37 protein-coding genes and 1 pseudogene (2 of these 38 cut by a window edge) are annotated in these 57,671 nt (G+C 59.4%); 27 read left to right on the top strand and 11 right to left on the bottom strand.

The window, feature by feature from the left end:
• Window positions 1-819, top strand: a pseudogene (locus NHU87_RS28560) (HAMP domain-containing protein); its annotated part reaches 264 nt to the left of the window's first position; the annotation flags it as partial.
• A gap of 21 nt (window positions 820-840) precedes the next feature.
• Window positions 841-1,686, top strand: coding sequence for a methyl-accepting chemotaxis protein (locus NHU87_RS28555; RefSeq protein ID WP_437180821.1), 846 nt, complete (start codon window positions 841-843; stop codon window positions 1,684-1,686).
• Window positions 1,687-1,832: 146 nt separating this feature from the next.
• Here NHU87_RS28555 and NHU87_RS07020 read toward each other — a convergent pair whose 3' ends face one another.
• Together NHU87_RS07020 and putA are read right to left on the bottom strand one after the other, a co-directional pair.
• Window positions 1,833-3,635, bottom strand: coding sequence for an acyl-CoA dehydrogenase (locus tag NHU87_RS07020; RefSeq protein ID WP_253546886.1), 1,803 nt, complete (start codon window positions 3,633-3,635; stop codon window positions 1,833-1,835).
• A 258-nt stretch (window positions 3,636-3,893) separates the two neighbouring features.
• Entirely contained in the window at window positions 3,894-7,847 is a 3,954-nt protein-coding gene (gene putA / locus NHU87_RS07015) for a trifunctional transcriptional regulator/proline dehydrogenase/L-glutamate gamma-semialdehyde dehydrogenase (RefSeq protein WP_253546884.1), read from the bottom strand.
• Between the two features lie 460 nt (window positions 7,848-8,307).
• On the opposite strand from putA, the gene putP reads away from it, so the two are divergent.
• The 8 genes from putP to NHU87_RS06975 all read left to right on the top strand — a co-directional run bounded on the left by putP (window position 8,308) and on the right by NHU87_RS06975 (window position 19,965).
• Window positions 8,308-9,792: a sodium/proline symporter PutP gene (gene putP / locus NHU87_RS07010; protein WP_253546882.1), complete on the top strand. Its 1,485-nt coding sequence runs from the start codon at window positions 8,308-8,310 to the stop codon at window positions 9,790-9,792.
• Between the two features lie 364 nt (window positions 9,793-10,156).
• On the top strand, window positions 10,157-12,175 hold the full coding sequence (locus NHU87_RS07005; protein WP_253546880.1) for a type VI secretion system Vgr family protein: 2,019 nt from the start codon (window positions 10,157-10,159) through the stop codon (window positions 12,173-12,175).
• Entirely contained in the window at window positions 12,165-12,902 is a 738-nt protein-coding gene (locus NHU87_RS07000; RefSeq protein ID WP_253546878.1) for a DUF4123 domain-containing protein, read from the top strand. The genes NHU87_RS07005 and NHU87_RS07000 overlap by 11 nt, the downstream gene beginning before the upstream one ends.
• Window positions 12,902-17,563 carry an RHS repeat protein gene (locus NHU87_RS06995; RefSeq protein ID WP_253546876.1) on the top strand — a complete coding sequence of 1,554 codons (4,662 nt, stop codon included), beginning with the start codon at window positions 12,902-12,904 and terminating at the stop codon, window positions 17,561-17,563. Before NHU87_RS07000 ends, NHU87_RS06995 begins: the two co-directional genes overlap by 1 nt.
• Window positions 17,547-17,849 carry a contact-dependent growth inhibition system immunity protein gene (locus tag NHU87_RS06990; RefSeq protein ID WP_253546874.1) on the top strand — a complete coding sequence of 101 codons (303 nt, stop codon included), beginning with the start codon at window positions 17,547-17,549 and terminating at the stop codon, window positions 17,847-17,849. Before NHU87_RS06995 ends, NHU87_RS06990 begins: the two co-directional genes overlap by 17 nt.
• 130 nt (window positions 17,850-17,979) lie before the next feature.
• Window positions 17,980-18,201, top strand: a complete 222-nt coding sequence (locus NHU87_RS06985; protein WP_253546872.1) for a hypothetical protein — start codon at window positions 17,980-17,982, stop codon at window positions 18,199-18,201.
• A gap of 354 nt (window positions 18,202-18,555) precedes the next feature.
• Entirely contained in the window at window positions 18,556-18,879 is a 324-nt protein-coding gene (locus NHU87_RS06980) for a hypothetical protein (RefSeq protein ID WP_253546870.1), read from the top strand.
• A 246-nt stretch (window positions 18,880-19,125) separates the two neighbouring features.
• A complete protein-coding gene (locus NHU87_RS06975) occupies window positions 19,126-19,965 on the top strand; it encodes a 23S rRNA (adenine(2030)-N(6))-methyltransferase RlmJ (protein WP_253546869.1) in 840 nt (279 codons plus the stop codon).
• 140 nt (window positions 19,966-20,105) lie between these two features.
• Here NHU87_RS06975 and msrA read toward each other — a convergent pair whose 3' ends face one another.
• The 5 genes from msrA to aceE form a co-directional block, all read right to left on the bottom strand.
• Window positions 20,106-20,753 (bottom strand): peptide-methionine (S)-S-oxide reductase MsrA, encoded by a 648-nt coding sequence (msrA, locus tag NHU87_RS06970; protein WP_095052839.1) that lies wholly within the window; start codon window positions 20,751-20,753, stop codon window positions 20,106-20,108.
• 211 nt (window positions 20,754-20,964) lie between these two features.
• A complete protein-coding gene (locus NHU87_RS06965; protein WP_253546867.1) occupies window positions 20,965-23,658 on the bottom strand; it encodes a putative bifunctional diguanylate cyclase/phosphodiesterase in 2,694 nt (897 codons plus the stop codon).
• A gap of 238 nt (window positions 23,659-23,896) precedes the next feature.
• The gene (locus NHU87_RS06960) at window positions 23,897-25,294 is read right to left on the bottom strand and encodes an alkaline phosphatase D family protein (protein WP_253546865.1); all 1,398 of its coding nucleotides are present in this window, start codon (window positions 25,292-25,294) and stop codon (window positions 23,897-23,899) included.
• 495 nt (window positions 25,295-25,789) lie between these two features.
• Window positions 25,790-27,742 (bottom strand): dihydrolipoyllysine-residue acetyltransferase, encoded by a 1,953-nt coding sequence (aceF, locus tag NHU87_RS06955; RefSeq protein ID WP_253546862.1) that lies wholly within the window; start codon window positions 27,740-27,742, stop codon window positions 25,790-25,792.
• Between the two features lie 11 nt (window positions 27,743-27,753).
• The gene (aceE, locus tag NHU87_RS06950) at window positions 27,754-30,399 is read right to left on the bottom strand and encodes a pyruvate dehydrogenase (acetyl-transferring), homodimeric type (RefSeq protein ID WP_253546860.1); all 2,646 of its coding nucleotides are present in this window, start codon (window positions 30,397-30,399) and stop codon (window positions 27,754-27,756) included.
• Between the two features lie 384 nt (window positions 30,400-30,783).
• Here aceE and glnE point away from each other — a divergent pair, with 384 nt between their 5' ends.
• The 8 genes from glnE to NHU87_RS06910 all read left to right on the top strand — a co-directional run bounded on the left by glnE (window position 30,784) and on the right by NHU87_RS06910 (window position 40,979).
• Window positions 30,784-33,723 carry a bifunctional [glutamate--ammonia ligase]-adenylyl-L-tyrosine phosphorylase/[glutamate--ammonia-ligase] adenylyltransferase gene (glnE, locus tag NHU87_RS06945; protein WP_253546858.1) on the top strand — a complete coding sequence of 980 codons (2,940 nt, stop codon included), beginning with the start codon at window positions 30,784-30,786 and terminating at the stop codon, window positions 33,721-33,723.
• 297 nt (window positions 33,724-34,020) lie between these two features.
• Entirely contained in the window at window positions 34,021-35,055 is a 1,035-nt protein-coding gene (waaF, locus tag NHU87_RS06940) for a lipopolysaccharide heptosyltransferase II (protein ID WP_253546856.1), read from the top strand.
• A gap of 1 nt (window position 35,056) precedes the next feature.
• Window positions 35,057-36,118, top strand: coding sequence for a lipopolysaccharide heptosyltransferase I (gene waaC, locus NHU87_RS06935; RefSeq protein WP_253546854.1), 1,062 nt, complete (start codon window positions 35,057-35,059; stop codon window positions 36,116-36,118).
• Window positions 36,118-37,239 carry a glycosyltransferase family 4 protein gene (locus tag NHU87_RS06930; protein WP_253546852.1) on the top strand — a complete coding sequence of 374 codons (1,122 nt, stop codon included), beginning with the start codon at window positions 36,118-36,120 and terminating at the stop codon, window positions 37,237-37,239. The genes waaC and NHU87_RS06930 overlap by 1 nt, the downstream gene beginning before the upstream one ends.
• Entirely contained in the window at window positions 37,239-38,045 is an 807-nt protein-coding gene (gene rfaP / locus NHU87_RS06925; RefSeq protein ID WP_095052848.1) for a lipopolysaccharide core heptose(I) kinase RfaP, read from the top strand. The genes NHU87_RS06930 and rfaP overlap by 1 nt, the downstream gene beginning before the upstream one ends.
• On the top strand, window positions 38,045-38,779 hold the full coding sequence (locus NHU87_RS06920) for a lipopolysaccharide kinase InaA family protein (protein WP_253546850.1): 735 nt from the start codon (window positions 38,045-38,047) through the stop codon (window positions 38,777-38,779). The genes rfaP and NHU87_RS06920 overlap by 1 nt, the downstream gene beginning before the upstream one ends.
• A complete protein-coding gene (locus NHU87_RS06915) occupies window positions 38,776-39,528 on the top strand; it encodes a lipopolysaccharide kinase InaA family protein (protein ID WP_253546848.1) in 753 nt (250 codons plus the stop codon). Before NHU87_RS06920 ends, NHU87_RS06915 begins: the two co-directional genes overlap by 4 nt.
• A complete protein-coding gene (locus NHU87_RS06910; RefSeq protein WP_253546846.1) occupies window positions 39,528-40,979 on the top strand; it encodes a lipopolysaccharide kinase InaA family protein in 1,452 nt (483 codons plus the stop codon). Before NHU87_RS06915 ends, NHU87_RS06910 begins: the two co-directional genes overlap by 1 nt.
• Before the next feature lie 555 nt (window positions 40,980-41,534).
• Here the strand turns inward: NHU87_RS06910 and NHU87_RS06905 are convergent.
• On the bottom strand, window positions 41,535-42,032 hold the full coding sequence (locus tag NHU87_RS06905; protein ID WP_253546844.1) for a hypothetical protein: 498 nt from the start codon (window positions 42,030-42,032) through the stop codon (window positions 41,535-41,537).
• Between the two features lie 481 nt (window positions 42,033-42,513).
• Between NHU87_RS06905 and NHU87_RS06900 the strand changes: the two genes are divergently transcribed.
• Genes NHU87_RS06900 through NHU87_RS06870 form a run of 7 tightly spaced genes read left to right on the top strand, consistent with a single transcriptional unit; the run spans window position 42,514 to window position 50,692 of the window.
• The gene (locus NHU87_RS06900; RefSeq protein WP_253546842.1) at window positions 42,514-44,271 is read left to right on the top strand and encodes a carbamoyltransferase family protein; all 1,758 of its coding nucleotides are present in this window, start codon (window positions 42,514-42,516) and stop codon (window positions 44,269-44,271) included.
• Window positions 44,255-45,385, top strand: a complete 1,131-nt coding sequence (locus NHU87_RS06895; protein WP_253546840.1) for a glycosyltransferase — start codon at window positions 44,255-44,257, stop codon at window positions 45,383-45,385. The genes NHU87_RS06900 and NHU87_RS06895 overlap by 17 nt, the downstream gene beginning before the upstream one ends.
• Entirely contained in the window at window positions 45,385-46,281 is an 897-nt protein-coding gene (locus NHU87_RS06890) for an antimicrobial resistance protein Mig-14 (RefSeq protein WP_253546838.1), read from the top strand. The genes NHU87_RS06895 and NHU87_RS06890 overlap by 1 nt, the downstream gene beginning before the upstream one ends.
• A gap of 8 nt (window positions 46,282-46,289) precedes the next feature.
• On the top strand, window positions 46,290-47,723 hold the full coding sequence (locus tag NHU87_RS06885; RefSeq protein ID WP_253546836.1) for a PIG-L deacetylase family protein: 1,434 nt from the start codon (window positions 46,290-46,292) through the stop codon (window positions 47,721-47,723).
• A 52-nt stretch (window positions 47,724-47,775) separates the two neighbouring features.
• Entirely contained in the window at window positions 47,776-48,660 is an 885-nt protein-coding gene (locus tag NHU87_RS06880; RefSeq protein ID WP_253546834.1) for a DUF6625 family protein, read from the top strand.
• Window positions 48,657-49,811 (top strand): glycosyltransferase family 4 protein, encoded by a 1,155-nt coding sequence (locus tag NHU87_RS06875; RefSeq protein WP_253546832.1) that lies wholly within the window; start codon window positions 48,657-48,659, stop codon window positions 49,809-49,811. The genes NHU87_RS06880 and NHU87_RS06875 overlap by 4 nt, the downstream gene beginning before the upstream one ends.
• Window positions 49,808-50,692 (top strand): glycosyltransferase, encoded by an 885-nt coding sequence (locus tag NHU87_RS06870; RefSeq protein WP_253546830.1) that lies wholly within the window; start codon window positions 49,808-49,810, stop codon window positions 50,690-50,692. The genes NHU87_RS06875 and NHU87_RS06870 overlap by 4 nt, the downstream gene beginning before the upstream one ends.
• Before the next feature lie 145 nt (window positions 50,693-50,837).
• Here NHU87_RS06870 and NHU87_RS06865 read toward each other — a convergent pair whose 3' ends face one another.
• Window positions 50,838-52,703, bottom strand: coding sequence for a bifunctional O-antigen ligase/aminoglycoside phosphotransferase family protein (locus NHU87_RS06865; protein WP_253546828.1), 1,866 nt, complete (start codon window positions 52,701-52,703; stop codon window positions 50,838-50,840).
• Window positions 52,704-52,859: 156 nt separating this feature from the next.
• On the opposite strand from NHU87_RS06865, the gene msbA reads away from it, so the two are divergent.
• Window positions 52,860-54,662, top strand: coding sequence for a lipid A export permease/ATP-binding protein MsbA (gene msbA, locus NHU87_RS06860; protein ID WP_253546826.1), 1,803 nt, complete (start codon window positions 52,860-52,862; stop codon window positions 54,660-54,662).
• A 266-nt stretch (window positions 54,663-54,928) separates the two neighbouring features.
• Window positions 54,929-56,350: a bifunctional D-glycero-beta-D-manno-heptose-7-phosphate kinase/D-glycero-beta-D-manno-heptose 1-phosphate adenylyltransferase HldE gene (gene hldE, locus NHU87_RS06855; protein ID WP_030130457.1), complete on the top strand. Its 1,422-nt coding sequence runs from the start codon at window positions 54,929-54,931 to the stop codon at window positions 56,348-56,350.
• A 137-nt stretch (window positions 56,351-56,487) separates the two neighbouring features.
• Here the strand turns inward: hldE and NHU87_RS06850 are convergent, their stop codons facing one another.
• Both NHU87_RS06850 and NHU87_RS06845 read right to left on the bottom strand, forming a co-directional pair.
• Window positions 56,488-57,456 (bottom strand): metal ABC transporter ATPase, encoded by a 969-nt coding sequence (locus NHU87_RS06850; RefSeq protein ID WP_253546824.1) that lies wholly within the window; start codon window positions 57,454-57,456, stop codon window positions 56,488-56,490.
• A gap of 32 nt (window positions 57,457-57,488) precedes the next feature.
• On the bottom strand, window positions 57,489-57,671 hold the final stretch of the coding sequence (locus NHU87_RS06845; protein WP_253546822.1) for an aldo/keto reductase. It continues 630 nt past the right edge of the window; the window shows 183 of its 813 coding nt (coding positions 631-813); its start codon lies beyond the right edge, outside the window; its stop codon occupies window positions 57,489-57,491.

The raw sequence follows: 57,671 nt of genomic DNA, 5'->3' as shown, positions 1-57,671 counted from the left end.
AGTGCCCAGACCGACACCTTCGTGAAGTATCTGGAAGGCATCCGCGTCGAGCACAAAGCCTTTACCGCGATTATCATCGGCACCGCGTCCAACCATTACTTCACTGAAAAAGGCCTGGACCGGACCCTCAGTCGCTCCAATCCAAAGGACGCCTGGTTCTATTCGTTCCTCGACAGCAACCAGCCGCGCACCCTCAATATCGACAATGACACCGCCACCGGCGAATTGGCGCTGTTTATCGACTTCAAGGTCGAGCAGGCCGGCAAAGTCGTGGGCGTCGCTGGCCTCGGGCTGAGCATGAAAGAGCTGTCGGAGCTGATCCACAATTTCAATTTCGGTGAGCGCGGCAAGGTCTATCTCGTGCGTTCCGACGGTTTGATCCAGATTCATCCCGAGGCGCAATTCAGCGGCAAGCGCACGCTGGTTGAACAGATCGGCGCCTCGGCGGCGCAAACGGTCATGGGGCAGCTCTCGACCTCCACAGCGTCCACCACCAGCAGTTTTGTCCGCGATGGCGAAGATTTTCTGGCCTTGAGCCTGCCGCTGCGTGATCTGGGCTGGACCCTGGTGGCCGAAGTGCCACAGTCGCAGATCTATGCCGAAGCTCGTCGCGCGATGTGGATGAGCAGCGCCATCGGTTTGGCGGTGGCGCTGGTGTGCCTATTGTTGGTGGTATTGCTGGTCCGAGGTTTGGTACGGCCGATTCGACAGGTAACAACCGCGCTGGTAGACATCGGTAGCGGTGGTGGAGATTTGACCCACAGGTTAGATTCCAGCCGCGCCGATGAACTGGGTGACCTCGCTCGCGGCTTCAATCGGTTCCTGGAAAGTCAGCGCGACATGATCGGCGAAGTCCTGGCCACCAGTGAGCGTTTGCGCACGGCGGTCGGCCAAGTGGCGCGAGTGGTGGATAACACGGCCGAACGCTCGGGCCGTCAGCAGGAAATGACCGATATGGTCGCCACCGCTGTCCACGAGATGGGCCTGACCGTGCAGGAAATCGCGCAGAACGCCGGCAACGCGGCGCTCGCTTCGCAAACTGCGCGGGATGAAGCGCTGCAGGCACGGGAAGTGGTGGGCGGATCGATTCGGCATATCGAAAGCATGTCCGATGAGATTGGCATCGCCGCCGGTGCGGTGGGCGAGTTGGCCCATCAAGTGGCGTCCATCGATCAGGTGTTGGCGGTGATTCGCGGGATTTCCGAACAAACCAATTTGCTGGCGCTCAACGCTGCCATCGAAGCGGCGCGGGCCGGAGACATGGGGCGCGGGTTTGCCGTTGTGGCCGATGAAGTACGGACTCTGGCGCGGCGAACTCAGTCGTCCACCGACGAGATCCAGCAGATGATCGGCAGCCTCAAGCAGGGCGCGGAGAATGCGGTGTCTTCCATGCACGCCGGGCAAGCGGCGACCGGCACCGGCGTTGAGTCGAGTCAGCGCACCGGGGCGTCATTGACGGCGATTACCGGGCAGGTCGAGCGCATCAGCGACATGAACCATCAGGTGGCGACGGCGACGGAAGAGCAGTCGGCGGTAACGGAAGAGATCAATCGGAATGTGCAGGGGATTTCTGATTTAGCCCGGGCGACGGCGGGGGAGGTCAGGGCTTGTCGGGAAGACTGTCAGATGTTGCAGCGGTTGGCCGATGATTTGGCGCGGCAGATGGGTGGGTTCAAGTTGGGCTGAATCGGGTGGTGACTGGACTGACGCCATCGCGGGCAAGCCCGCTCCCACAGGGATATGTGTTGTTCACAGATGATGTATTCAACACACAAATCCTGTGGGAGCGGGCTTGCCCGCGATTGGATGTCAGCTTCGCCACAAAGCTTCGATCAAAACCACTCATCCCGCATCGTCAGGCACACATCATCCCGCGCCTCCAGCAATGCCAACTCATGGTGGCAACCCGGCACTTCCCACGTCAGGAAATACCGCGCCGCCTGCAGCTTGCCTTTATAGAAGCTCACGTCCGCCGAGTTCCCTTTGGCCAACCCTTCCTCGGCGCGAATCGCCTGTTCCAGCCAGCGCCAGCCGATAACCGTGTGCCCGAACACTTTCAGGTACAGCGCCGAATTCGCCAGGCTGCTGTTGACTTTGCCTTGAGCCAGATCGGTCAGCAGGCCGATGGTCACGGTTTGCAGGCGTGCCACCAGTTTCTCCAATGGCTCACGCAGCGGCGTCAGTGATTCATACGCCTGCGCTCGCTCGGCGGTGTCGGCGATCAGGCGGATCAATTGCTTGAGCCCCGCGCCCCCGTTCTGCGCCAATTTGCGCCCCAGCAAGTCCAGCGATTGAATGCCGTGAGTCCCTTCATGAATCGGGTTCAGGCGATTGTCGCGGTAATACTGCTCCACCGGATACTCACGGGTGTAACCGTGACCGCCGAGAATCTGGATCGCCAGTTCGTTGGCCTTAAGGCAAAACTCCGATGGCCAGGATTTGACGATCGGCGTTAGTAAGTCGAGCAACTCATGGGCCTGTTTGCGCTCGGCTTCGCTCTCCAGCGTCGTGGTGTCGTCGAACAGTCGAGCCGCGTACAACCCGAGGTCAAAGGCCCCTTCGACGTAGGATTTTTGCGTCAGCAGCATACGTCTGACATCGGCATGCTGAATGATCGCCACTGGTGCCGTGGTCGGGTCTTTACTGTCCGGTACCCGACCTTGCGGCCGCTCGCGGGCGTATTCCAGGGAATACAGGTAACCGGCATAACCCAGCATCACCGCACCCATGCCGACGCCAATCCGCGCCTCGTTCATCATCTGGAACATGTAGCTCAAACCGTGGTGCGGCTTGCCCACCAGATAGCCGACACATTCGCCATTGTCGCCGAAGTTCAGCGCGGTGGACGTAGTGCCGCGCCAGCCCATCTTGTGGAACAACCCGGCCAGCAATACGTCGTTGCGCTTGCCGAGGCTGCCGTCATCGTTGACCAAAAACTTGGGCACGATAAACAGCGAAATGCCCTTCACCCCGGCCGGTGCATCCGGCAGCTTGGCCAACACCATGTGCACGATGTTTTCCGACAGCGGGTGATCGCCGCCGGAGATGAAAATCTTGTTGCCCTTGAGTCGATACGTGCCGTCGGACGCAGGCTCGGCGCGGGTCCGAATATCTGACAGCGACGAACCTGCGTGAGGTTCGGTCAGGGCCATGGTGCCCAAGAAACGGCCGTCGATCATCGGTTGCAGGAAGCGCTGCTTTTGCTCATCGGTGCCGAAGCTTTCGATCAGGTTCGCCGCGCCCATGGTCAGGAACGGGTAGGAGGTCGACGCTGCGTTGGCCGACTGAAAGTGCGCAAAGCACGCTTGCGACAGCAGCGTAGGAAGTTGCATGCCGCCGGCATCGAAACTGCGCGCGGCATTGAGGAAACCGGCTTCAAGGAAGGCATCCACCGCCGGTTTCACTTCCGGAATCAGAATCGCCTGACCGTCCTCATAGCGCGGTTCGTTCTCATCGCCCTTGCGGTTGTGCGGGGCGAAGAACTTCTCGGCGATGTTGCGAGCGGTACCGATAGCCGCATCGAAGGTCTCGCGGTTGTGCTCGGCGAACCGCTCACGCTGGGTCAGGCCCTCGGCATCAAGGACTTCATACAGCTCGAAAGCCAGATTACGGGAACTGAGCAACGTCTCGGACATGGCGGCCTACCTGAAATTGGGGTTGGGTCGAGTCTAGGCGTGCTGATAAGGGCTGAACAGGATGATTGATAAGCGTGATGTTGGAGCCGCGCAGCAACTTTGCAAACACCACAAACCACTGTGGGAGCGGGCTTGCCCGCGATGGCGGCAGGTCAATCAACATTGATGGTGACTGACGCATCGCTATCGCGGGCAAGCCCGCTCCCACAGGGATTTTTGCTGAACCAGGCACCCTTGCAGGTGCCCGGCTTATCGGTGTTAACCGATGGTCATCAAACTGGCGTTACCACCCGCCGCGGCGGTGTTGACGCTCAGCGCACGCTCGATCACCAGACGTTCCAGCGCAATGTTGGTCTCGCCCTGCGACAAGCCATGAACCCCAACAATCGCGCCGGCACGCTTGGCCACTTGCTGGCAGACCGCACGCAACTGGTCGGAATGGCCATGATGCAGAACCGCATCCACCACCACTTCGTCCTTGGTCCAGTCAGCAACCCGCTTGATCCGCGCCTGAACTTCTTTCGGCAGGCGTGCGAACAGTGCCTTGCCCGGTTCAGCGTCCGGCCACACTGCCGAACCACCTACAGCCAATACCGCCGCCAGTTGGGTCAGCAAATCGCCTTCGACTTCCGCCAGGCACAGCACGTGTTCGCGCGGCAGGATCGCGTAGCTGTTGCGCTCGCCGGTCGGGCCAGCCAGAACACGGGTGATCCCGCTCTGCGATTGCGCCGCGAACTGTACGCACAGGGTGCTCAAGTCAGCGAACTTGTTGCTGTCGGCCCAGGCTTTCAGCGCGGTCAGCGGTTTGCTCATGGCATCACGCAGACGGACATCCGGTGCAGCGATAGCGTCGCCGCGAGCGAAGGATTGTTCGATCGCATCGGTAGGACGTGTCGACAGCAAGCGGTACAGGTACAGCGGACCACCGGCTTTCGGGCCAGTACCCGACAGGCCTTCGCCGCCGAACGGTTGCACGCCAACCACAGCACCGACGATGTTGCGGTTCACGTAGACGTTACCGGCATTGACGTTGTCGATCACCTTGGCGATGGTCTCGTCGATGCGAGTGTGTACGCCCAGGGTCAGGCCGTAGCCGGAAGCGTTGATCTGACCGATCAGTTGATCGATCTCTTTGCGCTTGTAGCGAACCACGTGCAGCACCGGGCCGAAGATCTCCCGTTGCAGTTCGTCGAAGCTTTCCAGTTCGATCAGGGTCGGCATCACGAAGGTGCCGCGTTTAACTTCTTCGCTGTTGGCGATTGCCACCTGATACACATTGCGACCTTTGTCGCGCATGGCCTGGATGTGCTTCTCGATGCCGGCCTTGGCTTCGGCGTCGATCACCGGGCCAATGTCCACGGACAGGCGCTCTGGATTACCGAGTCGGCATTCCGCCATGGCGCCCTTGAGCATTTCGATGACACGGTCGGCGGAATCCTCCTGCAAGCACAGGACTCGCAGCGCCGAGCAACGCTGGCCAGCACTGTCAAATGCCGACGACACCACGTCGATCACAACCTGTTCGGTCAGCGCTGAGGAATCGACGATCATCGCGTTCTGGCCGCCGGTTTCGGCGATCAGTGGAATCGGACGACCCTGAGCATCCAGGCGACCGGCGATGTTGCGTTGCAGCAAGCGAGCGACTTCGGTGGAACCGGTGAACATCACGCCTTTGACTCGATCGTCACCGACCAGACCGGCGCCGACGGTTTCGCCACGGCCCGGCAGCAGTTGCAGCACGCCTTGCGGAATCCCGGCTTCGAGCAGCAAACGCACGGCTTGAGCAGCCACCAGCGGGGTTTGTTCCGCAGGTTTGGCCAGTACCGGGTTACCGGCGGCTAGGGCAGCAGCGACTTGACCACTGAAGATTGCCAGTGGGAAGTTCCACGGGCTGATGCAAACCACCGGACCCAGTGGGCGGTGGGCATCGTTGGTGAAATCATTGCGCGCCTGCACCGCGTAATAACGCAGGAAGTCCACGGCTTCACGCACTTCGGCGATGGCGTTGGCGAAGGTCTTGCCGGCTTCGCGAGCCAACAGACCCATCAATGGCTGGATCTCGCCTTCCATCAAATCGGCGGCACGTTCCAGAATCGCCGCGCGTTCAGCTGGCGGGGTGGCCTGCCAGATCGGTGCGGCTTTCAGGGCGCACTGGATCGCATTGTCGACGTCTTCGACGGTGGCTTCCTGTACGTGGCCGACTACATCACGCAGATCGGACGGGTTCAGGACTGGCTCAGGGGTTTCAGTGCTGGATGCGCAACCGAGCATCGGCGCCGCTTTCCAGTGGTTGTGAGCGGTGGCCAGCAAAGCACACGACAGCGAAGCCAGACGATGTTCGTTGGCCATGTCGATGCCGCTGGAGTTGGCGCGCTCGGCACCATACAGGTCACGCGGCAGCGGGATACGCGGGTGCGGCAGGCCGAAACCGCCTTCCAGCGTAGCCATCTGCTCGATGCTGGCCACTGGATCGGCCACCAGCTCCTGAATCGAAATAGACTGGTCTGCGATGCGGTTGACGAACGAAGTGTTCGCGCCGTTTTCCAGCAGACGACGCACCAGGTACGCCAGCAGTGTTTCGTGAGTACCGACCGGGGCGTACACGCGGCACGGACGGTTCAGCTTGCCTTCGGAAACTTTGCCTACAACCTGTTCGTACAGCGGTTCGCCCATGCCGTGCAGGCACTGGAACTCGTACTGACCGGGGTAATAGTTCTGACCGGCGATGTGGTAGATGGCCGACAAGGTGTGGGCGTTGTGCGTGGCGAACTGCGGATAAATGACTTCCGGCACCGACAGCAGTTTGCGTGCACACGCGATGTAGGAAACGTCGGTGTACACCTTGCGGGTATAGACCGGATAGCCTTCCAGACCTTCGACCTGGGCGCGCTTGATTTCGCTGTCCCAGTACGCACCTTTTACCAAACGAATCATCAGGCGATGACGGCTGCGGCGAGCCAGGTCAATCACGTAATCGATCACATATGGGCAACGCTTCTGGTAAGCCTGGATCACGAAACCGATGCCGTTCCAGCCGGTCAGTTGCGGCTCGAAGCACAGACGCTCGAGCAGATCCAGCGACAGCTCGAGGCGGTCGGCTTCTTCGGCGTCGATGTTCAGGCCGATGTCGTATTGCTTGGCCAGCAAGGTCAGCGACAGCAGGCGCGGGTACAGCTCGTCCATCACGCGCTCGTACTGGGCGCGGCTGTAACGCGGGTGCAAGGCGGACAGCTTGATCGAAATGCCCGGGCCTTCATAAATCCCACGACCGTGAGAGGCTTTGCCGATCGAGTGGATGGCTTGTTCGTACGAGGCCAGGTACTTCTGGGCGTCATGCTCGGTGAGTGCGGCTTCACCCAGCATGTCGTAGGAATAGCGGAAGCCCTTGGCTTCGAACTTGCTGGCATTGGCCAAGGCTTCGGCGATGGTTTCGCCGGTGACGAACTGCTCGCCCATCAGGCGCATGGCCATGTCGACGCCCTTGCGGATCATCGGCTCGCCGCTCTTGCCGATGATGCGGCTCAGGGACGAAGTCAGGCCGGCTTCGTTGTGGGTGGCGACCAGTTTGCCGGTCAGCAGCAAGCCCCACGTGGCGGCATTGACGAACAGCGACGGGCTGTTGCCCAAGTGCGGCTGCCAGTTGCCGGTGCTGATTTTGTCGCGGATCAGGGCGTCACGGGTGCCTTTGTCCGGGATGCGCAGCAGCGCTTCGGCCAGGCACATCAGTGCCACGCCTTCCTGGGACGACAGGGAAAATTCCTGCAACAGGCCCTGAACAATTCCGGCACGGCCGCCGGCGCTTTTCTGATTGCGCAGTTTCTCGGCAATCGAGGCGGCAAGCTTGTTGGTGGCCTCGGCCATCGTTGCAGGCAAGCGCGCCTGCTCGATCAGCATCGGTACCACTTCCGGTTCCGGGCGACGGTAGGCGGCAGTGATCGAAGCGCGCAGCACCGATTGCGGCAGGATGCTTTCAGCGAACTCCAGGAAGCACTGGTGCGCGTGATCAACGTGGATCTCGCCGGCTTCGTCAACTTCCTTGCCGTTCAAACCGTTCAGCTCGGACAGGGTTGCACCACCCTCGAGTTTTTCCAGGTAATTGAAAATTGCCTGCTTGATCAGCCAGTGCGGCGTGCGATCAATCGAGGTCGCGGCGGCCTTGAGGCGTTCGCGGGTCGGGTCGTCAAGTTTGACCCCAAGAGTGGTGGTAGCCATATTTTTATCCTCATGTTTGCCACGACCGCGTGGCATCAGCTGGCGGCAAGATTAGCTGTGCGTCGGTCGAGGTGCAACCGGGTGCAACCCTTTTTTTGTCGGAATAATAAGCAGCTCGTCAGGAAATTAATTCTGGTACATCCCTCCCGCGCCTGCTTGGTGCTTTTACTTCTAGTGCAACCCGAAAAACGCCCTAAAAAGGAGCAAAAACCGACTCTTTTCAGAAAAATCCGACTAGGTGCAACTTATTCGCACGAAACTGGTTGCACCTTATTTGCTTTGTTGAATAGCATTCGCGGCCAAGGTGCAACCGGTCAAAAGATCGGTGCGCCGGCTGATGGCTTTCCTGGGGAAACATCAGTCATAAATGCGCGGTATCCGGAATCGTCTGTCAAACGTCGTCGTTTGCGAGCGGTTCACCAGCCGCCGTTACATAAAAACAATGCCAGGGCGTAACTCAATGAGCGTAAGCAATCCAACCCTGATCACGTTCGTGATCTACATCGCAGCAATGGTGCTGATCGGCTTCATGGCCTATCGCTCCACCAACAACCTTTCTGACTACATTCTGGGCGGTCGTAGCCTGGGCAGCGTCGTAACCGCGCTTTCTGCCGGTGCTTCCGACATGAGCGGCTGGTTGTTGATGGGCCTGCCGGGCGCTATCTACATGTCCGGTCTTTCCGAAAGCTGGATCGCCATCGGCCTGATCATCGGTGCTTACCTGAACTGGCTGTTCGTCGCCGGCCGTCTGCGCGTGCAGACCGAGCACAACGGCGATGCACTGACCCTGCCGGATTACTTCTCCAGCCGTTTTGAAGATAAAAGCGGCCTGCTGCGGATCATCTCCGCGGTCGTGATCCTGGTGTTCTTCACCATCTACTGCGCTTCCGGCATCGTGGCCGGTGCCCGTCTGTTCGAAAGCACCTTTGGCATGTCCTACGAGACAGCGCTGTGGGCCGGTGCTGCGGCGACGATTGCCTACACCTTCGTCGGCGGTTTCCTGGCAGTAAGCTGGACTGACACCGTACAAGCCACGCTGATGATCTTCGCCCTGCTGCTGACGCCGATCATCGTGCTGCTGGCTACCGGCGGCGTCGACACCACGTTTCTGGCCATCGAAGCGCAAGACGCCAGCAACTTCGACATGCTGAAAAACACCACTTTCATCGGCATCATTTCGCTGATGGGCTGGGGCCTCGGCTACTTCGGCCAGCCGCATATCCTGGCGCGTTTCATGGCGGCGGATTCGGTCAAGTCGATCGCCAACGCTCGTCGCATCTCCATGACCTGGATGATCCTGTGCCTGGGCGGCACCGTCGCTGTAGGTTTCTTCGGTATCGCTTACTTCTCGGCGCACCCTGAACTGGCCGGTCCTGTGACCGAAAACCACGAACGTGTGTTTATCGAACTGGCGAAAATCCTGTTCAACCCATGGGTTGCCGGTGTGTTGCTGTCGGCCATTCTGGCGGCGGTAATGAGTACGCTGAGCTGCCAACTGCTGGTGTGCTCGAGCGCCCTGACCGAAGACTTCTACAAAACCTTCCTGCGTAAAACCGCTTCCCAGATGGAATTGGTCTGGGTCGGCCGTGCCATGGTTCTGCTGGTTGCCCTGATTGCCATCGCTCTGGCGGCTAACCCGGAAAACCGTGTGTTGGGTCTGGTCAGCTACGCCTGGGCTGGTTTCGGTGCTGCGTTCGGTCCAGTTGTCCTGATCTCCGTGATCTGGAAAGACATGACTCGCAACGGCGCACTGGCCGGCATCCTGGTTGGCGCGATCACCGTGATCGTCTGGAAACACTTCGAACTGCTGGGTCTGTACGAAATCATCCCTGGTTTCATCTTCGCCAGCCTGGCGATCTACTTCGTCAGCAAAATGGGCGCACCGTCCGCCGGCATGCTTCAGCGCTTTGCCGCGGCCGAGAAGGATTTCCGCCTGAACCAGTGATTGGGATGAGCTGATGCTCTGATCTTTCGCTGAACATGAAAACGGCCCACTTCCATTTGGAGGCGGGCCGTTTTTTTTGCCAACGCAAATCTCGAATCATTGCGTATCCCCTGTGGGAGCGAGCTTGCTCGCGATAGCGGTAGATCATTCAACATCAATGTCGACTGACCTGACGCCATCGCGAGCAAGCTCGCTCCCACAGGGATTGGTGGCGGTTTTAAGGAGTTGTCTGTAGCCAAATACACCGATTTTTGAAGGAAAAATCCCTAAAAAAGCAGGACAAATCTGATTTCCTTGTCCCTCCCTCAACACCCCTTGTCGCTCATGCAGAATCGCCCGCCTTCATTCTGCAGAGACACATCGGATGTTCGCGCCTGCCAATCAACCGCGTTTCACGTTGACCCTCGACGGCGTCCAGAATGAGCTCAAGGTACTTGAGTTCACGGGCAAGGAAGCCATCAGCCAACCCTACCGTTTTGACCTGGAACTGGTCAGTGAGCGCCCGGATCTGGAACTCGAAAGCCTGCTGCACCGTCAGGCGTTTCTGAGTTTCGATGCACAAGGTTTCGGTATTCACGGTCAGATTTTTCGCGTCGGCCAGAGCGATTCCGGCCAACGTCTGACGGGCTACCAGATCAGTCTCGTACCGCGTCTGGCGTACCTCGCTCGGCGTATCAATCAGCGAATCTTCCAGCATAAAAGCGTGCCGGCGATCGTCACGCAAATCCTCAAAGACCACGGCATCCAGCGCGATGCCTTCGAGTTTCAGCTCGGCAGCGACTACCCCGATCGCGAGTATTGCGTGCAATACGCTGAAAGCGATTTGGCGTTCATCCAGCGGTTGTGTGCAGAAGTCGGCATTCATTACCACTTCCAGCACAGCCCCGACAGGCATCTGTTGGTGTTCGGCGATGATCAGACGGTTTTCCCCCGGCTGCCCGAGCCGACGCTGTACCTGCCAGGCAGCGGGATGGCCGCGGATGCACCAGCGATCAAGCGTTTCAACGTGCGGCTGGAAACCCGGACCACCGCGGTCACTCGCCGGGACTACGACTTCCATAAACCGCGTTTACAACTCGAAAGCCGCCTCGACAGTGAGCAGCGACCGGTGCTCGAGGACTACCACTTCCCCGGCCAATTCACCGATCGCGAACACGGCAAACATCTGGCGCAACGCGCCTTGGAGCGCCACGGTGCAGATTACCGCCAGGCCGAAGGTCGCGGCGACGAATCTGCTTTGGTCAGTGGGCATTTCCTACACCTCACCGAACATCCGCGTCAGGCGTGGAATGACCTGTGGTTGATCACCGAAATCGAACACCGTGGCCGGCAGCCGCAGGTGCTGGAAGAGTCGGCTACCAGCGACAGCCCGGATGATTTCCAGGGCTATCGCAATACCTTTCTGGCGACGCCGTGGGACGTTTCCTTTCGCCCGCCACTGGGGCCAGAAAAGCCGCGCATGCTTGGCTATCAACCCGCCGTGGTCACCGGTCCGACTGACAGCGAAATCCATTGCGACGAGTACGGCCGGGTCAAGGTTCAGCTCGCATGGGACCGTGAGGGTCAGCTCAACGAGCATTCCAGTTGCTGGCTGCGCGTCGCCACTGGCTGGGCGCACGACCGCTACGGCAGCGTGATGATTCCGCGCGTCGGCATGGAAGTGCTGGTGGGATTCGTCGACGCCGACGCGGACAAGCCACTGGTGATGGGCTGCCTGCCCAATGCGGCGACACCGATGCCACTCGATCTGCCGGCGGACAAGACCCGCAGTATTTTCCGCAGCCAAAGTAGTCCCGGTGGCGGCGGTTACAACGAATTGCGCATCGAGGATCGCAAGGGCGCCGAGGAAATTTACCTGCGTGCCCAGCGAAACTGGACCCAGCACGTACTGAACGACCAACAGGTGCAGGTCGATAACGCCCGCAGCATCGTCGTCACCGGCACCGCTCGCCATGAACTGAAGGCCGACGAAAAGCGCATCACTCACGGTCAGCGCCAGACCGAAGTGCGGCTGGACGATCACTTGGTGGTGGTCGGCGACCGGCACATTCGCGTGACCAGTCAGGCGCTCAACGCCAGTCAGCAATTTCACGTCAGCGCCGGCCAGCAAGTAGTCATCGACGGCGGCGCCAGCGCGACCATTCAGGCGGGCGGGCAGTGGATCAACATCGGCCCCGGCGGGATTTTCAGCAGCGTGCCGATTCAGGTCGGTGGTGCCCCGATGGCGGCCATGGCGGCGGCGCCGAGCCTGCCGGATGTGCCGTTGAAACTCGCAGCCGCCCCGGCGGCGCTGCTCAGTGCCGCACAAATACTCAGCCTGCAAAGCGACGCGCCATTCTGCGAAGAGTGCGAGCGCTGCAAGGAAGGTGTTTGTGCCGCCTGATGCCTTGTCACCTCACACCTGGCTGGAGCGCCAGCCGCTGACACAGTCGGAGCAACTGTTCGCGATTTTCAGCAGTGCCAGTGCTGCTGAACCCTTTAGAGCCTGGCAACGCTCGATCACGGCTCAAGCACCGAGCCCGATCTGGGCAGACACCGCCTATGCCGAGTGGGAAGCGGTGATGCCCTATGTCGGAATCGTCGCTGCTGGCAGTGAGTTTTTGGAGTGGGTTGCCACCACTGAGTCCCGTGATTGGGGGTGGTTGGCGGTTTCTTCTGCCACTTCAGAGGCGCTCGTCGAGCATTTTCGTTCTCTCACGCAAGCGCTGCTGCCCAATGGCAACGCGGTGTTTTTCCGTTTCTGGGATGGGCGTTATCTGCTGCCGATTCTGCAGTCTGCCGAGGTTAACGCCGCGCAACTGATACCTGTCATCGGGCGTTGCCTGATTAATGGTCAGGCACTCGAGGTCGGCGGCAGTGCGTTGAAAACCTCCAGGGTTTTCCCGTGGTGGGAAGTTTCTGAATCGCTGCTCAAACACCTCGCCACTGAGTCCGCCACAACCCGCATCAACAACTTGATGAAGTGGTTGAGCGAGGACCGCCCAGACCTTCACGGCGCGTTTTCCGAAAGTGTGTTGCGGCACAAAGTTGCGATCTTTTTGCAAACGCCGGACCTGCCTCAAGCACCGAAATCAGCCTTGGTGGACTACCTGATGACGGAGCTGAACTGATGGATCAGATCGTACGGATCGAGCAGGAGCTCGACGGTTTCAAAGACACCTTGAGTTTGTATCGCCAGCAACTTGGCAGGTTCTTGAGCCGGAATGCGGACAGGGTCAGCCGAACTACGGATATGCCGTCGCTGATGGACATGGAGCGGGTGATCAAGCTGGGTAATGCCAGCAAGTCTGTAAGTAGTCGCGACGATGATTTTCTCTCCGGCGTTGCGCAGTGTCCGGACAGCGGAATTCTGGAAATCGAGAGCAAGTTTGAATCGGTTTATGACATTCCGTTGGGGAATATTCAGGTCGATGTGATTGCCCAGGATGGCGGTAAGTCGACGCCTGTGACGCTCGATGAAAACGGTAAAGGGCAGTTCGAAGGCTTACCCGGCAAGTTCTATCGCGTTCATGTTCAAAGTGAAGTTACCCCAACTCAAATCGATGATCTTTTTTCCTCCTACGACGGCCTGACCACAGAACTGGAGGGCTGGCTGCGCAAGGAGTGGGAGGGGTTCAAACCGCAATGGTCGCAGCAATCGGCATCTGCTTCATTGGCAGCAGTGGGAAATGGAGTGCTCGCGGGAGGTTGGGCTGCAATTCAGGCTATTTGGGATGGCATTGGTGAACTCACCGACATCCTGAAAGATCCCGACGCCTTTGCCGAAAAGCTCGGTGAAAGTGCCGGTCAACTCGCCGATCTGGCCGTCACTGCCCCAGACAAAATGGAAAAGGCCATGTTGCTGGCCAGCGACGAGGCAGCGCTGTGTTTGCTGGTACGCACCGCAGTGCTATGGCTCGAAGCATTGCCACCTTCGCAACTTGCCGGGTCCTCGGCTGAAGCCGTTTCCAAGGTCGTGGTCGGCTTGGTCACCGACTTGTTAATTGGCTTGGTGCTGAGTGTCGTTGGGGTAGGCATTGCCTGGCTGACGGTGCGCCTGGCCAAGTACGGCGCGCAGATTTTTCAGGCCGCAATGGGCTTCGTGAAGTCGATGGTCGCGATCATCAACAACTTCATGGAGTACGTCGACCGCTATAAAAAAGTCGCCGCGCGCGGTGTTGCAGCGGGACTGAAAAAGGGTCGCATGCAATTGCGCTGGAATGGCCGCAAGAACACCACACTGAAAAAGGACGAACACCACGACGACGTCCCGGATCAGGCGAAAAACCCCAACGGCGATAGCGCCGATTCAGCGGATAAAACCGCGACCAACAAATGCCCGGTGTCGATGGTCACCGGCGAAGAACTGCTGACCCTCACCGACGGTTCGCTGGACGGGCTCCTGCCGTTCGACTTCACCCGGCTCTATCGCACCAGCGCCGCCGAGATCGATTGCGGGCTGGGTTTTGGCTGGAGCCATTCGCTCGCCCATCGGCTGGAAATCGATGGCGACACCGTCATCTGGATCGACCACGAAAACCGTCGCACGACGTTCCCGCTGCCATCTATTGAGCGCCCGGCGATCCACAACAGCCTGTCACGCGCGGCGATTTATCTCGGCGAGGATCCCGAGGAACTGATCCTCGCCCAGGCCGGCGACGACACGCGTTTTTATCACTTTCACAACGGTCGGCTGACGGCGATCAGCGACGCCTATAACAACCGCTTGCGTATCACCCGCGACCGTCAGCAGCGCATTCAACGCCTCGACAACGGCGCCGGTCGCGCCTTGTTGTTGCGCTATGACCGCGCCCATCTGATCGCCGTCGACTATCAGGTGTTTGTCCCGGCGCAGACCCTCGACGAGGCCTGGCACACTGAGCAGACGCTGGTCAGCTACCACTACGACGAATGCTCGCAACTGATCGAAGCGAGCAACGCCGCCGGGGAAAGCGAGCGTTACGACTATGACGACCGGCACGTCATCCTGCAGCGACAACTGGCCGGTGGGGCGAGTTTCTTCTGGGCGTGGGAACGGTCCGGCAAGGCGGCGCGCTGCGTGCGGCACTGGGCGTCGTTTGCGCAGATGGATGCGTGCTATGTCTGGGACGACCAGGGCAGCGTCACGGTTCATAACGTCGATGGCAGCCAAGAGGTTTACCTTCACGACGAGCGGGCGCGGCTGGTGCGTAAGGTCGGACTGGACGGTGGCGAAGAGCTCAAGGCCTACGACGAACAGGGTCGCTTGGTGGCCGAGCAGGATCCGCTCGGCGCCGTCACCGAATACCGTTACGACGAAGTCGGACGGTTGGTGGCGCTGATTCCACCGGAAGACGAGCCCACATCCTACGAATACCGCAACGGCTTCCTGCATGCGCGCTATCGCGGCAAAGCGGTGTGGAAATATCAGCGCAATGCTCAGGGGGATGTCACCGAAGCCACCGATCCCAATGGTCAGGTCACCCACTATCACTACGACGCTCAGGGGCGTTTGCTGTCGATCCGCTACCCGGACACCAGCCGGCATGTGTTCGTCTGGAATGTCTTGGGGCAGTTGCTTGAGGAAACACTGCCGGACGGTGGGCAGCGAAAGTTTTCCTACGATGCGCTGGGTCGGCAGATTACCCGTCAGGACGAACACGGTGCCGTCACCCAGTACCAATGGGACGCCATCGGCCGACTGATCCAGACGACTTTGCCTACCGGCGCCAGCCGCGCCTTCAGTTACAACGCCTACGGCCAGATCACCGCCGAACGCGATGAACTGGGCCACGTCACCCGCTACGAATACGCCGACGATCTGCACCTGGTCAGCCGCCGCATCAACCCCGACGGCACGCAGCTCCAGTGCCGCCACGACAATGCGCAGCTGCTGCTCACGGAAATCGAAAACGAATCCGGCGAACACTATCGGCTGGACTACACGCCCAACGGCCTGATCCGACAGGAAACCGGCTTCGACGGCCGCCGTACCGCTTATAGCTACGACCTCAGCGGCCACCTGCTGGAGAAAACCGAGTTCGGCGACGACGGCTCGCAGCTGATCACGGCTTATCAGCGGGACTCGGTTGGGCGGTTGCTGACCAAGACCCTGCCCGACGGCATCCAGGTCGAGTACCGCTACGACTCGCTGGGTCGATTGACCAGCGTCGACGATGGTCACGACCATCCGCTGGAATTCGAGTACGACCAGCAGGACCGCCTGGTCACCGAACATCAGGGTTGGGGCACCTTGCGTTATGGCTATGACGCTTGCGGCCAGCTCAAGCGCCTGCGCCTGCCGGACGGCAGCAAACTCGACTACCACCACGCCAAGGGCGGCGCGCTGACCGCGATCGACCTCAATGGCACACGCCTCACCACCCACCAATTCGCCTTCGGCCGCGAACAGCAACGCCAACAAGGTCAGCTCACCAGCCAATACCACTACGACGAACAAGGCCGGTTGCAAGCCCACGCCATCAACCAGCAATCCAGTCCGCTGTACATGCGCCATTACGGGTATGCGGTCAACGGCAACCTGGCAACCATCGCCGACAGCCGTCATGGCCAACGCAGCTATTACTACGACGCACTCAACCGCCTGACCCGCGTGCGCCACACCCGCGACGACCCAGCGGAAACCTTCGCCCACGACCCGGCCGGCAACCTGCTTATGCAGGATCGACCCGGCCCCGCGAAGGTGCTGGGTAATCGTCTGCTCATGCAAGGCGACCGTCATTATGACTACGACGCCTTCGGCAACCTGATCCGCGAACGCCGCGGCACCGGGCAAAAACTCGTCACCGAATACCGTTACGACTGCCAGCACCGGCTGATCGGCGTCACCACGCCGGACGGTCGTTGCTCAAGCTACCGCTACGACGCCTTCGGCCGGCGCATCGCCAAAACCGTCGACGGCCACACCACCGAGTTCTTCTGGCAAGGCGATAACCTCATCGCCGAAAGCAGCCGCGCACACTACCGCAGCTACGTCTACGAACCCGGCAGCTTCCGCCCGCTGGCCATGCTCGACGGCAAAGGCCCGCGCAAGGCCTGCCCGTTTTACTACCAGCTCGACCACCTCGGCACGCCGCAGGAACTGACCGATTACAGCGGCGAGATTGTCTGGTCGGCGAAGTACAACGCCTACGGCAAGGTGACGCATCTGGCGTTCGGCGGAGTAGAGCAGCTCGATCAGCCGCTACGTTTTCAAGGGCAGTACTTCGACGCCGAGAGCGGCCTGCACTACAACCGGCATCGCTACTACAATCCGGATATTGGACGGTACCTGACGCCGGACCCGATCAAGTTGGCGGGTGGACTGAACCAGTATCAATACACGCCGAATCCGACGGGGTGGGTTGATCCGTTGGGGTTGGCATGTCTACCTTGCCCCGGCGATCCAGAGGGGCCGTTCAGCGAAATTGTTCCGGGTGGTGGTTTGGCTGCGCACGAGGCTCAGGGAGGGCATCTTATTGCGAAACATATTGATCGGGCCGAGGCGCAGTTGCGAGACAGGCTCAAGGCGGAGCCAAATATACCAATCGCGTCGACATTTCCTAATCGAACTTCCGCAGAGGCTATAGTTTCAAGTGTTATGGGTAAAAACAAAAAATTAATTGATGAATTTATGAAAGGGAAGGCACGCAAACTCGTTATTACAGAACCAATGTCGGCACCGGTAGGTGTTGGGGTTGTTCGTAACAGTGGAAAGCTTGAACCTTTATCCGTCATAAAATTAATACTTCAGAGAACGACAAGTTCGCCGGCTGGCTACATTATATTGACGGGGTATGCAAGTGATCGATGATTCGTTTTCGCAGCTTTACCAGTTCTTGGGGGCCTATTTTAATGAGGACTGGATGTGTGAGTCCGACATTGCTGATGATGTTGTTAGGTCTTTCCTGTCTGACTCAACGGTCGAGACAGTTTTAGGGGTGAAAAGTGAACTTGCTGCTCTGCTCGAAATGCATATGCCTGAGCTTGAGCTGAGAGAGTTTCTGCTTAAAAGCATGGGCTGTTGTTACTGCTACTGGCACGAATGGGAGTCAGGAGAAGTATGGTTGAATCATGTTGTTGATATTCTTGACGAGTGAGGGATCTTTAATTTATAGATCATCGTTTGATTAAATCGATAGGCATGAACATGAAATATACTGAGTTGCACGATTTTTTGGTGCGTATTTTCATCAGGATTGGACGGTAGAACACGATACGGCTGAGCAAGTGATTGATGCTTTTTTAGCTGACTCCGATCCTGAAAATCTAATGGTGGTCCGGCAAGAGCTCAATGTACTGCTTGATCAGCGGAAAAATGAGTTTGTGTTGCGGGAGTACTTGTTGAAAGAGCTGAGCTGTTATTACTGCTATTGGACTGTGTGGGAATCAGGCGAGCTTTGGTTGCGCCATATCGCTGACAGACTGACTAGTCGACTTGATCATCCTTGATGGCAAATGGGTGCGAAATTTCTGGGCAAGGTCGTCGGAAGTTTCCTTCAAAACGTATCGGTTTCCATGAACTGGTGCGAGGTGAGATCCATGGATAGTCTTTGGCTGTCGCTGCATATGCAGTGGCAGGGTGTAGGAACCCTTGGAGATTTACCGCGCATCAGCGCTGTCGTTTGATTGCGGCACTTAATTTGTGTCCGTAACATCGTTCGCGGCGGCTGTACGCGGGACACGCTTCGGCGTGGCTGAGTTTTGGTGGATCTCCTCAGTTTCCTACTCTCGCGTACGGCTGCCACCCAAGCCCGTAGGAAAGGCCGGTGGTAGCCTAAATTTATCCGCCAAAGGTCCCAAAAAATGAAAACACTGACCCCAGATCCACCCTACGAAAAAATAACCCCTCATCCCGAAAACCGCTTCATGGCGTTGACCAGCAACTGCACCGACATGCCCACGCTGTTCGTCGATACCCACGCGCCGCTCGATGTTTTGTATGACGCTGCCAACTATCGAATTCGTGCAGTCACCCAGGTGCTTGAGAACATGTCGATGCGCGGTTCGGTCGAGTGCGAATCCTTCATTTTCAGTGACTTTGCCTTGCTCTGTGCCATTCCATTGCGCGATGGGTGTGATGTGCTGGATGTGATTGGGCGGCGGTTGCGGGCTCGGCCTTCGGAGTAACGCCGCAGAATGATCGTTCCCATGCTCTGCGTGGGAATGCAGCCCGTGACGCTCTGCGTCACATCGGTGTCTGGCTCGACAGCGGCGGTGTGGCTGGAACGCGGAGCGTCCCTTGAGGCATTCCCACGCGGAGCGTAGGAACGATCGCCGTGTAGAGTTGGCGGCATCAGGATTGTCCACTCAGCCGCGAACCCCTGACGTCCAGCCCCGTACAAGGTAAACTTCCCGGCCTTCGCAGGAGCAATCATGAATTATCGTCACGCCTTCCATGCCGGCAATCACGCCGATGTGTTCAAACACCTGACTTTGACCCGCCTCATCGCCTTGATGTCGCGCAAGGAGCAGCCGTTTGCCTATCTCGACACTCACGCCGGTATTGGTCTGTATGACCTGCAGGGCGATCAGGCCAGTCGTACCGGTGAGTACCTGGAAGGGATCGCGCGGTTGTGGGATCAGCCGGATCAGCCGGCGCTGACTGCCGATTACATGAAGGTGCTGCACGACATGAACCCGGATGGCCAGTTGCGCTATTACCCGGGGTCGCCGGAGTTGGCGCGGCGGCTGACGCGGCCGCAGGATCGGCTGATGCTCAACGAGAAGCACCCAGAAGATGGCTTGCTGCTCAAGGACAACATGGCCGGTGATCGTCGGGTGAAGGTTCACCTGGGCGAAGGTTGGCATGTGCCGCGCGCAATGTTGCCGGTGCAGGAGAAGCGGGCGGTGATGTTGATCGATCCGCCGTTCGAGCAGCTCGATGAGATGCAGCGCTGTGCGGCGTCGTTGAAAGAGGCGATTGGCCGGATGCGTCAGACGGTGGCGGCGATCTGGTATCCGGTGAAGGATCAGCGCATGTTACGTCGTTTCTATCAGGACCTGGCCGGCACGGGCGCGCCGAAGTTGTTGCGCGTGGAGTTGTTGGTGCATCCGTTGGATACGCCCAATAGCCTGAATGGTTCGGGATTGGCGATTGCTAATCCGCCATGGGGGCTGGAAGAGGAATTGCGTGAGTTGCTGCCGTGGTTGTCCAAGAAGTTGGGGCAGACCCAGGGTGGGTGGCAGATGGATTGGTTGATTGCTGAGAGTTGATAATTGCATTAGTGGTGTCTGATCCGACGCCATCGCGGGCAAGCCCGCTCCCACAGGGATTTATGTCGATCACAACATAGTGGTCAGACACATCACCTTGTGGGAGCGGGCTTGCCCGCGATGCTTTCAGGGCCCGAAAATCAGATTGGGCAAGTCACGCCCGTACCACCAATCCCGCAATACCCTTCAGGGTTTTTCGCCAGGTACTGCTGGTGATACGCCTCGGCGAAGTAGAACGTCGGGGCTTCTTCGATTTCGGTGGTGATGGTGCCTTTGCCAGCCTTGGTCAACTCGGCCTGGAATACTTGCTCGCTGTGCTTGGCCGCAGCCAGTTGTGTCGGGTTGGTGGCGTAGATCACCGAGCGGTACTGGGTGCCGATGTCATTGCCCTGGCGCATGCCCTGGGTCGGGTTGTGCAGTTCCCAGAACATCTTCAACAGCTCTTCGTAGCTGACTTTTGCCGGCTCGTAGACCACCAGAACCACTTCGCTGTGGCCGGTCAGGCCCGAGCAGACTTCTTCATACGTCGGGTTCGGCGTAAAGCCGCCAGCGTAGCCCACCGCCGTACTGACCACGCCTTCGCGCTGCCAGAACTTGCGCTCCGCGCCCCAGAAGCAGCCCAGGCCGAAGATCGCGAAATCCACGTCCATCGCGAAAGGGCCCAGCAGCGGCGCGTCGTGGACGAAGTGTTTTTCCGGCACGGTCATTGGGGTTTCGCGGCCAGGCAGAGCTTGTTCTTTAGTCGGGAGCACGTTTTTGTTCACCAGAATTTCCGAGCGCAGAACCATGATCAGTCCTCTCAGTTTGGTTGAGATGTAAATACACAGACCGCCAGTGTGCCGAATGATGCCAAGTTAATCACTACCTCTGTGGGAGCGAGCTTGCTCGCGATGGCGGTGTATCAGTGACAAAAATGCTGACTAGCACTCCGCTATCGCGAGCAAGCTCGCTCCCACAGGATTTGTGTTTTGGCTGAAAAGTAATCGGATCAGTGTGCTGTCAGGCGATTGGGCCGCGCGGGTAGCGTTTGAGCTTTTCGATCAGCTCGGCCCCCGGGATCGGTCGGTCGAACAGGTAGCCCTGGCCGACATCGCAGCGGTGGCGGCGCAGGAAGGCGAGCTGTTCGGCCGTCTCGATGCCTTCAGCCACGACCTTGAGTTTCAGGTTGTGGGCCATGGCGATTACCGCGGAGGTGATTTCCATGTCGTCCTGGTTGTCCGGGATTTCGTGGATGAAGCTTCGATCGATCTTGATGATGTCGATCGGGAATTTCTTCAAGTAACTGAGCGACGAGTAACCGGTGCCGAAGTCGTCCATCGCCAGGGTCAGGCCCAGACGTTTGAGCTGATCGAGCTGCAAGTGGGTGTCTTCGGTGGCTTCCAGCAGCAGGCCTTCGGTCAGTTCCAGCTCCAGCAGGTTCGCCGGCAGCTCTTCTTCCTTGAGGATATTGGCGATGGACGCCACCAGGTCCGGGTCGGAGAACTGTTTGGGCGACAGGTTGATCGCCACTTGCAGATTGCCGAGGCCGGCGGCAGTCAGTTCTTTGCTCATGCGGCAGGCTTGGCGGGCGATCCATTTGCCGATCGGGATGATCAGCCCGGTTTCTTCGGCGACGCTGATGAACTGGTCCGGGCGGATCATGCCTTTTTCCGGATGGTTCCAGCGCAGCAACGCTTCCATGCCCAGCAAGCGACCGCTGCGCAGGCACAGTTTGGGCTGGTAGAACACGTCCAGCTCGTTCTGCGTCAGGGCGCGGCGCAGGTTGTTCTCGACGAACAGTTTGTAGCTGGCCTCGGCATTCAGCGCTTCGGTGAACACCTGCACCTGGTGTTTGCCATTGGCCTTGGCCTTATGCAGTGCCAGGCCGGCGTTGCGCATCAGCGTCTGTGGATCACGACCATGGAGCGGCGCGCAGGCCAGGCCCACGGAGCCGGTGACGCTGATCAACTGGTTGTCGACGAACATCGGTTTGTCGAGGGTTGCCAGCAATTGGTTGGCGACCTGCTGGCCAGTCGAGAGGTCAGTGTCGTCCAGCAGCACCGCGAATTCGTTACTGGCGAAGCGCGCCAGACTGCCACTCGGGCTCAGGCTGTTGCGCAAGCGTCGCGCCAGGCTGATCAGCAGTTTGTCGCCGGTCTGGTGGCCGAGGCTGTCGTTGATGCGCTTGAAGTTGTCGATGTCCACTAGCAGCAGGCTGATCGGCGAATCGCTGTCTCGGGCGAAGCGTTCGTCGAGGTTGCGGATGAACGCCGGGCGGTTGCCGAGATTGGTCAGGTTGTCGGTGTAGGCCAGGCGCTCGATACGCTGCTGGGCGAGCTTGGTCTGGGTAATGTCTTCGTAGATGCCGATGTAGTGCGTCAGCTCACGGTTGTCGCCATAAACCTTGGAAATCGACAACTGGCCCCAGTAGGGTTCGAGGTTTTTGCGCCGGCTCTTGAACTCGCCCTGCCAACTATTGCTTTTGGCCAGTGCCGACGGCGCGTCGAACAGCAATTCGCTGAGGTTTTCCAGCGCCGGCAGTTCCGACAGCCGCTGGCCGTGGACTTCTTCGGTGGTGTACTGGGTGATCGCGGTAAAGCTTGGATTAACGTACTCCACCACGCCGTCGCAATTGACCAGCAGAAAGGCGTTGGCGCTTTGCTCTACCGCGCGCTGGAACAAGTGCAGGGCGCTGGTGGCGGTGCGGCGGTTGTGGTTGTTGATGACCTGCGCGAACTGATCCGCCAGCTCGCCGGCAAAGGCGATTTCGTCCGACTGCCAGGCGCGGGTGGCACCGATCTGTTCCAGACAGAGCACGCCGACCACTTGGCCATCGACGCGGATGCTGGCGTCGAGCATGGCGTTGACGTCGCGTGGGCGCAGGCTCTCGGCTATTTCCCGGGTGCGCGGGTCGCGCATGGCGTTCTGGGCATCGATAGCGCGCCCGGTGTGCAAGGCGTCGAGGTAATCGGGATAACCACTGGCGTCGATCGTCTCCGGCAGTTGGTGGTCTCGGGTGGCGCGGTGATAGGCCGAGATCGGCGTCAGTAGCGAGCCGTCGAGGTGCCACAGGCTGGCGCAGTCGACTTCGTAGATGTCGCAGGCGCTGCGGGTGATCAGCTCGGCGGCTTCTTGCAAGGAATTGTTGGTGCTGTAGCGCTGGCGGGTCAGCAGCAGGATCAGGTCTTGCTGGGCGCGTACCCGGTCCAGGTGCTGCAGTTGTTCCTGCTGGGCGCGTTGATTGAGTTCCAGGGCGATTTGCAGGCGTGAGTTCTGGGTTTCCAGATCCAGCGCGGGCAGCAGCGGTTCGCTGTTGAACAGACCGTCCACCACCATGAGGTAGCCGCGCAGCAGGTGCCGATTGTGTTGTTTGTAAGCTTCGCCCAGCTCCAGCAGGCTCAGTACCCCGGCCGCGGTGTGCAAGGTGTAGCGAATCAGGTAATGCGGGCTATTGGTGAGTTGCTGCTGGATCGTGTCGTGCAGTTGATAGCGCGCTTCGGGCTCCATCAGGCTGGCATAGGGCGAACCAACCAGAGCGCAGAGCTCCACTGCCGGCAGGCCAAACTGTCGTTCGCAATTGGGGTCGAGAAACAGAAGCGCCCAGCTCGGTTCATTCAGCCGTTCGAAACGCAGCATGCCGAGCCGCGAGGGCACAGGCAACTGCGTCACTACCTCGGCCACCATACGGCTGGCGGCATCGGGTTGGCTCTTCATATGGAGGGAAACTCGCTTCGAATATGCTGATCGCGCCGGGCTCTCGCCCTCTTTTTTGTTGTCTGCGGCAAAGGTTGCATCATTGCGACACCGACTGACAAGAGACATGAAGGCCAAGTGCTATAAGAATATGTCGGCAGGGGCGAAGATTTCTCCAGCGAGGGGCCGAAAAGTAATGCAATGAGTCAGAAAATTGCAGCCTTCGGCCGCTCCTGGAAGGCTGCGATCTTTTCCAGGATCAACGCAGTTTTATGGATATCGACTGCAGTTGCTTGCCATCCCGATCGTGATAATTGACCAGAACCTGCTCGGCATCGACGACCAGGTGGGCGAAGTTGTCCTGACTGATCACTTGACTGGTCAGCTCATGCCGATAGTCTCCCGCGGCTGTTCGGGCCAGCGCTTGGTCGAGAATAAAAGTCGATGCCTTGGCGTACGGCAACAGTTTGCTGTTGCACAGCGGTGAAGACACGATGGTATGAACTTCGAAATCCGGATTTTCGCTGTGGGTCAGGCGGCTGGTCAGCGAACCGTGAACATCGCCGGAAATGAACAAGACGTTCTTGATGCCGCGCGTCCGAATCGTCTCCAGTAATCGTAGTCGTTGTTCCGGGAAGGCTTTCCAGGCGTCATCGCCGTTAAGTTTGCGGTCGGGGTAGAACATGACACTGGTGACCACGAACTTGACCCGGGCCGGGCTGTTGATCAGCCATTTGAGCAGCGCCTGTTCCTGCTCTTCATCAAGGATGCGTCGGTCGCTGGCCGACAGATTGCGCCGGGTTCGGCTGTCGGTGATAAACCATTCGATATCGCCCTCGGTGAATTGATACCAATAGTGCGGCAGCAGCGCTCTGTTTACTTGCCCATTGGTAAGCAGTTCATGTACGGGGCTGTGGCTGACTTGATAGAGCTCATACGCTGCCATGGCGTTTCTGTATAAGTGAATATCCGTCTTACTTGCATTGGCGGGCCAGTTGTCTTCAATTTCATGGTCGTCGAGGATCATGTAAGTCGGCACGCCGGACATTAACTTCGAGATATGAGGTTGCGAAAAAGCCGTGCGGTATTTGCTGAGGATGTCCTTGTATTCCCGGTCGGGGGCCACGAGGTTCAAATCATCGACGTAGATTTGATCGCCGGTCATCAGCATGGCGCTGATGGGGGGCTCGGCGCGTCCCGCCAGGCTGGTGATCGAGGCAAAGATCCGATCACCCAAATGCGGGGCCGATGCAATGCCAGCGGTCATTCGCAGGTAACGACATGAGCCGATGACATAAGCCCGTGGACGTTTGGTTTTGCTGGACTGCGTGCGAAAGCGATAGATATCTCGAGGCCATTGCAGCGGCAGTTCCTGAATCGTCTCCACGGTATGCACCGGGCTCATGGGGCTGAACCAGCCTGCCTGATATTCATAGGCGGTATCGGCGGCGAGATCATTGAGTGCAATCACATCGGACATGTCGCGCAAAATGCTCAGTTTCGCAAATATGCCTTTGGACCAATGTTCTTCACCGGCACGCCGATAACGGATGCCCGCAAATACCAAGGCGTTACTCTGTAATTCACCGCGCAATAAAATGCGCGCGTGGTTAGTTGTTGTATGGCCAATAATCGGGCCGACAGTCGGTTTGAACATGTTCGAATCCATTCGAAGTAATGCTAACTAAGCAGATTAAGTTGTGGAAGTTTCTATTGGAAACTCTCCGAACTAAGACTAGTTATTGGCTCGCAAAAAATATCGGGCGGAAGTGGACTCGAGTTGTAGGCGGCGTAAGCCATGAATGTAGGAATAGAACTTGGAGGAGGGCGCAATGCCAGTTAGTTCAGCCGTAGTGCGATCTGTAGCAGCTGCCGAGCTTGCGAGGCTGCGTTCGGCTGCGTAGCAGTCGTCAAACCGGAACTTGCGGTGCATCAGGCAAACCGCGTCAGTCGGACTCACGACTGCTGCGCAGCCGAACGCAGCCTCGCAGGCTCGACAGCTGCTACAGGCGAACGCAGCCTCGGGCATCAGGCAGAGGGCTTTCTTCAGGGCAAAAAAAGCCCCGCCAAATTGGCGGGGTTGAGGTACGAGCGTGGCGCTCGGAAAACGTGGAACGCGACGGGCCCTCCGGTGAAGGAGGGCCGGTCGGTATTACAGCAGGATGGTGCGGATGTCCGCCAGCAGGTCGCTCAGACGCTTGGTAAAGCGTGCAGCAGCGGCGCCGTTGATCACACGGTGATCATAGGACAGCGACAGCGGCAGCATCAGTTTCGGCTGGAAGGCTTTGCCGTCCCAGACTGGCTGAATGGTTGCCTTGGAAACACCGAGGATCGCCACTTCCGGCGCGTTGACGATCGGCGTGAAGCCGGTGCCGCCAATGTGGCCGAGGCTGGAAATGGTGAAGCAGGCGCCTTGCATGTCGTCAGCGGTGAGCTTTTTGTCGCGGGCCTTGGCTGCCAGCGCAGCGGCTTCGGCTGCCAGTTGCAACAGGCTCTTCTGGTCGACGTTCTTGATGACCGGTACCAGCAGGCCTTCAGGGGTGTCGACGGCGAAGCCGATGTTCACGTACTTCTTGCGGATGATCGCCTTGCCGCTAGGTGCCAGCGAACTGTTGAAGTCCGGCAGTTCCTTGAGCAGGTGTGCGCAGGATTTGAGCAGCAGCGGCAGGATGGTCAGCTTGACGCCAGCCTTCTCTGCAACGGCTTTCTGAGCGTTACGGAACGCTTCCAGGTCGGTGATATCAGCCGAATCGAACTGAGTCACGTGTGGAATGTTCAGCCAGCTGCGATGCAGGCTCGACGCGCCGATTTGCATCAGGCGAGTCATTGGCACTTCTTCGGTTTCGCCGAAACGGCTGAAGTCCACGACCGGAATCGGCGGAATACCCGCGCCGCCGGTTGCGCCGCCAGCGGCCGGTGCTTCCTTGGCCTTCTGCATCATGGCTTTGACGTAAACCTGCACGTCTTCTTTCAGCACACGACCGTGCGGGCCGCTTGGGCTGACCGCGTTCAGCTCGACGCCGAACTCACGGGCCAGTTGACGCACGGCAGGGCCGGCGTGAACCTTGGCGCCAGGCTTGGCCGGGGCAGCCGCAGGTGCGGAAGGTGCCGGAGCAGCAGGTGCTGCGGCGGCTGGAGCAGGACCAGCAGGTGCCGCAGCGGCTGGAGCCGGAGCTGCAGCAGGTGCCGCGCCTTTGACTTTCAGCTTCAGGATCAGGTCGCCGGTACCGACTTCGTCATCCAGCTTGATGGAAACGCTTTCCACCACGCCAGCGGCAGGCGATGGAATTTCCATGCTCGCCTTGTCGGATTCCAGAGTGATCAGCGACTGGTCGGCGACGACGGTGTCGCCAGCCTTGACCAGCACTTCGATGATCTTGGCCTTGCCCGCCGAACCGATGTCCGGGACGTGAATGTCCTGAACCGTGTCGGCAACCGGAGCCGCCGGAGCCGCAGCGGCTGGCGCTGGAGCAGCGGCAGCAGGCGCGGCAGCCTGGGCTGACGCGGCCGCGGCCGGTGCCGCAGCACCCGCCACTTCCAGGTCCAGAATCAGGTCGCCGGTGCCGACTTCGTCGTTGAGCTTGACGTTGATGGCCTTGACCACGCCAGCGGCAGGCGACGGGATTTCCATGCTCGCCTTGTCGGACTCCAGGGTGATCAGCGACTGATCAGCCGCGACGGTGTCGCCGACCTTGACCTGAATCTCGATGATCTGGGCCTTGCCCGACGAACCGATGTCCGGCACATGCACTTGCTGAACGCTGGCAGCAGCAGGCGCGGCGGCTGGAGCAGCCGGCGCTTTCGCGGCAGCAGGCGCAGCTTCAGCCTTGGCAGCCGGCGTAGCGGCAGCCGCAGGCGCCGCAGCAGCGGCACCTTCGACTTCCAGCTCCAGCAACTCGTCGCCTTCTTTCAGGCGATCGCCCAGCTTCACTTTCAGGCTCTTGATGATACCGGCTTTCGGCGCAGGCACTTCCATGCTCGCCTTGTCCGACTCAAGTGTCAGGATGCTCTGGTCGGCTTCGATACGGTCGCCGACCTTCACAAACAGTTCAATTACTTCACCTTCACCGCTGCCGATGTCAGGTACGCGAATGAGTTCGCTCACAGAGTGTCTCCTCAGCAGTCCAGTGGGTTGCGTTTTTCCGGGTTGATACCGAACTTGGCGATGGCTTCAGACACCACCTTGGGTTCGATATCGCCACGGTCAGCCAAAGCTTCCAGGGCTGCCAACACCACGAAATGACGGTCGACTTCGAAGAAGTGACGCAGCTTCTTGCGGCTGTCACTGCGGCCGAAACCATCGGTGCCCAGGACTTTGAATTCCTTGGACGGGACCCACTGACGAATTTGCTCAGCGAACAGCTTCATGTAGTCGGTAGACGCGATGACCGGACCTTTACGGCCGTTCAGGCACTCTTCGACGTAACTCAGTTCAGGCTTCTGGCCCGGGTGCAGACGGTTGCTGCGCTCGACGGCCAGGCCATCGCGACGCAGTTCGTTGAAGCTGGTAACGCTCCACACGTCAGCGCCGACGTTGAACTGTTCACGCAGGATCTTCGCCGCTTCACGGACTTCACGCAGGATGGTGCCGGAGCCCATCAGCTGAACGTGGTGCGCCGCTTCGCGGGTGTCTTCCTCGAGCAGGTACATGCCCTTGATGATGCCTTCCTCGACACCGGCCGGCATGGCGGGTTGCTGGTAGGACTCGTTCATCACGGTGATGTAGTAGAAAACGTCCTGTTGCTCTTCGGTCATCTTCTTCATGCCGTCCTGGATGATCACCGCCAGCTCATAGCCGTAGGTTGGATCAAAGGTGCGGCAGTTCGGGATGGTGGCAGCCAGGATGTGGCTGTGACCGTCTTCGTGTTGCAGGCCTTCGCCGTTCAGCGTGGTTCTGCCTGCGGTACCGCCGATCAGGAAGCCACGGGTGCGGCTGTCGCCAGCGGCCCAGGCCAGGTCGCCGATACGCTGGAAGCCGAACATCGAGTAGAAGATGTAGAACGGCAGCATTGGCTGGTTGTGGCTGGAGTACGAAGTACCGGCAGCGATGAAGGAGCTCATGGCGCCCGCTTCGTTGATGCCTTCTTCGAGGATCTGGCCCTTCTTGTCTTCTTTGTAGAACATCACCTGGTCTTTATCGACTGGCTCGTAGAGCTGGCCAACGGACGAGTAGATGCCCAACTGACGGAACATGCCTTCCATACCGAAGGTACGGGCTTCGTCCGGGATGATCGGGACAATGCGCGAACCGATTTCCTTGTCCTTGACCAGCTGCGCGAGGATCCGCACGAAGGCCATGGTGGTGGAAATTTCACGGTCGCCCGAGCCGTCCAGGATTGCCTTGAGGGTATCGAGCGGTGGCGTCGGGATGTCGAAGCTTTTGGCACGACGCTGTGGCACGAAACCGCCCAGTGCAGTGCGGCGCTCGCTCAGGTAACGGGCTTCAGCGCTGTTAGGTTCCGGTTTGAAGAACGGCAGGTTTTCCAGCTCTTCGTCTTTGACCGGAATGTCGAAGCGGTCACGGAACAACTTCAGGCTGTCGACATCGACTTTCTTGGTGTTGTGCGCGGTGTTTTTCGCTTCGCCGGCACCGGTGCCATAACCTTTGATGGTTTTGGCCAGGATGACGGTCGGTTGCTCTTTGTGGTTGACCGCTTCGTGGTACGCCGCGTAGACCTTGTACGGGTCGTGGCCGCCACGGTTGAGTTTCCAGATCTCGTCGTCGGACAGATCAGCAACCATCGCCTTGAGTTCAGGCGTGTTGAAGAAGTGTTCACGCACGAATGCGCCGTCTTTGGCTTTGTAGTTCTGGTACTCGCCGTCGATGACTTCGTCCATGCGGCGTTGCAGGATGCCGTCGACGTCTTTGGCCAGCAGTGGGTCCCAGAAACGGCCCCAGATGACTTTGGTCACGTTCCAGTGAGCACCGCGGAACACGCCTTCGAGTTCCTGGATGATCTTGCCGTTGCCGCGAACCGGGCCATCAAGGCGCTGCAGGTTGCAGTTAATGACGAAGATCAGGTTGTCCAGTTTCTCGCGGCCAGCCAGTGAGATGGCACCCAGGGATTCCGGCTCGTCGCACTCGCCGTCGCCCAGGAAACACCAGACTTTTTGCTTGCCTTCGGGGATGAAGCCACGGGCTTCCAGGTACTTCATGAAGCGTGCCTGGTAGATCGCCTGGATCGGGCCCAGACCCATGGATACCGTCGGGAACTGCCAGAAATCAGGCATCAGCCATGGGTGCGGATAGGACGACAGGCCCTGACCGTCCACTTCCTGGCGGAAGTTGTTCATCTGGTCTTCGGTGATGCGGCCTTCCATGAACGCGCGGGCGTAAACGCCTGGCGAGGTGTGGCCCTGGAAGTAGATCAGGTCGCCGCCGTGTTCGTCGGTCGGGGCCTGGAAGAAGTAGTTGAAGCCGATGTCATACAGGGTCGCACTGGAAGCGAAGCTGGAGATGTGACCACCCAGGTCAGAATCTTTCAGGTTCGTACGCATTACCATGGCCATCGCGTTCCAGCGCACCAACGAGCGAATGCGGCGTTCCATGAACAGGTCGCCAGGCATGCGTGCTTCGTGGGTAACGGGAATCGTGTTGCGGTAAGGCGTGGTGATGGCGTAAGGGAGCTGCGAGCCGCTACGGGTCGCGAGTTCACCCATACGGGTCATCAGATAGTGAGCACGGTCTTCGCCTTCTTTGTCGAGAACCGATTCCAGGGCGTCCAGCCATTCCTGGGTTTCGACGGGATCGAGGTCTTGCATGGCTTGCTCCAGGGCGGAAAGGCTTCCAGAATCGGTTGCCTGAGTTTGCGACTGGCCTTGTGGGCAGACGATATAAATTCTTGGATTGCCGAGAGGTATGTTCCGGCGGCGTGTAGTTTTACTACAAATCATCGGGCATTTCAGCCTTTCGAATGTATAGACGAGTAGTAAAACTACAGAAGATCGGCTTGTGGCCTCCGGCTGCGTTGTGAGAATAATCGTTAAGGTTGGTCTTTTGCCAACCAAAAAAGGTGAAGGCTTGATGATCGCTGCCAAAAATAAACAAATTCCAGCTATTTCTAACCTTTGTTCGACAGTCGGTCAGGTAGCGCATTTTCACGAATCACTACATGCAGCCCTCCGCACGCCGATCAAGGATAGACCATGAGCCTCCCTTCGCTTGCCGAACTGCCCGGCGTACTCCTGCCCTTTGTCACCCGTGCCGAGCAGTCGTTCCGTACGGCCGTCGCGGCGCTGGCCGATGATCATGGCCTGTCTGGCTGGACTCCTGAGCGCTGGGCGCAATTTGCCCGCGTCACCGCGGCCAGCGACTTTGTCATTGAACAGAGTGTGCGTGACCCTTTGATGTTGCTTGAGCTGGTGCAGTCCGGCGAACTGGACCGCGTCTTTGCGCCGGGCGAGTTGTGCGCACAAATTGCGACGGCGGTGAGCACTGCCGAAACCGACGACCAGCTTGGCCGCGCCCTGCGTCGCCAGCGCGCCCGTCAGCAAGTGCGGATCATCTGGCGCGACCTGACTCGCCAGGCCGATTTGATCCAGAGCTGTCGCGACCTCTCGGACATGGCCGATGCCAGCATCGATCAGGCCTATCAGTGGTTGTATCAGCGCCATTGCCAGCAGTTCGGCACGCCCACTGGCCGGCGCAGCGGCGAACCGCAGCAGATGGTCATCCTCGGCATGGGCAAGCTCGGCGCCGTGGAGCTGAATCTGTCATCAGACATCGACTTGATCTTCGCTTACCCCGAGGGCGGCGAAACCGTCGGCGTGAAGCGGTCGCTGGATAATCAGGGATTTTTCATTCGCCTCGGCCAGAGGCTGATCAAGGCCTTGGACCCGATGACCGTTGACGGTTTCGTGTTCCGCGTCGACATGCGCTTGCGGCCTTATGGCTCGTCCGGCGCACTGGTGCTGAGCTTCAATGCGTTGGAGCAGTATTATCAGGATCAGGGCCGCGACTGGGAACGCTACGCGATGATCAAGGCGCGTGTGGTGGCCGGCGATCAAGTGGCCGGCGCCCAATTGCTCGACATGCTGCGGCCGTTCGTTTACCGGCGTTACCTGGACTTCTCGGCCATCGAAGCGCTGCGCACCATGAAGCAGCTGATCCAGCAGGAAGTCCGGCGCAAGGGCATGGCCGACAACATCAAGCTCGGCTCGGGCGGCATTCGTGAAGTCGAATTTATCGCCCAGGCTTTCCAGCTGATTCACGGTGGCCGGGACCTTAGCCTGCAGCAGCGTCCTCTATTAAAAGTGCTGAGCACCCTCGAAGGTCAGGGTTACCTGCCGGCGGCGGTGGTGAGCGAGTTGCGCGAAGCCTACGAGTTTCTGCGTTACACCGAACACGCGATCCAGGCGATTGCCGACCGCCAGACCCAGATGCTGCCGGATGGCGAACAGGATCAGGCGCGCATTGCCTTTATGCTCGGGTTTGCCAACTGGACGGCGTTCCACGAACAGCTGATGTACTGGCGTGGCCGGGTGGCCTGGCACTTTGCTCAGGTGATCGCCGATCCCGATGAAGAGGACGGCGCCGAGAGCGAAGTGGTGGTCGGCGGCGAATGGCTGCCGTTGTGGGAAGAGGCGCAGGACGAGGAGGCCGCGTGCCGTCAGCTGGAAGAGGGTGGTTTTGCCGACGCTTCCAAGGCGTTGAAAGCCTTGGCCAGTCTGCGCGGCAGTCCGCAATTGCGCGCCATGCAGCGCTTGGGGCGTGAACGCCTCGATGCTTTTATTCCGCGTTTGCTGGCTCAGGCTGTAGAACATGCCAATCCCGATCTGGTGCTGGAGCGGGTGCTGCCACTGGTGGAAGCCGTGGCGCGTCGTTCCGCCTATCTGGTGTTGTTGACCGAGAACCCCGGCGCCCTGCGCCGCTTGCTGACGCTGTGCGCTGCGAGCCCGTGGATTGCCGAACAGATCACCCGCTTTCCGTTGTTGCTCGATGAATTGCTCAACGAAGGCCGGTTGTTCAAGCCACCGCTGGCGCCGGAATTGGCTGCCGAATTGCGTGAGCGTTTGACGCGGATTCCCGAAGACGACCTCGAACAACAAATGGAAGCTCTGCGGCATTTCAAGCTGGCGCACCGCTTGCGCGTCGCCGCCTCGGAAATCGCCGGCAGTCTGCCTTTGATGAAGGTCAGCGATTACCTGACCTGGCTCGCCGAAGCGATCCTCGAACAAGTGCTGGCCCTGGCCTGGCGCCAGACGGTAGCCAAGTACGGTACGCCGCTGCGCACCGACGGCACGTTGTGCGACCCTGGTTTCATCATTGTCGGTTACGGGAAAGTCGGCGGCCTGGAGCTGGGGCATAGTTCGGACCTGGATCTGGTGTTCATCCACGACGGCGATCCGCAGGCGGAAACCGACGGGCCGAAGCCTATCGATGGCGCACAGTTTTTTACCCGGCTCGGGCAGCGCATCATTCATTTGCTGACGGCGCAGACCAACTCCGGCCAGCTGTATGAAGTGGACATGCGCCTGCGGCCGTCCGGTGCTTCCGGTTTGCTGGTGAGTTCTTTGGGGGCGTTTGCCCGGTATCAGGAAAACGAAGCCTGGACCTGGGAACATCAGGCGCTGGTGCGGGCGCGGGTGCTGGTGGGCAGTCAGGACGTCGGTCAGGCCTTCGAGAAGGTTCGCGCGGCGGTATTGGCCAAGCCGAGGGTCCTGCCGACCTTGCGCCAGGAGGTCAGCGAGATGCGCGCCAAGATGCGCGATAATCTCGGCAGCAAGAGCACGGCGGCGGGTACGGCGGCAAATGCCTTCGAGGCCACGGCACCGTTCGATCTCAAGCAGGATGCCGGAGGTATCGTCGATATTGAATTTATGGTGCAATACGCGGCTCTGGCATGGTCTGAGGCGCATCCGTCATTGCTGCGCTATACCGACAATATCCGCATTCTGGAAGGGTTGGAGGAGGTCGGGCTGATGCCCGCCGAAGACGCCAGCCTGTTGCGTGAGGCCTATAAGGCCTACCGCTCCGCCGCTCACCGGGAGGCCTTGCAGAAGGATGCCGGCGTGATACCGGGCGACCAGTTCGTGGATGAACGACGGCAGGTAATGCGGATCTGGCGCGAGCTGGGGTTAAGCTGAAACCGGATATTTGCAACACCTGATACCCCCTGTGGGAGCGAGCCTGCTCGCGATGAGGCCGTCACATTCAACATTTATGCTGACTGTCAGGCCGCCATCGCGAGCAGGCTCGCTCCCACACTGGATCTGCGGTGTTTGGTAGATTGAACGCGCTAAGCTGCATCGCACTGGATGTGCACAAAATTGATCCGGCGAGCCCCAATCGGCTCGTCCAAATGACCTGACGGTTCACCCCGAAGGTGCTGGATTCTCGAGGCGGGGAGGCGTATGCCTCCCCGGCTCGTTTATGGAAACCACATGAAAATTCTGATCGTTGGGCCCAGTTGGGTCGGTGACATGGTGATGGCGCAGACACTTTTTCAGTGTCTCAAGCAGCGCCACCCGCAGTGCGAAATCGACGTGCTGGCCCCCGAGTGGAGCCGGCCGATTCTTGAGCGCATGCCCGAAGTACGTCAGGCCTTGAGCTTCCCGCTCGGCCACGGCGTGCTGGAACTGGCGACGCGTCGGCGCATCGGTAAATCCCTGGCCGGTCAGTACGACCAGGCCATCCTGCTGCCCAATTCCCTGAAGTCGGCGCTGGTACCGTTTTTTGCCGGTATCCCGAAACGTACCGGCTGGCGCGGCGAGTTCCGTTACGGCCTGCTCAATGACGTGCGTGCGCTCGACAAAGAACGTTACCCGCTGATGATCGAGCGCTTCATGGCCTTGGCCTTTGAGCCCGGCGTCGAGTTGCCGCAACCGTATCCACGGCCGAGCTTGCAGATCGACCCGGTAACTCGCGACGGCGCCCTGGCCAAGTTCGGTCTGGCCCTCGACCGTCCGGTGTTGGCGTTGTGCCCCGGCGCCGAGTTTGGCGAGTCCAAGCGCTGGCCGTCCGAGCACTATGCCAAGGTCGCCGAAGCGAAGATCCGTGAAGGCTGGCAGGTCTGGCTGTTCGGTTCGAAAAACGATCATGCAGTGGGCGAAGACATTCGCGCGCGGCTGATTCCCGGGCTGCGTGAAGAGTCGGTGAACCTCAGTGGCGACACGTCCCTGGCCGAGGCCATCGATCTGCTGTCCTGCGCTGACGCGGTAGTCTCTAACGACTCCGGCCTGATGCACGTGGCCGCCGCGCTGAACCGCCCATTGGTGGCGGTGTACGGCTCGACCTCGCCGGGTTTCACACCTCCGTTGGCCGAGCACGTCGAGATCGTGCGCCTGGGCATCGAATGCAGTCCATGCTTCGATCGCACCTGCCGTTTCGGTCATTACAATTGTTTGCGCCAGCTCATGCCGAAAGCGGTGAACGAAGCCTTGCAGCGGTTGCTGGGCACTGTGGTCGAGGTCAAATAGTTTGCGGGTACTGTTGATCAAGACTTCTTCGCTGGGCGACGTGATTCACGCGTTGCCAGCGTTGACCGACGCGGCGCGGGCGATCCCCGGCATCACGTTCGACTGGGTAGTGGAAGAAGGCTTTGCCGAGATTCCGACCTGGCACCCGGCCGTGGGCAAGGTGATTCCGGTGGCAATCCGTCGCTGGCGCAAGAACATCTGGCAGACCATCAAGAGTGGCGAGTGGAAGCGCTTCAAACAAAGCATTCGCGCGACCCAATATGACTTGGTGATCGATGCCCAGGGCCTGCTGAAAAGCGCCTTGCTGACTCGCTATGCCAAAGCCCCAGTGGCCGGGCTGGACAAGAACTCGGCCCGCGAACCGATTGCCGCGCGCTTCTACTCCCGGCGTCTGGCCGTGGCCCGTGGGCAGCATGCGGTAGAGCGGGTGCGTCAGCTGTTCGCGGTGGCACTGGGTTACGATCTGCCTAAAGGGCTGGGCGACTACGGCCTGAACGTCGAGCGACTGGTGGAGTTGCCGCGCAAGAATCCGTACGTGGTGTTTCTCCATGGCACCACTTGGGACACCAAGCACTGGCCCGAAGCCTACTGGCGCGAGTTGGCCGAGCGGGTGGGTTACCTCGGCGTGGCGGTGAAGCTGCCGTGGGGTAATCCGGTCGAAAAGGCCCGCGCCGAACGCATCGCCAAAGACATGCGACACGTCGAAGTGCTGCCCAAACTGAATCTGGCGGGTGTCGGTAAAGTCCTGGCCGGAGCGCAAGCCTGCGTGGCGGTGGACACCGGTCTCGGTCACCTCGCTGCGGCGCTGGACGTGCCGACCCTGTCGCTGTTCGGCCCGACCAACCCGGGCCTGACCGGGGCGTACGGCAAGTCGCAGATTCACATGGCCAGCGACTTCCCCTGCGCGCCGTGCCTGCAAAAGAAATGCACCTATCAACCGACGGCCGACGATGCCCGTCGGTTCGACCTGAAACGCGAGTGGCCCCTGTGCTTCACGCGTCTGAATCCCGAGCGTGTCGCCAGCCGACTGAGCGCGTTGTTACTGGCTGAGGAGCTGCGCTGATGCAATTGGCATTCGTCCTGTACAAATACTTTCCCTTTGGTGGCTTGCAGCGCGATTTCATGCGCATCGCCCTGGAGTGTCAGCAACGTGGCCACCAAATTCGCGTCTATACACTGATCTGGGAAGGCGATATTCCACCGGGTTTCGAAGTGCTGGTGGCACCGGTCAAGGCGTTCTTCAATCATCGACGCAACGAAAAACTCACCGAGTGGATGGAGGCCGATCTGGCCAAGCGTCCGGTGGATCGCCTGATCGGTTTCAACAAGATGCCGGGCCTGGACGTTTACTACGCCGCCGACGGCTGCTTCGAAGACAAAGCGCAGAACCTGCGCAACTCGCTGTACCGTCGTTGGGGTCGCTACCGGCACTTCGCCGAGTACGAGCGCGCGGTGTTCGCCAAGGATGCCAAAACCGAAGTGCTGATGATTTCCGAAGTGCAGCAGCCGCTGTTCATCAAACATTACGACACGCCGCTTGCGCGCTTCCATTTGCTGCCGCCGGGTATCTCTGCGGATCGTCGCGCACCGGCCAATGCTGCCGAGATCCGTGCCGGGTTTCGTCGCGAGTTCAACCTGAAAGAGGATGAGCTGCTGCTGGTGCAGATCGGCTCCGGGTTCAAGACCAAAGGCGTGGACCGCAGCCTCAAGGCGCTGGCCGCCTTGCCCGCCGAACTGAAAAAGCGCACCCGACTGTTTGTAATTGGTCAGGACGACCCCAAAGTATTCCAGTTGCAGAGCGCTACATTGGGGCTCGGCGACAACGTGCAGTTCCTCAAGGGCCGCAGCGATATCCCGCGTTTCCTGCTCGGTGCCGATCTGTTGATCCACCCGGCGTACAACGAAAACACCGGGACGGTATTGCTTGAGGCCGTGGTAGCCGGCTTGCCGGTGCTGGTGAGCGCGGTGTGCGGGTACGCCCATTATATCGCCGAGGCCGACGCGGGCCTGGTGCTGGACGAACCCTTCGATCAGGCGCAACTGACGCAGTACCTGACCGGCATGTTGAATGACGCAAACGCACGGGCGGCCTGGAGCCGCAACGGTCTGGCTTTTGCCGAGACGGCCGACCTCTACAGCATGCCGCAGCACGCGGCCGATGTGATTCTGGCGGAGCACGCTTAATGAAGTTGATGCTGGCTGAACCGTTCAAGAGCCTCTGGGCTGGACGCGATCCGTTCGCCGAAGTCGAGGGCCTCGAGGGCGAGGTGTACCGCGAGCTTGAAGCGCGCCGGACACTGCGTACTGAAGTGGACGGCCACGGGTTCTTCGTGAAAATCCACCGTGGCATCGGCTGGGGCGAGATCTTCAAGAACCTGCTGACCGCCAAGCTGCCGGTGCTTGGCGCGGGCCAGGAGTGGAAGGCCATTCAGCGTCTGCAAGAAGTCGGCGTGCCGACCATGACCGCTGTCGCTTACGGCGAAAAGGGCAGCAACCCGGCGGACCAGCATTCGTTCATCGTCACTGAAGAGCTGGCGCCCACCGTCAGCCTCGAAGATTTCAGCATCGACTGGGTCAAGCAGCCGCCCGAGCCAAAACTCAAGCGCGCCTTGATCGCCGAAGTCGCGCGCATGACCGGCATGATGCACCGCGCCGGGGTCAACCACCGCGACTGCTACATCTGCCACTTCCTGCTGCACACCGATAAACCGGTAACAGCCGACGATTTCAAGCTGTCGGTGATCGATCTGCACCGTGCCCAGACCCGTCCGACGATTACCCAGCGCTGGCGCAACAAGGACCTGGCGGCGCTGTATTTTTCGGCGCTCGATATTGGCCTGACCCGTCGCGACAAACTGCGTTTCCTCAAGGGTTATTTCCAGCAGCCGCTGCGCCAGATCCTGGCCGAAGAAGCGGGACTGCTGGCATGGCTCGAAGGCAAGGCCAACAAGCTCTACGAGCGTAAACAGCGATATGGGGATGCGCTCTGATGTCGGGCTGGACACTGGAACCTGCTTACAGCGATCTGGCAGAAGACTTCGGCAGTCTTGACGCGGTGTTCGCGCTCAAGGGCGAGCGACTGACCCGCGATCCACTGTCCGAGGTCATTCGCGTCCAGCGCAATGGCGTCAACTATTACGTTAAGCGCTACGTCGGCGCCGGCAAAGGCCTGCGCCGCTACCTGGGCAAGCCGCGGGTGAAGGCCGAGTGGCAAAACCTCAAGCGTTTCGCCAAATGGGGTATTCCCACCGCCGAAGTAGTGGCCTGGGGGCTGGAACGACGCGGCGTGGCATATGACCGTGGGGCGATGATCACACGTGAGCTGCCCCATACCGAAGATTTGTCGGCTTTGGCTGATCGGCATGATCCGAAGCTGGCCGACCGCGCCTGGGTCGACAGCATCAGTCGACAGCTGGCGGGCTATACCCGGACCATGCACGACCACCGGTTTACCCATAACGATTTGAAGTGGCGCAACCTGCTGATCGACGATGAGGCGCGGCTGTTTCTGATCGACTGCCCCAACGGTGATTTCTGGAGCGGCTTCTGGCTCAAGTACCGGATCACCAAGGACCTGGCTTGTCTGGACAAAGTGGCCAAATATCACCTGTCGGCCACTCAGCGCCTGCGCTTTTACCTGCAATACCGCCAATGCACCCGGCTCGATGCCGCCGACAAGAAACGGATTCGGCACGTGGTGAGATTTTTCGAGGGACGCGAATGACTGATTTTCTGGCTGCTGAAGACCGTGCGCTGCTTGAGCGTCATGGCCTTGGCACCTTCGACGCGCTCTGGGCCAAACAGCTCGAGGCGGTGGATGAACCCAACACCGTTGGTGATGGCTGGAGCAGCGTGTTTCGGCTGGAGCTGGAAGGTCATGGCTACTACCTCAAGCGCCAGAGCAATTACCTGATGCATACATGGCATTCGCCCTTTGGCGAGCCAAGTTTTGCCCGTGAGTTTCGCAACATCAGTCGTTATCGGAAACTGGGTGTTCCGGCGCTGCAGGCGGCGTTCTTCGGTGAGCGCAAGGTCAACGGCGAAGTCCGGGCGATTCTGCTGACCCGCGCGCTGGACGGTTGGGATGATCTGGATTCACTGTTGCAGCGCTGGTCCGACCTGAGCGCGGCGCAGCACTCGGCGATTCTGAAAGCCTGTGGGCAACTGGCGCGACGTCTGCACGAGGTGCGTCAACTGCACGGTTGCTTCTATCCCAAGCATATTTTTCTTCAGGCCACCGGTGACGGTTATCAGGCTCAGTTGATCGACCTGGAAAAAACCCGCCCGTTGTTGTTCGGCCAACGTGATCGGGTCAAGGACCTGGAACCGTTGCTGCGTCGGGCGCCGGAATGGAGCGAAAGTCAGCTGCGCGAATTGTTGGCGGTTTATCTGGATCAGCCATTGAACAGTTCGCTGGTGGACAGTTGGGTATCGCGCCTGAGTGCGCGGCGCAGCCAAAAGGAGACGCGTTGATGCGTTTGTCCGAACTGAAAAACGCCGGCCGCAGCCCAAGCCTGCCGCTGAACATTCCACTGGCCGATGCCGCGGGGGCTGCAGAGCTGCAATTGCTGAGCCTGCTGCGGGTGTTGCCGGGTCAGCGTTATGTGGGCGCCGGCGTCTGGCGCGGTCGGCCGGTGCTGGCCAAGTTGCTGGTCGGCGGTAAAGCGGCGCGGCACTTTCAGCGTGAACTGGACGGCGTGCGTTTACTCGCAGCTCAAGGGCTGACCACGCCGTTGCTATTGGCTGATGGCCTGAAGGACGGCGAAGGCGGCTGGCTGTTGTTCGATTTCCTTGAGGGCGCCGAGAGCCTGGGGGACGCCTGGAAACAGGTCGAACACTTGCCCGTGTTGGCGGATGAACAATCCTCGGTGCTGGCCGAGGCGTTGGGCGCGATCGGTCATCTGCACAGCAAGGGCCTGTGGCAGGAAGACCTGCACCTGGACAACTTGCTGCGCCATGGCGGTCAGTTGTACTTGATCGATGGCGCCGGGATCCATGCCGAGACGGCTGGCAAGCCACTGTCGCAGCAGAAAGTCCTGGAAAACCTAGGGGTGTTTTTTGCCCAGTTGCCCAAATCGCTGGAGCCCTTCACCGAAGAATTGCTGGTGTATTACCTGCTGGAAAACGGCGAGCATGCCTTGCCGATGGAAGCGTTGCAGAAGCAGATCGACAAAGTCCGTCGCTGGCGTTTGAAGGATTTCCTGATCAAGGTCGGCCGCGAATGCACGTTGTTCAGCGTCCAGCGCGGAGCGTTCGGCTTGCGGGCGATTCGCCGTGAGGAAGAGGCGGCGATGTTGCCGGTGCTGGAGCAGGCCGATGCCTTGCTCGATCAAGGCCATCTGTACAAGACCGGTGGCGCGGCGAGCGTCGGCAAGGTCGAGGTGGCGGGTCGTACATTGGTGGTCAAGCGCTACAACATCAAAGGCTTTGCCCATTGGCTCAAGCGTTTCTGGCGCCCGAGCCGCGCCTGGCACTCATGGCGTGAAGGCAATCGCCTGGCGTTCCTGGGTATTGCCACGCCCAAGCCGTTGGCGTTGCTGGAGAAGCGTTTTCTCTGGCTGCGCAGCCGGGCGTACCTGGTGACCGAGTATTTGCCGGGGCCGGACATCATCGAGCGGTTCGCGCCGTACGTGGAAAGCGGCGAAGCGCCGCAAGCCGAGTTGCAGGCTCTGGATCACCTGTTCGCCGAGCTGATTCGCGAGCGGATCAGCCATGGCGATTTTAAGGGCCATAACCTGTTCTGGCAGCAGGATCGCTGGGCGCTGATCGATCTGGATTCGATGTGTCAGCATGGCTCGATCAGTAGCTTTGCCCCGGCGTACGCGCGGGATCGGGCTCGATTCATGCGTAACTGGCCAGAGAGCAGTGCGCTGTATCGGGTGATTGATCAGCGGTTGCCCAAAGCCATCTCTAGCGCTGCCTGAATCGGGTCTTCGACCCTATCGCGGGCAAGCCCGCTCCCACAATGGTCGCTGGTGTTCACAAGAATTGTGTCACCGCTGATCCCTGTGGGAGCGGGTTTGCCCGCGATGGCCTTGGGTATCTACACACCTTCCCGGTACATATCCGTTTCTGCGGTAATGGCCACTTAGGGTTCCGCCCTTACGGCGGGTCACTTGGAAAAGCGCCAAGTAACCAAGCGCTCTTTGCCCCTGTCGTTCGGTGCCTCGCCCAGGCTCGGCATGCTCTCGAGGGGGCGGAGCGTCAAAATCAAAATCAAGGCGGCCTGCCGGCCGGCCTGACATCAAGTGAACGCATGTCCCTGTAGGAGCTGTCGAGCGAAGCGAGGCTGCGATCTTTTGATCTTTTCGGGGGGCGCGGTTGCTCATTGTCCGGCCGGTAACCCAGCTTTTACTTGAGCGCGAATTGGATAGGTCGTGTACTCCATTGCAAGTCCTCATCTCTTTCAGCCCCTAGCCAAATAATGTACTGGGCGCTACACGCGTACCCTGCATAGGGGATATAGGCGTGAGGCGGGATCATGAATTTGAAGGGTTCGGTTGGTCGGGTTGCCGGGACGGTTTCCACGAATTTGAAAATCTGTTCGGAGTGACCGTCACAATCCAGATAAGAGAGAGGGCATTGTATTCGCGCAAGTTCTCTATGATCGGGATGGTCGTTGTCAGGCCGTTGGGGTAGTCAGAGGTTTGAAGTGCGTTATCGACCAGTCCCTCGACAATGGCTGGCTGATATTTCATCTCAGGCGTTACTTCTACCTTTAGCAAGGGTGAGGTGGTTTCGTTGCCGTTCAGCGTGATGGTGTAGCTGAGCGTTACCTCCTTGTCGGTGAATCTTTCGATTTCATTCGCCGCGATCTCGAGCAGTTGATCATTGCCAGGGTCGGTGATCGGGACAGGTTCGCTGTCATAGGAGACTGAGCCATCGGCGGTGACCCAGTGAGCGACAGCCATGCCACCCTGATCCTCCTTGCGGGTATTGACGACGACGAAGGGCCGCAAGTTTTTTACCACCTCCATCGGTAAAACAACTCCCCATTTATCCGAGCCCCAGAAGTATCGAAGTTGGCCTGTGTATACCGTTCTATAGCCCAGAACGGGAGAGCCAAGGATTGCACTTTTGCGAGGAGTCTTTGGGTGGGGGGCGTGGGTAAAACCCACTGTGTGACCTCTATAAGTATTCACCGTAGTCATTCCTTGTTTCTGTGGATGTGTGAATGCATTGAGCGGCAGACGGGGGGCGCTGGCTACTGACATAAATGACAGTTATTTAGACTGAACGAACTGACTTGATGGGTGGCACTACCCTGATTCGTTATAAGTGCGCAGGGTTGGCTGGTACGCACCTTCCACCATGAGCTGGGAGTGCTCAATCCAATGTCAGTGTGATTGACATTCCTTGCTATAATCCCGCCCTTTAGCTGTCTCTCGCCCCTTGCGAGGGCACATTAATTTTTGTGGCGCATTGCGCCTGCATGCAGACTAAAGAGGCTAGACCCCTGTGGCATTGACGATTCTTGGCCTGTCCGGCGCCCTTAGCCATGATCCTTCCGCAGCCCTGTATATCGACGGCAAGCTGGTCGCGGCGGCTGAAGAAGAGCGCTTCGTGCGCGATAAACATGCAAAGAACCGCATGCCTTATGAATCGGCGAAGTTCTGCCTCGAGCAGGCGGGCATCAAGCCTTCCGACGTTGACGTGGTGGCGATTCCGTTTGCGCCAATCAGCCTGTTCGGCAAGGCTCGCTGGCACTACGCCAAGCGTTACTGGTACGCCCCGGACCGCGCCCTCGACGCGATCCTGATGGGCAACCGTCGCTACAAGCGCTATCGCAACAAAATTGTCTGGTGCCTCGAGCAACTGGGTTTCGATCCGAAGAAAATCAAGATCGAACCGGTCGAGCACCACCTTGCCCACGCCTCCAGTGCTTATCACTGTTCCGGTTTCAAAGAGAAAACCGCGATCCTCGGGATCGACGGCAAGGGTGAGTACGCCACGACCTTCTTCGGTTACGGCGAAAATGGCAAGATCCACAAGATCAAGGAATTCTTCGATCCGGACTCCCTCGGCGGCCTGTACGGCGCGATCACTGAATTCCTCGGTTTCGAGATGCTCGACGGTGAGTTCAAGGTCATGGGCATGGCGCCGTACGGCGACGCCAGCAAATACGATTTCTCGCGTCTGGCCTCGTTCGAAAACGGCGAGTTGGTGATCAACACCGACTACGCCAACGTCATCGGCCTGCGTCGTTATAAAGAGAAGGGCAAAGGTTTCTACTTCTCGCCGAAGCTGATCGAGTGGCTAGGGCCCAAGCGCGAAGGCGACATCGCCGACGAGCCGTACATCCACTACGCCGCAAGCATGCAAGCGCTGTTCGAGAAACTGGCGTTGCAGATGATCGACCACTACCTGGGCGATGTGCTCAAGGAAACCGGCAAACTGGCCTTCGCCGGTGGCTGTGCGTTGAACGTCAAGTTGAACCAGAAAATCATTGCCCGCGACGATATCAAAGAACTGTTCGTTCAGCCTGCGTCCGGCGACGCCGGTACCGCAGTTGGCGCTGCGGCATACGTGTCCCACGCCCGTGGCGTACCGGTCGAGAAGATGGAACACGTCTACCTCGGCCCGTCCTACAGCAACGAAGACGTGCTCGCGGCCTGTGCCCGTCACCCGAGCAAACCGGCGTGGCGCAAGCTTGAGAACATGCCGCAAAGCATCGCCAAGATCATGGTCGACGGCAACCCGGTGGCCTGGTTCCAGGGCCGCATGGAGTTCGGCCCGCGCGCCTTGGGCGGTCGTTCGATCATCGGTTGCCCGAGCGCGACCGGCGTGGCTGACCGGATCAACCACCAGATCAAGTTCCGCGAGCGCTGGAGGCCTTTCTGCCCGTCGATGCTCGACACCGTTGCGCCGCAGATGATCAAGATCGATCACCCGGCGCCATTCATGACCTTCACCTTCGAAGTGGCTGAAGAGTGGAAGACCCGCGTGCCGGAAGTCGTCCACGAAGACGGCACGTCCCGGGCCCAGGTGCTCAAGCGCGAATACAACCCGCGCTACTACGACATGATGAAGGCGCTGGAAGTGCTGACCGGTAATGGCGTGTCGCTGAACACCTCGCTCAACCGTCGTGGCGAGCCGATGATTTGCTCGCCGACCGACGCCTTGAACATGTTCTTCGGTTCCGACCTGCAGTACCTGATCATGGAAGACATTCTGGTGGTCAAAGAAGGTGCGGACGCTTATGACACGCTCGGCTGAACGCCATGTGCTGCAGTTCTGTCACGGCTATGACGGGCCGTTTCTGGACTGCGCCCGGCAATACGCCAGTCTGTTCGCGGGGACCGGTTATCGAGTGACCACGGTGTTTCTGACCGGGGTTGCAGATAGCCAAGTCGCCGCAAACTGCGCGTCCGATGAAGTGCTGTTCATGGAATACAGCTCCAAGGCCATTCGTGGCCTGAAGCTGGGCGCCATCGGCGATCTGCGCAAGATCGCCGCCTCGCGCAATTTCAGTTTCTGCATTGCTCACCGCTTCAAACCGATCTACATCGCCTTGCTTGGCACTTCGTTGCCGGTCATTGGCGTGCATCACGCATTTGGCGATTACCAGCGCGGCACCCGCAAACTGTTCGCGCATGTTTTTCGCAAGCGCCTGAGTCTGCTTGGGGTCTCCGATGCGGTGCGTGACGACATGCGCCGTTGTTTGCCGAAATGGCCGGTCGAGCGGATTCAGACGCTTTATAACCGTGTCGATGTGCAGGCGCTGCAAACCAGTCAGGTATCGGTTCGCGAGGCCCGGGAAACCCTCGGTCTGTCAATGGATGCCTGGATTGTCGGCAACGTCGGGCGCCTGCATCCGGACAAGGATCAGGCCACGCTGCTACATGGTTTTGCCGCGGCGTTGCCGGGGTTGCCGGCCAACAGTCAGTTGGTGATCCTTGGCAGCGGTCGGCTGGAACAGGACCTAAAGGCCCTGGCGCGCGAATTGGGTATTGGCGATCGTGTGCTGTTCCTCGGCCAGGTGCCCGAGGCGCGTCGTTACTTCCGCGCTTTCGATGTGTTTGCCCTCAGTTCCGATCACGAACCGTTCGGCATGGTATTGCTGGAGGCCATGGCCGCCGGTGTGCCATTGCTCGCGACCGCGTGCGGCGGGGCCAGGGAAGTGGTCGAAGGCGTGGGCATTCTGTTTCCGTTGGGCGATGCCGAGCATCTGGCTCAAGGGCTGCAACATCTGGCCGCGATGGACGAGCAGCAACGTCGCCAGTGTGCCGAGCTGATGTTCGACCGCTTGCGTGAGCGCTTCTCCGATCGCGCGGTACGCGATGCCTTCTGGCATTTGCCGCACGTCACCGAACTGGCACCGAGGGGCTGATGCTCAACCGATTTCAAGGCTGGCGCGAACGTGGCTGGGCGCAGGTCGACGCATCGACTTATGCACAGGCCTGGCAACGTTTTGGCGGCAGCGTCGCGACTCATCCTTTAGTGGTCGAGCGTCTGGCACAGTTGGCGGACATTCCGGTGCGCTATCTGGCCTGGGAACAGAACGGCGAAGTGAAAGCCGCCATCCCGACCTGGGGTCGCGACCTGGCGCTGTCCAAGGACGTGCTCAAGCGCAGTGGTAAAAAGGGTCTGTTCGACCTCGGCAATGCCGAGTTGATCCTGCCGGCCGCCGCGCATGCCCAGGCACCGTTGCGCCATCGCGGCCGTTACTTGTCGGCCTTGAATGAAGGCCGTTTCACCGGCATGAAGCTGCAGGTCGAACAACTGGCTATGGCGCGAACGCCTGAAGAGCTGTCGAAGAAGTTTCGCTACAACCAGCGCCGCGAATTGCGCTTGCTGGAAGAGGCGGGCGGTGTGGCGCGGCCGGTTACCGAGTTCTCCAGCAGCGAGCTGGCGGCGATCTATTGCGACTTGTTCCAGCGTCGCTGGGGTTTCCCGGCCACCGGTGCCGAGCGCATGGGCGAGGTGATCGAGCTGTTGCGCGAGTTGCTCATCGGCTCGGTGATTTTCCTCAACGACGCACCGATTGCAATTCAGTTGGTGTACCGCGTCGAGGCGCCGGAGTGGATCAGCGTCGAGTATGTCAACGGCGGTGTCGATCCTGAAACCCGCGAACTCAGCCCCGGTAGCGTGCTGAGTTTTCTCAACACCCAAAGCGCCTGGGAACATGCACGCGCGCTGAATAAACCCCTGCGGTTTTCCTTTGGTCGGACCGACCGTGAGTACAAGGATCGTTGGTGCAACTCTGTGCCGGTCTTCACTGTATGAGCCAACCCATGAGTCGCAAACAGCAACTGCTCAAGCGCCATCGGCGCAACAAACGCATTGGCTTGTTGATCGCGCTGATACTGTTGATCGCTATTGGCGTGCTGGTCGCCTGGTGGCTGCCGCTGGTGCTTGCGGTGCTGGGTTGGATTGCCCATGAGGCGTGGTTTGCCGATCATCTGTTTTATTCGCCCAAAGACGATTATCAATACAGCTTCCCGCCGTATACACAGCAGCCAAAAGTTCATCTCGACGGTGAGCGGCTGCGACTGGACGAGGGTGTCATCCTTGTCGATGACGCTACGCTGGTGCTGGCTTTACGAGTGAAAAGCACGTGGCTGGGGCGCTTTATCGATCCGCTGATCGAGTTGTCGGGTGGCGATAATCCCGACCGGCAAACCTTCGAGCGCGGTGTAAATGGCCTGCGTTACCTGAACCTCACGGGTCAGGCGCAGGTGCTGTCGCAAGGTAAGTTGCGTTTGCGTGGGCGTTTTTGCCGATTGCTCGGCGAGCCTGTGCTCTGGACGTTCGAGCATCCAGACTACCGCCGTCAGCGGGTGATGGTGATCGCGCCTCACGCCGACGATGCTGAATTGGCCGCCTACGGTTTGTACAGCCAAGCCGACGAAACCTGGATCGTCACCCTGACGGCCGGCGAGATCGAAGCCGAACATTATCAACAATTGGGCCTGAACCAGATCGAAGCGGCTCGCCTCAAGGGGCGTTTACGTGCCTGGGACAGCATCGCTGTGCCGCGCTGGGCCGGGGTGCCCGAGGCACATTGCGTGCAGTTGGGGTATTTTTGTCTGCAATTGGCAGCGATGCAGGCCGCGCCGGGTACTCCGGTCGGTTCGCGGGAAGCGGATTTGAGCGACACCCGCTTGTTCCGTCAATTGAATCCATTTGTCCTGCCGGGTGATATCGACGGTGTGCCGAGCTGGAATAATTTGCTGGCCGATCTGCGTGAACTGCTGCTGCGAGCCCGTCCGGAAGTGATTGTACTGCCACACCCGACCCTTGATCCGCACCCTGATCACATCTGTGCCCAGCAAGCGGTTCTTGAAGCGTTGAAAGGGTTGGAATGGCAGCCGACCACCGTTCTGGGCTATGCCAATCACCTGCACGACAATGATCGTTGGCCGATGGGTGACGCGGGGCATGGCATCGCTCTGCCACCAGCGTTCGATTCGGTAGCGCCGATGCAGCCATGCTGCCTGCCACTCTCTTTGGAGCGTCAGCGCGATAAAGCGATGGCGTTGGGTATGATGCATGACTTGCAACCACAGCTTCCATTCAAACGGCGCCTGCGGCGGTTGTTGCAGTGGTTCTTGGCTAGTAGAGTGCCGTCCGTCTACGGGGAGAACGATTTCTTTCGCAAGGCGGTCAGACGCCATGAGTTGTTCTGGGTTTTGAAGCATGATGAAACATCTGCACGGCAGAAATGAAGTGTCACGCGGCCTGGCATGGCTGCGCATTTAAGCTGCAATGAGTATTTCTGTGATCAATCCACGCCCGCGTATTCTTTTCCTCATCCCATATTTCGGTCATTGGCCGTTCTGGATGCCATTTTTCCTCGAGAGTTGCCGGCGCAACTCCGATATCGATTGGTTGCTGTTCAGTGACTGCGGTATGCCCGAAACCTTGCCGCCCAACGTAACGGTCGAGGCCATGAGCTTCAATGAGTACTGCGCGCTGGTGTCGCGGCGGCTGAATATCGACTTTGCGCCTGATGCCGCGTACAAACTCTGCGACATCAAGCCGGCGCTGGGGCATATCCATGTCGACCGGCTGCAGGGCTATGATTTCTGGGCATTCGGCGATATTGACCTGGTATATGGTGACCTGCGAAGTTATTTCACGTCGACCCGGCTGGCCAGTTATGACCTGTTCTCCACCCATGAGCGGCGGGTGGCGGGACATCTCTGCCTGATGCGCAACACCGCGCGCAAGCGTGAGTTGTTCATGCAGATCAAGGACTGGCAAACACGCTTCACCGACCAGGCACATCACGCGCTGGACGAGGGGGCATTCAGTCGAATCTTCCTCTGGCGCAAGAATTTCCCGGAGCCTTTGTTCTCTCTGGTAGGCAAGTTCAATCCTTGGCGTCGCCGCAGCGAGTTCACCGAGGCGTTCAGCACACCCGGTGGTTGCATCAAGTGGCATGACGGCACGGATGACTTTCCGCATCACTGGTATTGGCGCAATGGCTGCTTGAGTAACGATCGCGATGGCGATCGCCGGTTTCCGTATTTCCACTTCGTCTGCTGGAAACGCAACGAATGGTCACGGTTGCCTCCACCCGATCCGGCCGAGGTCAGGCGCATCGCCGCTGAACCGGCCTGGGTCATCGATGCGACTGGTTTTCACCGGGGAGAGTTATGAGTCAACGGTCAAAGGTTCTGCAGTTGCAGCCTGACTACAACGTCAAAGCCCACGATTTTGCCGACCTTGCGGAGCAGATCGTCAAGGCTCTACCAAGCGATCGCTATGAAGTGACCGCGGCGTTTTTGCGTGGCAAGCCGGGGCCCGGCGAAGCGGTGAGCCGCGCCGACCGTTCGGTGTATTTCGAGTTTTCCGACAAGTCCCTCAAGGGCATGCGCCTGCGAGCGATGTGGCAGGTGTACAAATTCTGCCGTGCAGAAAAATTCGATGTGGTGATTTGCAACCGCTTCAAACCGGTAAACATGATGCTGGCGCTCAACCGTTGGTTGAAAGTACCGCTATGCATCGGCATCTCCCATGGATTTGGCGAGTATGACCGGTTTTACCGGCGTCGCCAGACCCAGCGCCTGGTCGATCGCCATTGGCGTTTCGTCGGTGTGTCGCCGGCGGTCAAACAGTACCTGCTTGATTGTGACTGCGGCTTCACCGACCAGAATACCTACGCGATCACTAACGCCATCGACATTGAACAGGCAGAGGGTTTGCAGCACAGCCGCGAACAGGCTCGCGAGCTACTGGGCATTGACCCGTCGGTGCGCTTGATCGGTGCATTGGGCCGGCTAGTGCCAGTCAAGGGGCACACCTATCTGCTGCAGGCCTTTGCCGCCCTCAAGGACAAATACCCCAATACTCAACTGGCAATCATCGGCGCAGGGCGTGAAGAGTCGCGCCTGGCTGGCGAAATTGAACGCCTGGGCCTGACCGGTCGCGCGCATTTGCTGGGGTTCAAGGAAAACGCTTTGCAGTATGTTCGAGCGTTCGACATCTGGACCATGCCATCCCTGGCTGAAGGCTTGGGATTGGCGTTGCTGGAAGGCATGAGCGGACACCTGCCGGTGATCGCCTCGAACGTGCCGGCCATGTTACCGCTGATTCAGGGCGCAGGTGGTCTGACGATTACCCCCGCAGACGTGCCGACGCTGGTTGCAGCGCTGGATAACTACCTTGGAATGTCGGATGACGAGCTCAAGGCAAAGGGCGAACAAGCCTACCGTTATCTCCAGGAACAACACGATATCGAAGTGTTCCGGCAGCAATACCTGAACCTGATCGAATCCGGCTTGAATCAAGCCCATAAGGAACAATCATGAGCGACGCGCAACCCCTCGTCACGATCATCATTGCGTCGTACAACCACGGCCGCTATATCGAGGAAAGCATTCTCAGCGTCCTCAACCAGACCTATAAAAATATCGAGTTGCTGGTCGTCGATGATGGCTCCAGCGATGACAGCGTCGAGCGGATCAACGCCTTGCAGGCGCAGCACGGTTTCGATTTCCGGGTTCAACAAAACCAGGGGCTGACCAATACCCTCAACGGCGCCATCGCTCGTTCGAAGGGCAGCCTGATCGTGCCATTCGGTTCCGACGACGTCATGCTGCCGGAGCGTATCGCCACCCAGGTAGCGTACATGGACGGCAAGCCCGAGGTCGGGATTTGCGCCGGCAACATCGAGTTGATCGACGCCGACGGCAATCTGTACCCGGAGAAACGTCAGAACCGCGATGTGCCATTCCGTCGCCTGGATTTCGATGACATGTTCCTGGAGCGCAAGCCTTATCCGCCGGCACCTACCCTGATGATCCGCCGTGAAGCGCTGGACAAGGTGGGTGGCTTCGACCCGAACATTCGGCTGGAGGACTTGTTGATCGAGTTGAAGGTGACCCGCGCCGGCTACTTCATCGATGGCCTGAATGTGCTGATGGCGCGCTATCGCAAGCACGCCACCAACTCCTACAAGAATCATCGCTTCATGATTGATAACATCCTGCGCTCCTACGCGCTGTTCAGCGATCATCCGCTGTACGACGAGGTGCGCTACAAGTTCCTCAGCTCGATGTTCCTGAAAACCGCCAATCGCGATCGCAAACTGGCGCGGGAACTGCTGGCGCAGATCCCGTTCAAGGCCTGGAACAAGAAGACCTGGCGCGGTCTGGGGCGGCTGTATTTCTCGTCGCTGGAAAAAGACTGATTCAGCCTTGACGCGTTCGATGCAGCAGCTGGCGAACCGCTGCTGCATCAAGTGCATTATCAAGCTTTAGCGAGCGATCCTCTCGGTCAGCCTCTTGTCGGCCTATCGGTCCGGGCCTCCCGCGCGAACGGATTGGTCTCGGACATCAATGAATTCGTGCCGGGTGCCCTCCGGCCTGCACTTGCCTGTGCAGATTGTCAACGGCGGCTTTCGACGCCGTCACTGCATATCCCTGAAGCAGCGCGTCAAAATGATCCTCGAACAGCCAGCGCCGATCCTCGGTGTAACGCTGCATATGGCGCAGATTGCGCTGACGCAGGGACAGGCTCAGTGATGACGGATAGATGCGCATGTCCGCCAGATCGATCAAGCCGAATTCTCCGTCGTTCAGTACCAGTACATTCCCCAGGTGCAGGGAGCGAAAGTAGACACCTTGCTCGTGCAACTGAGCCATGAATTTGCCGAAACGCTCAACCAGTGCCTGACGCACCGCCGGCGCGGTAATGCCTTGAAGCACCTGACGCAAGGTGTTGCCCGGCAGTGGCGAATAGTGCACGGCACTGCTGCCGTCATTGAGTCGGTACAGATCCAGAATTTGTGGGGTCGGGATCCCTTTGTTACGCAGTTGCTCGCTGTTGGCGGCAAAACGTTCGGAATAGGGGTTGAAGCTGCCCGAGGTGTACCAGCGGCGGCGGCGGAACAGCTTGAGGAAGCTGCCATCGGTCAGGCGCAGGACTTTGGGGCCCAGGCCATCTTCCTCGATCACCTGAGCGCTGGCAGTCAGCTGTTGCAGGGCTGTCGAGGTCAACGTCTTGACCGGCATCGCCAACAGGCGCCGGGCTCGCTGGTTGATGCTCAGCGCGGCGATCAGTGCCAGCGGAATCCACAGCAGGAACCAGTGCTCCTTGGGCCGAGAGATGATCCCGCCGCCTTCGGTCAGGCCTGCCCCGATGCCGAATACCAGCCAGGTCGAGGCGATGATGAACAGCGGTTGCAGACGATTGCGCCAGCTGCTCAGCAACCCCCAAGCCTGGAAAAACAACCATGGCAGCAGGCCGAAGATACCGACGTAGAAAAGCACACCCAAGGCGAAGCTATGAGGCTCCCCCAAGGTGTAACCAATACCCGGGTCGAGGATCAGGCTGGCGTTGTAGCCATGACCTATCCACGGGTGATCGGCAATTTTTTGCAGGACCATCTGCCAGATTTCGAAGCGATAGGAGTCGCCGCGCAGGATGATCATCTGTGAAAACAGCACGGCAACCGCCGCGGTGCTGATAAGCAGGGCCCCCAGCAATACGAACGAACGACGGTTCCAGCAAATGAAACTCAGCCAAAGGGCGGCCAGTGTCAACGCAACCAACGGCGTTCTTGACCCGGTGGCGATCACAGAGGCGAACATGATCACCATCGCCGGAATGCTCAGCCAGAGTATCTGGCGACGCTTGCAGGTCATGCTCAGGCATAGCCAATAGGTACAAAAGAAACCGAATACATGGGAGCTGAGGAGCGGATTGTCGAATGCGCCACCCCCGATCAGGCGCATGCCCGGCTCGTAGATGCGGGCAAACATGAACAAATTGTAGACCGAAGCGATCAGCCCGATCATTGCGGCGCTGAACAGAAGCGGCTGGACGATCTCGGTGCGGTAGCGCACCAGCAGGTAGCAGCCGGCGACTAGCATCAGGGTATGCAAGGAGGGCTTGATCTGACGTATGACGCCATGCTCTATCGGTGGCCCCCAGCTCAGGCTGAGCATGGCCCAGGCGGCGAATAGCAGTATCGCGACGAAGATCGGTTCGCGGAGCAGTTCCTTGAATTCGCGGGGGCGCAAGCACAGCGCGATCAGCGCTGGAATGCTGAACAAACCATAAAAAAGCTTGTGATGCAGGCTGCGGCCCGGCAGAAAGAACAGCGCACACAGAAGCAGGAAATAGCCGAGTGGAAGAATCCAGAGGCAAATGAAATCGAAGATTCGATTGGACGTGCTGTTGAAACCGCTGAGTTGCATGCTGAGAGATTCAATCCTGAAGTTGATCGGCCATTTCGGTGTGATGGCTATTTGATGCTTAATGCGACGCTTAACAATAACAGCCTTTATGCGATTGCCAGAACCCTGAAGAAGCTGTGCTAAAGTCAGCGTCCTTTTTATCGACATTCGCGTGATATGACCGACTCCAGTCCCGCTGCAAGCCCATCGAGCTTGAAAATCTACTTCCGCCTGCTCGGCTATGTCCGGCCGTACATCAGTCTCTTCCTGATCAGCATTGTCGGTTTTCTGATTTTCGCTTCGACTCAGCCAATGCTCGGCTACATCCTCAAGTACTTTGTCGATGGCCTGTCCAACCCCCAAGCAGTGCTGTTTCCAAGCGTACCGTACCTGCGGGACCTGCAACTGCTGCAGGCGGTGCCTTTGCTGATCATCCTGATCGCTGCGTGGCAGGGTCTGGGATCTTATCTGGGCAACTACTTTCTGGCCAAGGTTTCTCTCGGGCTGGTTCATGACTTGCGCGTGCAGTTGTTCAACAATCTGCTGGTCTTGCCCAACCGTTACTTCGACAAGCATAACTCGGGTCATCTGATTTCGCGCATCACCTTCAACGTCACCATGGTCACGGGGGCGGCCACGGATGCGATCAAGGTCGTAATCCGTGAAGGCATGACGGTGATTTTCCTGTTCGCCTCGCTGCTGTTCATGAACTGGCGTCTGACGCTGGTCATGGTTGCGATCCTGCCGTTGATCGCCTTGATGGTGCGCACCGCCAGCAAGAAATTCCGCAAACAGAGCAAAAAGATCCAGGCCGCCATGGGCGATGTAACCCACGTGGCGTCGGAAACCATCCAGGGCTATCGCGTGGTGCGCAGCTTCGGCGGCGAAGTCTACGAACAGAAGCGCTTCTACAATGCCAGTCAGGGCAACACCGACAAGCAACTGCGGATGACCCGTACGGGCGCCATCTATACGCCGCTGTTGCAACTGGTGATTTACAGCGCCATGGCGGTGCTGATGTTCCTGGTGCTCTACCTGCGCGGTGATGCATCCGCCGGTGACATGGTGGCCTACATCACCTTGGCGGGCCTGTTACCCAAGCCGATCCGCCAGTTGTCCGAAGTCAGCTCGACCATCCAGAAAGGTGTTGCTGGCGCCGAGAGTATCTTCGAGCAACTGGACGTCGAGCCCGAACTCGATAAAGGCACCGTTGAGCGTGAGGCCGTCAGCGGTCGTCTGGATGTGTGCCACCTGAGCTTCACCTACCCGGGCACCGAGCGCCAGGTACTCGATGACATCAGTTTCACGGTCGAACCAGGGCAAATGGTGGCGTTGGTGGGGCGTTCGGGCAGCGGCAAGTCGACCCTGGCCAACCTGATTCCGCGCTTCTATCACCACGACAAGGGCGAAATCCTGATCGATGGCGTTGAGGTGGAGCAGTACAAACTGCTGAATCTGCGCAAGCATATTGCTCAGGTGACCCAGCATGTGACGCTGTTCAGCGACACCGTGGCCAACAATATTGCGTATGGCGATCTGGCCGGCGCTCCCCGTGAAGACATCGAAAAAGCGGCAAGGGATGCTTACGCGATGGACTTCATCGCGCAGTTGCCCGAAGGCCTGGACACTCCGGTCGGCGAGAACGGCGTGTTGCTGTCCGGCGGCCAGCGCCAGCGTCTGGCGATTGCCCGGGCTCTGCTGAAAAATGCGCCGTTGCTGATTCTCGACGAAGCCACTTCGGCCCTCGATACCGAGTCCGAGCGGCATATTCAGGCCGCGCTGGATCAGGTCATGAAAGGCCGGACCACTCTGGTCATCGCTCACCGTCTGTCGACCATCGAGAAAGCTGACCTGATTCTGGTCATGGACCAGGGCCGTATTGTGGAACGCGGCACCCATGACGAGCTTCTGGCGCAGAACGGTTACTACGCCCGCCTGAACGCCATGGGCCTCGATGCCCCGGCTGAAGATATCGCCTGACCGTTGCGGGGGTGAGCCCGGCTCACCCTCGCGTTCACCAGCGTGCAACGCGTCTGGTGTTTGTATCCAAGGCACCGCTGACCGCGGAGTGCGAGATCACACCCCTGGATCAGCAACGCGCGGACGCTTGCCGTCGGCTATCCGTATTTCTGCTCAATAAATGAGCAGGGACCTCCGCCGATTCATCCTGTTGCAGCCGTCACGCAAGCCATCGCCAACCCTGTGCTAATATCGCGCCCCTGTTCATTTTGTATGTGGGTTGCTCCATGAAGTTGTCCATGCCGCGATTCGATCAAGCCCCTGTCTTGGTGGTCGGCGATGTCATGCTCGACCGTTACTGGCATGGTGGTACCTCACGGATTTCCCCTGAGGCGCCGGTACCGGTAGTCAAGGTCGAGCAAATCGAGGACCGCCCGGGCGGTGCCGCCAACGTTGCCCTGAACATTGCCGCGCTCGGTGCGCCGGCTTCGCTGGTCGGAGTGACCGGCGATGACGAAGCTGCCGACAGCCTGGTCAATAGCCTCAAGGGTGCCGGCGTGCGGGCGTTGTTCCAGCGCATCGCGCATCAGCCGACCATCGTCAAGCTGCGGGTCATGAGCCGTCACCAGCAATTGCTGCGTATCGACTTCGAAGAACCGTTTTCCACCGACGCCCTGGCGTTGGGCGAGCAAGTCGACGAACTGCTCGAAGGCATCAAGGTGCTGGTACTGTCGGACTATGGCAAAGGCGCGCTGAAAAACCATCAGGTGCTGATCCAGGCCGCCCGTGCCCGTGGCATTCCGGTGCTGGCCGATCCCAAGGGCAAGGATTTCTCGATCTACCGTGGCGCGAGCCTGATCACCCCCAACCTCAGCGAGTTTGAAACCATCGTCGGCGGTTGCGCCGATGAGCACGAGCTGGTGAGCAAGGGCGCACAGCTGATGCACGACCTGGATCTCGGCGCCTTGCTGGTGACCCGTGGCGAGCACGGCATGACCTTGCTGCGACCGGATCATCCGGCGCTGCACCTGCCGGCCCGTGCCCGTGAAGTGTTCGATGTGACCGGCGCCGGTGACACAGTGATTTCCACTCTGGCGGCAGCGATCGCTGCTGGCGAAGAACTGCCCCACGCGGTGGCCCTGGCCAACCTGGCGGCGGGCATCGTGGTCGGCAAGCTCGGTACGGCGGCCATCAGCGCGCCAGAACTGCGTCGCGCGATCCAGCGTGAAGAAGGTTCCGAGCGTGGTGTGTTGGGGCTGGAGCAGCTGTTGCTGGCGGTCGACGACGCACGTGCGCACAACGAGAAGATTGTATTCACCAACGGCTGCTTCGACATTCTGCATGCCGGGCATGTGACCTACCTCGAGCAGGCACGGGCCCAGGGCGATCGTCTGATCGTGGCGGTCAACGATGATGCGTCGGTGAGCCGCTTGAAAGGACCGGGTCGGCCGATCAACAGTGTCGACCGTCGCATGGCCGTACTGGCCGGTCTTGGCGCGGTGGATTGGGTGATCAGCTTCGCTGAAGGCACCCCGGAAAACCTGTTGCGCGAGGTCAAGCCGGATGTGTTGGTCAAGGGCGGCGATTACGGGATCGACCAAGTGGTCGGCGCAGACATCGTCACTGCTTATGGCGGGACTGTGAAAGTGCTGGGGCTGGTAGAAAACAGCTCGACCACGGCGATTGTCGAGAAGATCCGCAATCACTGACCGAACATGATCCTTCCCACTCTGAGGGAAGGATCATGAAAAAGATCGCAGCCTTCGGCAGCTCCTACATGGGTGGATATATAACCCCGTAGGAGCTGCCGAAGGCTGCGATCTTTTGCTTCAATGGATCTTTTTGCTTAAGAGCTGACTTTCTTGCGCGGCACGATTCTTTTCAGCAGTTGTTTTGCCTTTCCGTGCAAGCGGGCTAAACCGGAATCCTTCCCCGGCGGGCTCAAACCCTGTTGCCGCACCCAGTCTTTCCAACGAATCCGCTCATCCTTCACCAGCCAGCCTTCCTGCCGGGCAAAACTCTCCGCCAGGTACAACCCGCGGGTGCTCGCCGGGTACAGCTGATCCTTTTTCAAGGTATACAGCTCAGCCAGCGGCTGGCCGTCCTGCAATGGCATGAGATACAAATCGGGATGTTTGCGATCGAGCCGGGCCACCAGTTGATCGCCCTCCAGCCGCTCGTCGACATGGAACAGGCTCAGGGACTTGGCTTCCTTGGGCACATCCAGGCGCAAGTCGTAGATCAATTGCAGCGACGCGGTCGGCAAATGCACGTAGGCCTGTGGACGTTCGATCAGCGGCATATGGGCGCAGCGCACCGGCCGCGCCGAGCCGGACAGCGGCGTCAGGCGAAACGGCAGGGCTTCACGGTAATGCAAGGCGGCCGAGTAGGGCGCTGGCAGCCAGGTGTCATTGAAACGCCCGCTGAGCCAGCCTTCCGGGGTTTCCAGCAAGCACTCTTCGGCAATTTCCTGGGTCGCTGTGTGCAGCGGCAAGTTCAATTCATGGGCCGGCACATAACCGGAGATCAGCTTGAGCACCACATCGCCGCGGTCCTGCCGACGCTGACGCACCAATACCCAGTAATCGCGATTCTGCCAATGCAGGGTCAGGCGTACCGAAACCCCAAGATTCGCCAGCTCCAGGGCAAACCGCTCGCTGTCGGCCACCGTCACCGGGCGACGGCGTTGCAGAGTCTGGGAGAAATTCAACGGCATTCCGACGCTCTGGTAACTCAGGCCTTCGGGCGTCGCTTCGACGAATAACGGCAGGGTCTTGAAGTTGCTCGGATTCTTTCTTATCAGCGTACGCGGCATGTCGGCTCCTGCTTAAGGCCGCGTGGGCGGCATCAATGGCTACGAAGGACCTGGGCAACGGTCGCGACGTTGTGGGCGAGGTGCAGCGGATTGATGGTCCCGACAATAGCACTGGCCACACCCGGGTGTTCAAACAACAACTCGAAGCTGGCGCGCACCGGGTCCACGCCCGGGCTCAGGCAGACGTGGCCGCTGGCCAAGGCTTTTTTGACCAG

The sequence above is a fragment of the Pseudomonas mandelii genome (assembly GCF_024138395.1).
Classification (GTDB): Bacteria; Pseudomonadota; Gammaproteobacteria; order Pseudomonadales; family Pseudomonadaceae; genus Aquipseudomonas; species Aquipseudomonas mandelii_E.
This window is presented reverse-complemented; position numbering and strand designations above follow the sequence as displayed.

Coding starts and splice junctions, on each gene's coding strand:
- NHU87_RS28555 (WP_437180821.1), top strand. CDS start 841: ATGATCGGCGAAGTCCTGGCCACCAGTGAGCGTTTGCGCACGGCGGTC.
- NHU87_RS07020 (WP_253546886.1), bottom strand. CDS start 3,635: ATGTCCGAGACGTTGCTCAGTTCCCGTAATCTGGCTTTCGAGCTGTAT.
- putA (WP_253546884.1), bottom strand. CDS start 7,847: ATGGCTACCACCACTCTTGGGGTCAAACTTGACGACCCGACCCGCGAA.
- putP (WP_253546882.1), top strand. CDS start 8,308: ATGAGCGTAAGCAATCCAACCCTGATCACGTTCGTGATCTACATCGCA.
- NHU87_RS07005 (WP_253546880.1), top strand. CDS start 10,157: ATGTTCGCGCCTGCCAATCAACCGCGTTTCACGTTGACCCTCGACGGC.
- NHU87_RS06995 (WP_253546876.1), top strand. CDS start 12,902: ATGGATCAGATCGTACGGATCGAGCAGGAGCTCGACGGTTTCAAAGAC.
- NHU87_RS06990 (WP_253546874.1), top strand. CDS start 17,547: ATGCAAGTGATCGATGATTCGTTTTCGCAGCTTTACCAGTTCTTGGGG.
- NHU87_RS06980 (WP_253546870.1), top strand. CDS start 18,556: ATGAAAACACTGACCCCAGATCCACCCTACGAAAAAATAACCCCTCAT.
- NHU87_RS06975 (WP_253546869.1), top strand. CDS start 19,126: ATGAATTATCGTCACGCCTTCCATGCCGGCAATCACGCCGATGTGTTC.
- msrA (WP_095052839.1), bottom strand. CDS start 20,753: ATGGTTCTGCGCTCGGAAATTCTGGTGAACAAAAACGTGCTCCCGACT.
- NHU87_RS06965 (WP_253546867.1), bottom strand. CDS start 23,658: ATGAAGAGCCAACCCGATGCCGCCAGCCGTATGGTGGCCGAGGTAGTG.
- NHU87_RS06960 (WP_253546865.1), bottom strand. CDS start 25,294: ATGTTCAAACCGACTGTCGGCCCGATTATTGGCCATACAACAACTAAC.
- aceE (WP_253546860.1), bottom strand. CDS start 30,399: ATGCAAGACCTCGATCCCGTCGAAACCCAGGAATGGCTGGACGCCCTG.
- glnE (WP_253546858.1), top strand. CDS start 30,784: ATGAGCCTCCCTTCGCTTGCCGAACTGCCCGGCGTACTCCTGCCCTTT.
- waaF (WP_253546856.1), top strand. CDS start 34,021: ATGAAAATTCTGATCGTTGGGCCCAGTTGGGTCGGTGACATGGTGATG.
- NHU87_RS06930 (WP_253546852.1), top strand. CDS start 36,118: ATGCAATTGGCATTCGTCCTGTACAAATACTTTCCCTTTGGTGGCTTG.
- rfaP (WP_095052848.1), top strand. CDS start 37,239: ATGAAGTTGATGCTGGCTGAACCGTTCAAGAGCCTCTGGGCTGGACGC.
- NHU87_RS06920 (WP_253546850.1), top strand. CDS start 38,045: ATGTCGGGCTGGACACTGGAACCTGCTTACAGCGATCTGGCAGAAGAC.
- NHU87_RS06915 (WP_253546848.1), top strand. CDS start 38,776: ATGACTGATTTTCTGGCTGCTGAAGACCGTGCGCTGCTTGAGCGTCAT.
- NHU87_RS06910 (WP_253546846.1), top strand. CDS start 39,528: ATGCGTTTGTCCGAACTGAAAAACGCCGGCCGCAGCCCAAGCCTGCCG.
- NHU87_RS06905 (WP_253546844.1), bottom strand. CDS start 42,032: ATGGAGGTGGTAAAAAACTTGCGGCCCTTCGTCGTCGTCAATACCCGC.
- NHU87_RS06895 (WP_253546840.1), top strand. CDS start 44,255: ATGACACGCTCGGCTGAACGCCATGTGCTGCAGTTCTGTCACGGCTAT.
- NHU87_RS06890 (WP_253546838.1), top strand. CDS start 45,385: ATGCTCAACCGATTTCAAGGCTGGCGCGAACGTGGCTGGGCGCAGGTC.
- NHU87_RS06885 (WP_253546836.1), top strand. CDS start 46,290: ATGAGTCGCAAACAGCAACTGCTCAAGCGCCATCGGCGCAACAAACGC.
- NHU87_RS06875 (WP_253546832.1), top strand. CDS start 48,657: ATGAGTCAACGGTCAAAGGTTCTGCAGTTGCAGCCTGACTACAACGTC.
- NHU87_RS06870 (WP_253546830.1), top strand. CDS start 49,808: ATGAGCGACGCGCAACCCCTCGTCACGATCATCATTGCGTCGTACAAC.
- NHU87_RS06865 (WP_253546828.1), bottom strand. CDS start 52,703: ATGCAACTCAGCGGTTTCAACAGCACGTCCAATCGAATCTTCGATTTC.
- msbA (WP_253546826.1), top strand. CDS start 52,860: ATGACCGACTCCAGTCCCGCTGCAAGCCCATCGAGCTTGAAAATCTAC.
- hldE (WP_030130457.1), top strand. CDS start 54,929: ATGAAGTTGTCCATGCCGCGATTCGATCAAGCCCCTGTCTTGGTGGTC.
- NHU87_RS06850 (WP_253546824.1), bottom strand. CDS start 57,456: ATGCCGCGTACGCTGATAAGAAAGAATCCGAGCAACTTCAAGACCCTG.